Below are 56,852 nucleotides of genomic sequence, written 5' to 3'. Positions count from 1 at the left end.
AAGCCAAAGAGCGGTTCGAAACGACCGTGCAAAACGAGACAACGGACAAGAGCACCAAGTCACAGGAAGAGAAGTGGTCTGTCGAGGCGGAGGCTTCTGCCACGTGGGGGTGGGGAAGCGCGAGCGTTAAGGGTTCAGCTTCAGGCGAATACCAATCCGGCCGCGAGCAGTTTGCCAAACAGGTCTCTTCAGCCATCGGCGAGCACGCGAAGACAGCGTCCTCGAAGCGTGAGTTATCGGTAACATCCGAATCCGAAGTTTCGGTCGAAGAAGGATCTGAGGAAGTCATCGAGCGCACCATCACTAACGTCAACGTGCGTCGCGTGCTCAACTTCGTGTTCCGTGAACTCAATCAGGAGTACCAGACGCATCTGCACCTGACCGATATCCATGTTGCTTATACAAACGGCATGGACGGCGTCTGGCGCGAAGTTCCGATCTCTGGCCTTCGCGGACTGCTAGCCGAACTCTTGCACGAAGGCAGTGGCAAACGGGACGAGATTGCCAGACAGATAGTGAAGTTTGCCTCGGTGGTCTTCGATGGGCACGATGAACCCGTCCGCACACTAGAGCTGGTTACCTACGACCCGATCGAAGATACGTTCACGATCAGCACTATCGCCAAGGACGCCGACGGCCTTCCTGAGGCCCCGACCCAGAATCAGTTCTACCGCTTCAAGAAGGGGAATTTGGCCCAAGATCTGGTTCCAGGGGTGCTGCTGTCGACCCAGAGCATCGTGATGCGGACTGATTCGGTGATCGTTGAGGCGCTCTTGGGCGAGTCCGATGCACTCGACGCATTCGCGATGGAAATTCAGGGCGCAGCTGCCACCGCGAAGACTCTTACTAACCAACGCGAGAGCCTGATCCAAGACACTTTGGCGGCAATCCCCGATCCTGAGCAACGGGCGAAGTTGGCTGCGGCGCTCTTCGTGCCGCACGCCTCGGAGCCGTCGCTATGAACCGGGCAAAGTCGTGAGCGGTAACCGGGGCCCTCTCGACGAAGACGGAATAACTGACACCGAGGTCTTGACCGAAACGAGAGTGGCCGACGCAGGTCCTGTAACTAAAGCGGCCCGCAAGTCGACGCCCAAAAAAATTACCCCCAAAGAGGCTGATGCACGTGCGCGCAGCGTCGCCGGCACGTGGCTAGAGCGGATCGACCCAACATTGACGCCGAGAGCGGTGGAAATTTTGGGCTGGGAAAGCCCAAAATTGTCCGAATTTGTCCAGGGCTATCCCTATGGAGCCTGGACTAACTCGCCTTCACTGATCTTCGTCAACTTCGACGCCGTGCCCGTCTGGTCCGATCGCTTGGACGCTTGGCTTATCGCCACCTTGAAGCATGAGTCCATCCATGCGGCGTGGTTCCGTGACGGACCAGCAGCAACACCCCCACGCGCCAAGGGACACCCCGCGACATTTCTCATTGGCCTGGCTCATGAAAAATTGACCTACAAGGAGTGTGCCGCGTGGCTAAAGTCCGGCGCTGCTACCACGCTGATCGAGGACCACATTCGTAAACCGGCCCCTCCGGCTGCGCTTAAAGAGATCAAGCAGCACGAGCGTTCGCAATTCGGCTACTACAACGACCTCACCCGTGCACACGAGCGGGTCGTTAAGCTGCCCGAGGCGCAGCGCGAAAAGGCGGCGTTTATCGAACTAAAAAAATTCGGGCTCCCCGCCACGTTAAGTGCCGACCCTGAAGCGGCCATGAAACAGCTCTACAAGGAGCCGTAGCAACTCGCCGGCCAATAGCGACCCTGCGCGGTTACCGACGATTGATTTATCAGTCAACTGAACCACGTTATGAAACGACGCAGCAGGCCTTGGCGCCGGCATCAGTGCTGGTTGCCACGGAGGCGAGCATCTTGACTGGATCGGCAAAGGCTTCGCAGCAGAGTTCGTAGACGTTGGAACGGCCACGTGGCGTCACTGTTACGAGGCCGTTCTCTCGCAGTGGGGCGAGGTGGTGGCTCACGAGGGTTTGGCTGAGGCCGGTGGCATCGGTCAGTTCACGCACTGTGTGAGCACGCTCGGTGAGCAGCAATACGAGTTGCAACCGATTGGGATCACCGAGGGCTCGCAATAGGGGCGCAAGACTGTGAGCGCGTTCAGCACTTGCCGACCACGCGGGCTTCTGAATCATCAGAAGTTCAACCGGTTTACTCATGACCGCAATCGTACACGAACTGTTTGTTATCAACAGTAAGTACTGTTATTGTGAGCAAACACTGAAGTTGACTTTGAGGAGCGTTGTGACCACCGAACACTCAGCGCCAAGCGCACTGCCCGTCGTCGTTGTCGGAGCCGGGCCCATCGGGCTCGCAGCCGCCGCCAACCTCGTGACTCGCGGCATCCGCACCGTCGTTCTTGAAGCAGGCACCCACGCCGGTGCAGCAATCAGCGACTGGGGTCACGTCGCATTCTTTTCCCCCTGGAACTACAGCATCGACCCCGTAAGCCGCGAACTACTCGAACGCGCTGGCTGGACCTCCCCCGCTGCCGACACCCTGCCAACGGGGGCCGAAATAGTGAAGGACTACCTGCAACCGCTCGCCGCCACCGCCGAACTTCACCCCGTCATCCGCTACAACAGCAGGGTGATCGGGATGTCGCGCCACGGCATCGACTCCACCAAGACCATCGGGCGCGAACGCCGTCCACTGCTCGTTCGCGTTGACTCCCCTGATGGCGTGTATGACATCCTCGCCTCGGCGATTATCGATGCGTCGGGAACGTGGGGCAACAGCAACCCTGTCGGCGCTTCCGGGCTACCCGCGACGGGTGAAGCCGTCGCCGGTGAGTGGCTAGTTGGCCCGTTACCTGACGTTCTGGGGCGCGACCGCGCTCGCTTCGCAGGCAAACACACCCTCGTGATTGGCATGGGACACTCTGCCGCCAACACCCTGCTGGCTCTTGCCGAATTGCGCGAAAGCGAGCCGGGCACCGAAATCACGTGGGCGATTCGTGGTCGTTCCCCACAGCGCCTCTATGGCGGAGGCACCGCCGATGAATTGCCGGGTCGCGGCGCCCTCGGCACCAGACTCAAAAAGGCCATCGATGCTGGCGCAATCGCGCTTCTCACCGACTTCACTGTCGCGAGTCTCGCACCAGACGATGACGGTCGCCTTGTCGTGACGAGCGAGAACCCTGACGGCGATCAAACCGTGACAGTGGATGCTCTCGCCGCCGCCACCGGGTTCCGCCCCGACCTTGACATCCTGCGCGAACTGCACCTCAGTCTTGACCCTGTGCTTGAAGCTCCTGTTGAGCTTGCACCGCTCATCGACCCCAATGTGCACAGTTGTGGCACGGTGTCGCCGCACGGAGCGAATGTGCTTGCGCATCCGGAGAAGAATGTTTATGTCATAGGCATGAAGAGCTATGGCCGCGCGCCGACTTTCTTACTTGCTACCGGGTATGAGCAAGTGCGATCGGTGGTCGCCGCGCTGGCGGGCGACACGGTGAGCGCTGATCGCGTGAACCTGTTGCTGCCCGAAACGGGGGTGTGCTGCGGAAGCGGCGCCGGATGCTGATCCCGACCATCTGAGCGAATCTGCGACCGCGGCGGGCACTCGTCACTAGTCGTCGATGACGATCCCGAGGTTGCTCGCAAAGAGTGGGGCAAGCTCAGTGAGCTGATAGGAGTTGAGCGTCGCGCCCTTCAGATGCTCGACCCCGCCAAGCTGCCGCAGTTCAACTCCGCGAAGATCAAAGTTGGTCAGTGTCGAGCGTGTGAGATCGAGGTTGTTGATCTGGGTGTTCGCGAACGAGACCCGATTGGCGGTTGCAGCACCTAGGTCGAGTTCGTCGATGCGGCAGTCCGTGAAGAGAACGTCTTCGAGTGTGGCTCCCCGCAGATTGAGGTAACCGATTCGGCAGTGGGTGAATCGAACAGAACTCCAACTCGTTTCGTAGAACTCAGCTGACCCCAATCGTGAGTTTTCGAAACTCACATCGCGAAAATTTGAGCGGGGTGCCGTAAAGATCGGAGCATTGAGTTTGTCGAAGCGAGTGTCAACAAAGGTTGCCGCTCGAAAATCGGTTTCGCTGGCTTCGAGTTCAACAAACTCACATTCAGAGAATGACACTCCGGCCAGTTGCTGCTCCCGAAAGTCAGCCGCAACATACTGCTCACCGCTGTAGCTTTCGTGCGCCTGTACAGCAGCGGCAGTGCCAATAGCGAGGTTCTCGAATCGCAGTTCATCGAATCGAGGGGCTGCGGTTAGCGGTTTTCTAGTCATGCTGTTCGCACTTTCTGGTCCGTTCCCGAATCATCGAATGCCTGCACACCCTCCTGAGCACGCGAATAATCCACGCTACTCGACCCCCAGGAACGCTCCCACCACTAATCTGTCTCCATGACTTCACCCGCCACCGCCGCTGACCGGATCGCCCACTTCTCCAGCAAACTTGACTTCGAAACGGATGCCTCCGACGTGCACGCTGCCATGCACTCAGAGACGACATTCGTGCTCGTCGACACTCGAGGCGATGTGGCTTGGGCCCAAGGCCGAGCCGTTGGTGCAATCCACATTCCTACGCGCGAAATTGCGGAACGTGCCGCCGCCGAGATCCCTGCCGGAACGCCCGTCGTTGTTTACTGCTGGAGCCCCGGATGCAATGGCGCGACCAAAGGTGCCCTCGAGTTCGCGAAGCTCGGCTACGAAGTGCGCGAAATGATCGGCGGATTCGAATACTGGGCGCGCGAAGGCTATCCCGTCGTCAGTAGCGACGGTCGATTAGTGCGCCAGCCTGACGTCCTTACTGCACCTGCGGCTGGGCCCGACTGCGACTGCTGAGCTGGCACGGTGCCGGCACCAGTGTTAACGGTTGGCCAACTCCCGTCAACCGGACGATCAGCAAATAAGTACTCGATTTTGGTGGCCCACATCATAAACACGTTGCGAGATGTCTGCACTAGCTAGTAGCTTGCAGCCATAACTGGGGGCGATGGGTTGATTTTTTCTCGCAACCACTCCCCTAGGGTTTTAACAACCGTTTCAAAGGGGAATCAATGGAGTTCGCAGAACGTCTCGCAGCACTCGCTCTCAAAGTAAAGAACCAGCGCAATGCGATCCAGACCGAGGAAGCAACCAAGAACGCGTTCATAATGCCGTTCATCTCAACAATTCTGGGTTATGACGTATTCAACCCTCTTGAGGTGATTCCCGAATTCACAGCCGATGTCGGTGTGAAAAGGGGCGAAAAGATCGACTACGCGATCATGCGCGATGGTGAAGTCCAGATCTTGATCGAGTGCAAGAAATCGACCGGCGCACTCAGCCTTGAGCACGCGTCCCAACTTTTCCGGTACTTCGCTGTAACGAATGCTCGGATAGCGGTACTCACCAACGGTGAGAGCTATCACTTCTACACAGACCTCGATGCCCCGAACCGAATGGACGAAAAGCCATTCCTCGTGCTGGACCTTTCAGACATCGACGAGACGCTGCTCCCCGAGCTCAGCAAGCTGACGAAGGACGCTTTCGACCTTGATTCGGTAATCAACGCAGCGGAAGAGCTGAAGTACGTCGGCGCGCTCAAGAGGACCATCGCTGCTCAGTTCCGTGACTCCTCCGACGACTGGGTCAAATTTGTGACGACGCGTGTATACGAGGGCTCGTTCACGCAGAAGGTTAGAGAGCAGTTCACTCCGCTAGTCATCAAAGCTTCCAAGCAATTTTTGAACGATCAGGTAAACGATAGATTAAAAGCAGCTTTGGGATCGTCGACATATCCAATTGTTCCAGCAGAATCGCCGGCTGGACCGATTAGCAGCGAGCCCGTGGTCGAAGCGGACCTCGATCGCGACACCGAAATTGAAACGACTCTTGAAGAGCTGGAGGGCTATCAGATCGTTAAAGCTATCGCCTGCAGCGAGGTCAAGCCCCAGCGCGTTGTGCACCGCGACGCGAAGTCTTACTTCGCGGTGCTACTCGACGACAACAACCGCAAGACAATCGCGCGACTGCACTTCAACAGCAAGAAACAGAAGTACATCGGCACCTTCGACGCTGACAAGGTCGAGACCAAGCACGCAATCGAATCTCTCGATGAAATTTATCAATATGCCGACGACATCCGAGCGGCAGTTCAGCTGCATTCCAGCTGATCGAACCGCTCAAATACTTGGATGCGCTGCCCTCGAGCGCGCCCAGCGCGCCTAGTGCGCGTCGCTTGAGTGCAGCTCCAAGAATTCGTAGAGTTCGCGGTCGTCAACGCCGGGGAATGTTCCTGACGGCAGCGGTGACAGGATGTGTGCGTGGAGCTTTGCGCTCGACCAGGCATTGCCAGCCCACCGGTCGCGCAGAACATCCTCTGGTTTGCGGCAGCAGGTTTCGTCTGGGCAGGTAGATGATCGGCGGTTGTCGGTGGCACGGCCGCGGAACCACTTCGAGTGCGAGAACGGCACCCCGATAGTGATGGAGAACTCTTCGGCATCCGTTGTGCCGGTTTGGGTAGATTCGAAGAAGCTGCCATCGGGGGTGTCGGTGTATTGGTAAAACTCGGTTGTGCGGTTGGTGCGGGTGAATGCGGTGCGGGCGCTCCAATTGCGGCACACAAATTGGCCCTCGGCTGAACCTGTGACATCCACGGGCAACCGCAATCCGTCATTTTCGTACGCCTTGTAGACGGCACCGTCGTCGCCGACCCGCAAAAAGTGGGTTTCGAGATCCAGGTGCGAAGTTGCAAGGTTAGTGAAACGCAACGCTGCAGCCTCATGCGTAACACCGAAGGCATCCCGAAAGTCCTCGACAGCAATATTGCGCTGGGCTTTAGCGTTGCTCAAGAATTCGACAGATTGTTTCAACGGCATCAGAACGGCAGCCGCGAAGTAGTTGATCTCCAGTCGTTGATGCAAGAACTCGGCGTAGCTGGTTGGCTCAGTGTGGCCAAGCACTCGGTGCGCCATTGCTTGCAACGCCATCGATCGCAGTCCGTGCCCACCGGGGATTGATGCCGGTGGCAGATAGATGCGGCCGTGTTTGAGGTCAGTGACCGAACGGGCTGAGTGCGGCAGATCGTGCACGTGAACGAGCTCGAATCCTAATGATTCCGCCATCAAACTCACTGCACGGTGAGTGAGTGCTCCCGTGGTGTGGTTTCCGGCAAGCGTCAGCTTTTCTGCTTCTGCTTCAAGGTCAGGAAGGTAGTTGTCGAGAGTACGCATCTGCTGGCGCAACTCGGTGTTGGCCCGTCGAGCTTCCTCGGGGGTGGCGATCGCTTTGCGTGAACGGGTAGATAGCTCATGGTGCAATCCAACGATCGCTTCAAGAGTTTCGTCAGGAATTCCCTTGGACGGGCGAATCTTGGGCAACCCCAATGAGGCGTAGATGGTGCTGCGCTGCACCCGATCCAATTCAATCTCCAAAGCTGCCCGTTTTGTGGGCGGCGCCTCGTCAAGCAAATCAGCCAATTGGATGTCCGTGGCTGACGCAATTGCTGACAGCAAAGTCAATCGTGGCTCGCGTCGCCCATTCTCCATAAGGGAAAGCTGACTTCCAGCAACACCGACTCGGTCGCCGAGTTGGTCGAGGGTGAACCCGGCGGTGGTACGGAAATGGCGGATGCGTTGGCCCAGAGTCACAAGATCATTCACAGGTTCACTATAACTAAAGAAAGCAGATTCTTTTCAGACAAATCCCGAGCAATGCGCAGAAATATGGGTGATCATCGAATAAGAACAGTTTTTTCAGCACCACACACTTCAGCGGAAGGTAGAAATGAGCATCGCCGAGATGACAAAGACCCACTTCTCCGCACCCGACGGAACCGACTCCAGCGTTGTCGCCTGGGTGGAAGAGATCGCCACCCTCACCCAGCCAGACGAAATTGTCTGGTGCACCGGCAGCGCTGAAGAAGCCGACCAGCTCGCGAACCAGATGGTTACCGCGGGAACCCTCACACGACTCAACGACGAGTACCGCCCCCACAGCTTTCTCGCACGCAGCGACCCCAGCGATGTCGCTCGCGTCGAATCGCGCACGTTCATTTGCTCCGCAAAGGAAAGCGATGCAGGTCCATCCAATAACTGGGCCGCTCCCGCAGAAATGCGCACCACGCTTGACGGACTTTTCGCTGGCAGCATGCGCGGTCGCCGGATATTCGTTGTCCCCTTCTCCATGGGACCGCTTGGCTCTCCGCTCGCCAAAATCGGCGTGCAGGTAACAGACTCCCCCTACGTCGTCATGAGCATGGGCATCATGACGCGAATGGGAACCGCCGTTCTTGAATCGATCGATGCTGGCACTGAATGGGTGCGTGCCATCCACAGTGTTGGTGCACCGCTCGCCGCCGGCGATACCGATGTGCCGTGGCCCTGCAACCAGACCAAGTACATCAGCCACTTCCCCGAGACTCGCGAAATCTGGTCCTTCGGTTCCGCCTACGGCGGCAACGCGATTCTCGCCAAGAAGTCATTCGCCCTACGCATCGCTTCGGTAATTGCTCGTGACGAGGGATGGCTCGCCGAGCACATGCTGCTCCTTAAGCTCACGAACCCACGCGGTCGTGTTTTCCACATCGCTGCGGCATTCCCAAGTGCCTGTGGCAAGACCAACCTCGCCATGCTCAAGCCGACCATCCCCGGCTGGAAAGCCGAAACAATCGGTGATGACATTGCGTGGCTCGGCAAAGGATCTGACGGCCGACTGCGCGCTATCAACCCCGAAGCTGGCTTCTTCGGTGTGGCCCCCGGAACGGGAATCACTACCAACGAAACCGCGATGGAAACCATCTGGGGCAACACCGTCTTCACCAACGTCGCTCTGAAAGACAACGGCGATGTGTGGTGGGAAGGCATGACCGATGAGGCGCCTGAGCACCTCATCGATTGGCAGGGAAACGACTGGACGCCCGAATCAGGCACCCCGTCGTCGCACCCGAACTCACGTTTTACTGTGGCTGCAGCACAATGCCCCACCATCGCAGATGACTGGGAGTCACCACAGGGCGTCGTCATCGACGCAATAATCTTCGGCGGTCGCCGCGCGACCAACGTGCCGCTAGTGGTGGAGGCACGAGATTGGGAGCATGGCGTCTACCTGGGCGCCACTATCTCATCTGAGCGGACGGCGGCTGCCGAAGGCACCATTGGCGAATTACGGCGTGATCCGTTCGCCATGATGCCTTTCTGCGGATACAACATGGCCGATCACTGGGCGCACTGGCTCTCCGTTGGCCAAAATTTGCGCACCTCAGGCACTGTTCCGCGCATTTTCCAGGTCAACTGGTTCCGCAAATCAGCCGATGGCTCGTTCCTCTGGCCAGGCTTTGGCGAAAACTCTCGCGTGCTTGAGTGGATTCTGGAGCGAGTCGACGGCCAGGTTGCTGCACGCGAAAGCGCCCTCGGGCTTCTCCCCCGCGATGGTGACCTCAACATTGACGGCCTCGACCTCAGCGACGACACGATGGAACAGCTCTTCGCAATCGATACTGACTCGTGGAAGGCCGAAGCGGCATCCACCGAAGAATTCTTTGCCACCTTCGGCGACCGTGTCCCTACGGCAGTAACTCGCCAACTTGAGCAGCTAAAAAAACGCCTCAATAACTAACCAACGAAACCGCCTCGCCGTTCGTCTTTAGTAGTGTGACCACAATTGCGCTAACTGTTGGCCATTCCTCGGCCACAATAGAGACAACGGCGAGGAGGGGCTCAGTGACTGAGACCGAAAACACCCCTGCCCGCTGGGAAGACGTAGTCACGCAACTCGTCGCAGAGCGAGGCGAAGCCTTGACGCGCTATGCGTACCTGATCTCAGGAAACCGCGACGATGCATCCGACCTTGTTCACGATGCACTCGTCAAAACATTCGGCCGGCTGCGCAACGGCTTTTCCATAGCCAGCGCAGAAGCGTATGTGCGTCGCGCCATCCTCAATACCTATCTCGATCGAGGTCGGCGACTCAGTCGTTGGCGCAAAATTGCGCACCTCACTATTGAGCCTGAAACCCAAGAATCTCCGGATGCAGACACCGAGACCCGACTCGACTTGCAGTCTCAGTTGATGAAGCTACGCCCGCGCGAACGGGCCTGCATAGTGCTGCGGTATTACGAAGATCTGAAGGTGGATGACATCGCCGAAACCCTGCAGATCAGTCCCGGCGCCGTAAAACGCTATCTGAGTGACGCGCTCGCGCGGATGGCAGTGAGCCTTGATCGCGCCGAAACCCACGACCTGCGGAGCCACCATGGTTGATGAGAACGAACTGCGCGCCCACCTCGCCGCAGGAGAAAAGCCCGCGATCACGATCGACACCGCTGCCATAGTTTCCCGCAGCAAAGCCCGACGCCGACCACGCCAGTTGGCGGTTGGTGCTGTTGGTGTTCTCGCGGCAGCATCCCTGCTGTTTGCCGGAATTAGCACATTTCCCCGCACCGGTGATCTCATGGCGGGAAGTGCGGCATCCGACCAATCGGCGACTCGAGAAGAGGGCGGTGCCGGTGCGGACTCGGAGGAGTCGTACATTGCGCCCGAGGATGGCGCCGTTTCCGAAACGTGTGGAGCAATTATCCCGTCGAGCGCGGCAACACCCTATGGGCTCGCGATTGACCTGGACATTGATAGAACGGTCACGGCATCCGGTAGTGCGTTCGGTACCGTTCGTCTCACCAATACGTCGGATGAAGCAGTAACGGGAACAACCGCCTCGGTCCCCGACGTCAATTTGACGCGGGACAGTGTCTCGATTTCTCACAGCCCCGACGCACAAATCCTGTCCGTCATTCCGGTGAATTTGCAGCCGGGCCAAAGCGTTGAGTTCGCTGTCTCGATTGCGATTTACGATTGCACGGTCATCGACACCGGCGGGAAGGTCGAGCCTGGCACCTACGCCATAAGCACCTCGCTCGCATTCGCGCCGACCGACCCCGAAACGGGAGCGGCTGCCGAAGTGCGCAGCACAACGTCAACGATCATTCTGGAGTAACTAGGTCGCTCCACGTGTCGCTTCGCTAGACTCCTCGTGTCACTTTCGTCGACAAGGGAGCACCAGTGAAGGCTCGATTAGCCACCGTATTTGCCCTTGCTGTTGGGCTCGCAGTGATGACAGCGGCGCCAGCTCTCGCCGAAGACCCTGTTCAGCTCGATGGCGCCTATGTCATCGACAACACCGGCGTGCTCGACGGCAGCACTGCAGACGTTGTCACAGCTCTCGACTCGCTGTACGAGCGGACTGGTGTGCAACTTTTTGTGGTCTACGTTGACGAGTTCACGAACCCCAACGCTCTCATTGACTGGGCGAATGCCACGGCAGAGGCCAATGGCCTCGGTGACGCCGATCTTCTGCTGGCGGTTGCTGTTTCGCAACGACAGTATTCGCTGTCTGTCTCCGCTGATGCGCCCTTAACTGACGCTCAATTGGATGCGGCCGAGAGCGCTATCGAAGCAGAACTTCGCAACGATAATTGGGCGCAGGCTGCAATCGCGGGGGCGAATTCGCTCACCGGCGAAGAAGCACCGTCACCTTCTGCAGCATCGGGAGGTGGCATCCCGCTTCTACCGATCATTGGCGGGGCTGCCGTCGTCGGTGTCGGTGCCTACGCGATCTATCGCGTGCGGCGTCGAGGCAGCGCTGGCAATTCTCAGAAGCCGGGCGAGAGTGTCTCCCAGGAGGAACTCGACCGTCGCGCAGGCAGCGCTCTAGTCGAAATGGATGATGCACTGAAGACAAGCGAGCAGGAGCTACGATTCGCAGAGGCACAATTCGGTTCGCTTTCAATCGTTGAATTCGAAGCAGCTCTTGCTGAAGCGAGTTCCACTGTCGCCGACGCGTTCCGCATCCGCCAGAGGCTCGACGACAGCGATCCAGAAACTGCAGAGCAGAAGCGCGCACTCACACTCGAAATCATCGAACTGTGCGAACACGCAGATGGATTGTTGGATAACCAAGCGGAATCTTTTGAACAGCTGAGGCAGCTAGAAACCAACGCTCCGGCTGCGCTTGCGGAGACCCTCGCCCTTGTAGCTCGGGCGAGAGAAAAAGTCCCAGCAATGGACAACGCGCTGGAAAATCTAAACGCGCAATATTCACGTTCCGCGATTGTGGCGATCGCAGACAATAGCAAACGCGCTAGAGCTCTGCTTGACGCTGCCGTTGCAGACGCTTCAGCCGCTGGTGACGCAATCAACTCACAAATGCCAAGCGCCGCCGCCGTCTCCGTTCGCACCGCCCAGGCCAAACTCGGCCAGGCCATTCAATTGATCGCGGCCGTGGATTCACTTGCCACAGAGTTGCAGTCGGCGGAGCAAAAACTGGCTGCCGCAATAACAGACACCACTTCGGACATTGCTGCAGCTCGCGCTCTGCCCCGCGACGACACCTCGTCAGCATTGCAGCCATACATCGCTACTGCCGAAACCGCTCTTGCCTCGGCACAGGCTCACTCAAATGATCCCGTGGCGAGCTTGAGCTCTCTCGGTGAGGCAAACGCTGCCCTAGAAACAGTGTTTATTGGGGTGCGTGATCAGCAGGCGGCCGTCGCTCAGGCAGCGACGCAACTGACAGCTGCGCTTGCGGGCGCTCAGTCGCGAATCACCACGACGGCACAGTTCATTACGACCCGTCGCGGTGGTGTTGGCTCCGAAGCGCGAACGAGGATTAGTGAAGCCGATCGTCAGGTGAAGCAGGCACTGGCTTTGCAGACATCCGATCCGGTTACGGCCTTGACGCATGCGAGACAAGCCGATCAGCTAGCTGCGACGGCATACGATCTCGCACAGCGTGATGTCTCGCAGTTCTCGACCGGCGGCGGAATGGGTACTGGCATGGGCGGGCTCGGTGGGCTTGGCGGTTTCAGCGGTGGTGGCAGCTCGGGTGGCGACATTCTTGGTGGCATCATCGGAGGCCTTATCGGCGGCAGCTTGGGCTCACGGTCATCTCGGTCAGGCCAGAGCCCGTCGTGGGGCGGCTCATCGTGGGGTGGCAGCTCGGGCTCGAGTGGTTCACGTTCTGGTGGTTCTCGGATGGGCGGCAGCAGTCGTTCTGGAGGCGGCAGTCGCTCTGGCGGAAGTTCTGGTCGCAGTGGTGGCGGTCGCAGTCGCGGCGGTAGATTCTAAGTACGGTTTGCTCGGTAACACTCACGAAAGGCATGTCGCATGGCAAAGCAGTCGATCCTCGGACGTATTTCACAACTACTGAAGGCGAATATCAACTCGATTCTCGACCAGGCCGAGGACCCCCAGTTGATGCTCGACCAGCTTGTGCGTGATTACACGAACTCCATTGCGGATGCGGAGAGCGCTGTTGCTCAGACGATCGGCAATCTCCGGCTCATGGAGCAAGATCACACCGAAGACAGGAACGCTGCCGCCGATTGGGGTCGTAAAGCCCTCGCGGCAAGCAACAAGGCAGACGAACTTCGCGCAGCGGGCAACTCGGCTGACGCTGACAAGTTCGACAACCTTGCGAAGATCGCCATCAGCCGTCAGGTTTCCTCCGAAAATGAAGCCCGTGCCGCCGCCCCAACAATTGCCTCGCAAACGCACGTTGTTGATCAGCTCAAGAGTGGGCTCGACGGCATGCGCGCAAAACTTAGCGAACTGACCGCAAAGCGTGATGAACTCGTCGCTCGCTCCAAGACTGTCGAAGCGCAGTCTCAAGTTCACGATGCACTCAAGTCGATCGATCTGCTCGACCCGACTAGCGACCTCGGTCGTTTCGAAGACAAGATTCGGCGCGAAGAGGCCAAGGTTCTTGGGCAGCAAGAGTTGGCAGCATCCAGCCTCGACGCCCAGTTTGAGGGCCTAGAAGATCTCGGAAAGCAGAGTGAAGTTGAGGCCCGCCTAGCCGCGCTCAAGTCGGGCGGCACAAAAGCTGTGACGGCTGGCGAGTAGCGCGAACACGAAATCTTACGAATGACAATTGACTACGTTGTCGTTCCACAGTGGCAGGGCTCAGGGTCTTCCCGAGCAATGCAACTCGTGGACGGTGCCGAGTCGATTCGGGGCGATCTTCCCTCCGCATCGACTCGCACCGTAGACGTGCCGCTCGAAGCTGGCGATCACCAAGGCACTGGCGTTCAACGCCTGAGTTCACTCTTGCTTGTTCGCGACCGAGCCCTTCAGCTCTATTCCGCAGACTCCGCGACCCACGTGACGATCGGGGGCGATTGTGGTGTCGAGTTGGCGGCGATCGGGCATGTCAGCGCCAACGCACCAGTCGTGGTCTGGATTGACGCCCACCCCGACCTGCACACTCCCGCCTCCAGCCCTTCTGGTGCTTTTACGGGGATGGTACTTCGGACGCTTCTGGGTGAGGGTGCAGCGCCACTCGTACCCGCGCATCCGCTCACGACAGATCAGGTGATTCTTGCCGGCGTGCGCTCGGCAGACCCCGAAGAAGACACTTACATTGAGGATGCTGGCATCCGCTCGATCGGTGTGATCGAGTTTTCTCCTGAGTCAGTCTTAGAGGCGCTGGCCGCAGCGGGCGCAAAGTCCGTGTATCTCCACATCGATCTCGATGTGCTTGACCCTGCCGACATGGCGGGTCTCGGATCCCCGGTGCCGTTTGGGATCACTCCGGCACTGCTCGCTGACACAATTCGCGCGATTGTGGCAAAGTATCCGCTTGCCGGCGCCGGAATTACTGAATTTGCCCCGGCATCCGTCAGTCAGGCAGCGGATGATCTCCCGACCATATTGCGACTGATCGGCGCCATTACTTCGGCACGTTAGGGCGCGTTGTTTGTCGCCGCTAGCCGGGACATCGACAACAGGGTGCTATTCCCGAGGCTCCTCAGCTACCGAGACTGACACCGAATAATTGGCGCCATCGACGTCCTTGATAGTGACCTCACTATCGAAGTCTTCATTGAGCGCCGGATCAGTCAACACACAGTCGAGGGTTGTGCCGTTCTTCAGCTCGACCATGTCGTCACCGCAGTCGATCTCAGGCAACTCGCCGATGGACTGCTCTAGCGCCGAGGCCGCCGTCGAAGCAATCGAACTCGCGGAGACCTCAACGGGCGGCTCGCTTGAGCAACCAGCGAGGAGGGCCGTCGAGGCAACAGCGAGAGCAAGAATTGCGGAACGCAACACGGGAACCTCCGAAAAGTAGGGCTGGGTATGAGCTTATCGTCAGCGCGATACCCCACGTTGGCGCGCGGGTCGTAGGCTGGGACCATGACTGACCTCAACACCAGTAACGCCAAAGTGACCGTGGAACGAGATGGCCACGTCTTGCTCATCGGGCTCAATCGAGTCGACAAACGCAACGCCGCCGACATGGAAATGTTGCAGCAGCTTGCGCTTGCCTATGGCGAGTTGGAGAGAAACCCTGAGTTGCGCGCCGGATTCGTTTTTGCCCATGGTGACCACTTCACTGGCGGCCTCGATCTTGCCGATATCGGTCCCCGAATCGGTGCCGATGGTCTCGATATGGTTCCCGAGGGTGGGATTAACCCGTGGCAAGTTTCGGGGCAGAAACTCTCCAAACCTGTGGTTATCGCCGTTCAGGGCACCTGCCTCACTCTCGGAATTGAACTGATTTTGGCTAGCGACATTGCCGTTGCTGCCGATTCGAGCGTGTTCGGCCAGGTCGAAGTCTCACGCGGAATCCTTCCGTTCGGTGGAGCGACTATCCGCTTTCCCCGTCAAGTTGGCTGGTCGAATGCGATGCGCTGGATTCTCACCGGCGACAGCTTCGATGCCGCCGAAGCTCATCGCATCGGAATGGTGCAAGAGGTCGTGCCCCATGGCCAGCAGTATGCCCGCGGACTTGAGCTTGCTCAGCGGGTCGCCGCTCAGGCACCGCTCGCTGTTCAGGCAGCCCTCGCCAACGCTAATCTTGCTATTCGCGAGGGCGATGCTGCGGCAGAGGCCGGGCTTCAACCAGCGCTTGTCGCAGTCGCTCAGAGCAAAGATGCCCGAATCGGCATGGAAGCTTTCATGACGCGCGAAACCGCACACTTCGTCGGAAAGTAGGGATCACTGTGACTGAGAATGCGTGGGATGTCATTGTTATTGGCGCCGGCGCTGTCGGCGAAAACGTTGCTGACCGGGTTGTGCAAGGCGGACTGAGCGTTGCACTCGTCGAAAGCGAACTCGTCGGCGGCGAATGTTCCTACTGGGCGTGCATGCCCTCGAAGGCGCTCATTCGCAGCGGGCTCGCCCTGCGTGCCGCCACACGCGTGGCAGGTGCAGCCGAAGCGGTCACGGGCGGCATCGATGTTGCTGCTCTGCTCGCCCGCCGAGACAGCTTCACGAACAACTGGGATGACGCTGGCCAAGTCAGTTGGGTAGAGAAAGCGGGCATTGATCTCGTGAGGGGCCACGCGCGGCTCGATGGGCCTAAACGAGTCATCGTCACAGCAAAGGATGGTGAGGTCACCACGTTGACGGCACATCACGCAGTTGTCGTCGCGACCGGATCGACGCCGATGCTTCCGAATATTTCTGGCCTCATTGAGGCGCAACCGTGGACACCAAGGGAAGCAACATCCGTCAAAGAAGTTCCTGAATCCTTCGCCATCATTGGTGGCGGCGTTGTCGGCGTTGAGATGGCAACCGCCTACCGTGACCTTGGCGCCAAAGTGATCCTCTTTGCTCGTAGCGGTGTGCTCAACGGTCAAGAAGATTTTGCCAGTGACCTAGTCGCGAAAGCCCTCCGTGAGCGAGGCGTCACTATCGTGAAGGCGTCCCCCACGCGCATCAAGCGCACCGGTCACGGCATCGACATTGATACCGAAACCGAAAGTTTCACCACATCCGAAATTTTGGTGGCGACGGGTCGCACAGCGCGCACCACAGATATCGGAATCGACACCGTCGGCTTCACCCCCGGAGACTGGTTGGCCGTTGACGACACCATGCTCGTGCACGACACCGACTGGCTGTATGCCGTTGGTGACGTCAACCATCGTGCGCTGCTCACCCACCAGGGTAAGTATCAAGCGCGCGCTGCTGGCGACGTGATCGTGGCACGCGCCACCGGTGCTGTGGTCGATAACGCACCGTGGGGGTCTCACGTGGCAACAGCAGATCACTGCGCTGTTCCCCAAGTGACGTTCACCGACCCCGAAGTCGCCTCAGTTGGCCTCACCGCTGAAGGTGCCGAGAAGCACGGAATAGACACTCAAATCGTTGACTACAACATCGGTTGGGTTGCCGGGGCAAGCCTTCAAGCCGACAACTATGAGGGCCAAGCACGGCTCGTCATTGACCGAGAACGTCAGGTCATTGTCGGTGCAACCTTTGTCGGTCAGGATGTCGCAGAGCTGCTGCACTCTGCCACGATCGCCATAGTCGGCGAAGTCCCTATCGCGCGCCTCTGGCATGCGGTGCCCTCGTATCCGACAATCAGCGAGGTGTGGCTGCGGCTACTCGAGGCTGTTGGTCGCCCCTAACGACGGCAACGGGCTGAAGAAATGAGCGCTTCACGAGGCCTACGGTTTGGCCGCGCCATTGCCCAAGCTGAACACAATCCGCGAGTGCAGCGAGTGCTGCTGCACCCCGCTGTTACGCGACCCGGGTATTGGTTTGCTACCGCATCCGGGCTGCTGTGGGGTGGGCTACTGAGTGGCTTTCGATTGCGTTTTCGTGGCGGTGTGATTGTTGCCGAGCATGTGCCGCGCTGGGCGTTTGGTCGCGGCGGCACGACCATTGGCGCGGTGTATCTCACATGCGACAATGTGAGCGACACGGTGCTTGAGCATGAGGCTGTGCACCGTAAACAGTGGCGGCACTATGGATTGTGGTTTATCCCGCTGTATTTGCTTGCCGGCCAGGACGCTCTGAAGAATCGATTCGAAATCGAGGCCGGGTTGGAGCTAGGCGGTTACCTTCGCGGCCGATCGGCGCGCACACCCAAGGTTTAGGCGGAGCGCCGTGAACTAGTTCGAGCTGAGCAGGCGAGCGGGGCCCTGATGGGCAACCCACGCATAGACGGTGCTTTCGCCGAACGCGCTCACGGGGAGCATTTCGCTCAACCACGCGTGAACCGAGCGAGCGACGCTCTGGCCACGTTCGCGTAGTAGCCAGCACACACTGAAACGGCCGGGAGCCGCTAGCGGCTGGATATCGTCAGCGGAGTCGACCTCGATGAAAACTTGGCCGCGAGAACGGGCCGGCAATGTCGCGAGAATCATCGAGATGGCGTCGATCGAGGTCTCGTCTCCCGCGAGCAGCACGCGGTCAGCCGACTGGGGATTCCAGGCGATCTGCGGGGTGAAGAGTTCGGGAAACATTGATCCCAGTATAGGCATGCCTTACCTAAATAACGAAGCGCTCTCGGCGGACTCTAAGCCCCAAACGCCGCCGGATGCCGCGAGCCCCATTGAAAGCGCCGCTCAAGCTGCGCGCCAATCGCGAGCAGCACGTCTTCGCGACCGGGGCGGCCAATGAGCTGCACGCCCATCGGCAGCCCTTCCGCGGTTGCGTGCACGGGGAGGCTGATCGCGGGCAGGCCGGATACGTTGACGAAACTCGTCCACGGTGTGTACTGCACTTGCTTTGCAAAGTTCTCGAAGGCATCCTCGGCATGAAACCAGCCGAGCGGGCGTGGCGTCATGGCCATCGCCGGCGTCAGCACGGCGTCGTAGGTCGAGAACTGGCGGATGACGCTGCGCTCGAACCGAGACAGCGTCGCGATGGCGACGCCCACGTCGCGCGCGCTCATCCGGCGTCCGCTTTCGATGAGCCATTTCGTGAGGGGTTCCACGAGCTCGAGTTGTTCGCCGTCGAGCGGGATTCCGGCGGCTCCCGCTTGCCACAGCACCGTGAAGGCTTCGGCGTATTCGGGTGAGGGGGCGAGCGCGAAGTCTTCGCTGCCGTGGCCGAGCTGGTCGAGCGCCGTGCGAGCGAGAGTGAGAGCATCCTGAGCTTCGGGCGAGACGCTGATGTCGTAAGTCTCATCCCACGGCGAGGTTGTCATGACGCCGATGTTGAAGGTGCCTTCGCCGCGGATCGCCGCGTTGAGGAAGGCGCCGCCGTCCCACGTGGGCGGGCCAACCGAGAACGGCGAGGGGCCGGCGATGCCATCGAGGAGCAATGCCGCATCCGCCACCGTGCGAGCGAGAGGGCCGGTGACCGGAAGCTGGCCGAGACTGCCGAAACCACTGCCCGCGGGCACACGACCACGGGACGGCTTGAGCCCAACGAGTCCAGTCGCGGCGGCGGGGATACGAATCGAGCCACCACCGTCCGAGCCCGGCGCGAAGGGCAAGAGCCCCGCAGAAACAGCGACCGCCGCTCCCCCGCTGCTGCCGCCAGAGCCCAGCGAGGTGTCCCAGGGATTCACGGCCGGGGCATCCGAGAGCGGCTCGGTGTAGGCGGGCAGCCCGAATTCGGGAGTTGCGGTTTTGCCGAGGCTGATCGCGCCGGCAGCATCGAGAACGTCGGTGATCTCATCCGACACCTCGGGCACGAAGTCAGCAAAGGCGCGCGATCCGTAGGCGGTGCGCACTCCGGCGCGAGCCCACAAGTCTTTTTCGCCCGAGGGCAGACCCCAGAGGGCGGAGGCGCGGGAGCCAGAGGCTTCGAGCTCCACAGCACGCTGGCGCGCAGCATCCGGAGTCACCTCGGTAAAAGCGCCCAGCTCAGGATTCAGCCGTTCAATGCGATCGAGGTAGCACTCCACGAGTTCGGTGGGCTTCACCTCGCCCGATCGCAAGAGATGCAGCTGCTCAAGGGCGGTGAGGCGATGAAGTTCTGACACGGATTCAGCCTAAGGGGGTTGACAACGACCCGCCATGCTGGTTGGTTAGTTACATCACCAACTAACCAACTAGCCACACTCAGAAAGGAGGCTCACATGGATGACTCTCGCCCCCTCTTCGCGCAGGTCGCCGAGAACATTGAGAACGACATCATCTCCGGCGCACTACCCGAAGAAGGCCAGGCTCCCTCGATCAACGAGTTCGCAGCCTTCTATCGCATCAACCCCGCGACCGCCCTCAAAGGCGTCAACGTGCTCGTCGATGCCGGAATTCTCTACAAGAAACGAGGAATCGGAATGTTCGTCGCCACCGGCGCTCAAGAACAACTCAAAAGTGCTCGCCGCGACAGCTTCAGCAGCGAGTACGTGCGCCCCCTCTTGGCCGAAGCAGAAAAGCTCGGCATCGACTCCGCCCAACTCACCCAGATGATCGCCAAGGAGGCGAACAACTCATGACCTCCACCATCGAGGTAAACAACCTCAGCAAGCACTTCGGCAAAGTGAAAGCCGTCAGCGACGTGAGCTTCACGGTCGCCGAGAACAAGATCTACGGCCTGCTCGGCCGCAACGGAGCAGGCAAGACCACCCTCATGCAGTTGCTCACCGGCCAAGAGTTCGCCTCAAGTGGCACGATCTCTCTTTTCGGTCAGGCCCCAGTAGAGAATGCAAAGGTTCTGCAGAACACCTGCTTCATCAAAGAGAGCCAGCGCTACCCCGAAGACTTCCGTCCGAAGGACGTCTTCAAGACGGCCCCCTGGTTCTTCGCCAACTGGGATCAAGAATTCGCCGAGCGTCTGATCGCCGACTTCCGCCTCCCCCTCGACCGCCGCATCAAGAAGCTCTCCCGCGGCCAGCTCTCCTCCATCGGAGTCATCGTCGGCCTCGCCTCACGCGCACCACTCACCTTCTTCGATGAGCCCTACCTGGGGCTGGATGCCGTGGCTCGCCAAATCTTCTACGATCGCCTTCTTGAGGACTACGCCAACCATCCGCGCACTGTGATCCTCTCCACCCACCTCATCGATGAGGTCAGCAACCTGCTCGAACACGTACTCGTGATCGATGACGGCAAGCTGCTCATCAACGAGGACGCCGAAACTCTCCGCAATCGCGCGACGACCGTTGTCGGCATGCGGACCACTGTCGACACGTTCATCGGTGACCGTGAAGTGCTCCACCGCGACGGAATCGGCGGGCTCAGCTCGGTGACCGTTGGCGGGCTCAGCGAGAGCGAGCGCCGCGACGCACACGCTGCCGGGCTGGAACTGTCACCGGTGTCGTTGCAGCAGCTCATTATCCAACTCACCCGCACCGAGACTAAGGAATTCGAGGCCAGCGCATGACCACCACAACCACGGCTCTCGCCCAACCGGCAAGCCCCCTGAAGCGCATCGCCAATGTCGCCAAACTGCATTTCGCCAACCCGTGGACGACTCTCGGCCTACCCTGGATCATTCTCGGCGTGATATTCGTGGGAACTCTCACAATTTGGTGGCTGATTTTCTCGGCGCTCTCCCCCGAGGCTCGCGTAGGTGCACTCGAAGGAACAGAATTCGGTGGATCCAGCTTCTTCATCTTCATTTACATGATGGTGGTGGCGATTCAAGCGATCAGCATTACTTTCCCTTTCGCCCTCGGCTACGGCGTCACTCGTCGTGACTACTACCTCGGTAGCGCGCTTGCCTTCGTGGTCCTCGCCGTCATCTACACCACGGGCCTGAGCGTTCTGGCCGCCATCGAAAACGCAACCAACGGCTGGGGCATGGGTGGCACCATGTTCGCACCGATCTACTTCGGCGATTCCACGCCCGAACGCATTTTTGTCGTTTTCGTTTTGTTCCTGTTCTTCCTCTTCTTCGGTTCAGCGATTGCCGCTGTCTGGGTTCGTTGGAAGGCAACCGGCGTTTCCGTGTTCTTTATCATCGTCGGAGCACTCCTCGTCGGATTGATTGCGCTGGCGACCTTCACGGACTCGTGGGCTGCGGTTGGTGCCACGCTGGTCGACCTCGGCGTTCTCGGGGTCGCGGCCTGGAGCCTCGTGCTCACCGCGATCAGCGGCGTGGCCGGGTTCACGCTGCTGCGACGGGCCACCCCGAGAAACGCGGCGTAGCTCAAACGCGGCGGTCGATACACCGGCCCGGATACGCGGATGCCCGGCTCTCCCTTCGCGGGAGGCCGGGCATCCGTGCGCTCGAGAGCTGTTCGAGAGCGAGGGTCTAGGCGTCGAGCGACTTCTGCAGCAGGTACGTGCCGACCCAGCGGTCGAACTTGAAGCCGACGCGCTTGAGATGCCCGATGGATTCGAAGCCCAATTTCTGGTGCAGGTGCACGGAGGCCTCGGTTCCCTCATCCGAAATGACGGCAATAATTTCGCGGATGCCCGCCCGACGCCCACGTTCAATGAGTTCGTTGAGCAGCGCACCGCCAACACCCTGGCCTGTCGCAGACGGCGAGAGATAGATCGAGCCCTCGGCCGTACGCTTGTAGGCGGCCTTAGGACGCCACGGAAACATCGCGGCATAGCCGAGTACCCGATCGTTGTCGTCAACAGCGACGATGAACGGCAGCCCCGACTCTTCAACCGACGTGCGCTTGGCCGTCATGATCTCGGGAGTGACCTCGACAATGTCGAACGTGACAACGGTCGTGCTCACGTAGTAGCCATAGATTTCGGCGAGCGCCGCATCATCCGCTGCGATGGCGTCTCTAAAGTGGTGTGCCATTGCTGCTCCCGAGGTGTCGTGACAAAGAAGGTGAGTGGTGAAGACTGTCTCGCCCCGAGGGTGACGAGACTCTTATTTTATGGGGCTGGTGACGGGTCGATTCGCCAGTCGATGGGCGCAGCGTCCTGCTCCTCGAGCGCAGCGTTCACGCGACTAAACGGCTTCGAACCGAAGAAACCCCGACGAGCAGAGAGCGGGCTCGGGTGAGCACTCATGATCACCGGGGTATCGCCCAACAGTGGCGCAACGGATGCCGCATCCTTGCCCCACAGCACGGCAACAAGCGGTTGCGGCCTCTCCGCGAGCGCGCGTATCGCGTGGGCCGTCACTTCTTCCCAGCCGTGACGACGATGGGAGCCCGTCTCCCCCGCCTGCACTGTCAGCACCCTGTTGAGCAGCAGCACACCTTGGCGCTGCCACGCGCTGAGATCGCCATGAGTTGCTGGCGGGATCCCGAGGTCGTCGTTGAGTTCGCGGTAAATGTTGCCGAGACTGCGCGGTAGCGGTCGCACCGCCCGGTCCACCGAGAACGCTAGCCCCACGGCGTGCCCCGGCGTTGGATACGGGTCTTGGCCGACGATGAGTACCCGCACGTCGTCGAAGGGCTCACGAAAGGCGCGCAGTACTGCGTTTTCGGCGGGAAGCCACTCGCGCCCCTGCGCGGTCTCCTCAGCAAGAAAAGCAGCAATAGCATCGAACTGTGTCGCGACGGGGTCGAGTATGCGAGACCACCCGGGGTCGACACTGCGGAAATCCATGTCACTACGCTAGCTTCCGTCCCCGCTACCGATAGCATCCGTTCATGTCATTGCTGCGCGGAAAATCCGGTGCCATCACGATTGGCCTCATCGGCTACCTCTTCTTTGTCGAGCTGGTGAGCGGAATTATTCAGGGGTACTACATCCCGCTGATCCCCGACCTCGTCGAGCATTTAGGCATCCGCGACGCTGATTTCAACTGGTTTGAGGCCGCCCAGCTGCTCCTGAGCGCCATTGTGGTGCCGATTCTCGCGAAGCTCGGCGACATGCACGGGCACAAGCGCATCCTGCTAATTTCGACCGTTCTGACCGCCGGCGCAACCTGGTGGCTGGCATTCACGGGTGACTTCACGAGCTTCTTGATCGCGTGGGCGTTGCAAGGCTTCTACGTTGTCTGGCTCCCGCTCGAAGTCGCACTGATTTTTGACCGCGGACGAGTCACCGGCATGGGCGCCTCACAGACTCGTCGGGCCGCAGGGTTCCTTGTGGTTGCTCTCGAAGCCGGTGCCATCATCGGTGCCCTCGGTGGCGGCCGCATCTTCAAGGCCTTTGGCGAGAACGTGCAGCAGACCCTCATGATCCCCGCCATCGCGGTAACGATTGTCTTCTTCGTGATCCTGTTCGGTGTACCCGAATCGAAACCGCTGCCCGGCCGCACGCTCGACTTCTGGGGCTTCGTGCTCCTCACTTTCGGCCTCTTGCTCATCACGTCGGGGCTCACGTTCTTGCGAATCAACGGGCCAGGCGCTCTGTGGGTGTACGTCATCATGCTCGCTGGTGTCGCCACCTTCATTCCGTGGGGTCGTTACGAACTGCGCCAGAAAGATCCTGCGATCGATCTTCGGATGTTGCGAGACCCGAGCATGTGGCCCATCCAACTCACTGCGGGGCTCGTCGGCATCAGCCTCCTCGGCGCCCAGGCACCGCTCGCGACCTTCGCCGGCACCGACCCGATCAACGGGTACGGCCTCGGAATGGAATCGGATGAGATCTCGTACATTATCGGCGCCTACCTTGTGTCAATGATTGTGGGAGCGCTGCTCTTCCCGATTCTGTCGAAGTGGAAGAGTCCGCGGGTTGCCCTCATCGTGGCCACGTTCTTCGTCGCAACCGGCTACCTCATGTTCTTGCCATTCCATGCGACAGTGCTGAGCGTCTTCCTCAACATGAGCATCGCGGGTCTTGGCTCGGGTGCCCTCGTAGGTGCGCTCCCTGCCGCTGCCGCTGCCGCTGCCCCGCGGGGCCAGACCGGCATCGCGACTGCTCTCACCAACACGACCAAGACGATTGGTGGCTCGTTCGCCTCGGCGATCTTCGCCATCGTGCTTCTGGCCGGGGCGGCATCCGCCGTCACCGAAACCGCTTCAAGCTTGTTCGGCTACCTGACGGTGTTCACGATCTGCGGTGTTGGTGCACTCGTCGCCGCCGTGCTGCTGTTCTTGGTGCCGAAGCTAGCCTTTGCCGACGTGGTGGATGACATCGATGAGCTCGTGCCAGCAGTAGGAGCGGACGACACGGGGACCGCGAGCACCGAACCTGCGGCAGCGCCCGGAAACAGCAACGACTAACGAACCTTCAGCGCGCCCCTGATCATCTTGTGCGGCGCAGCCTGGGCAACAGGCTTGATCGTGATGAGGTCGAGGTTGACGAACGGCGGCAGCTCAAGAGCGTGCACAATTGCCTCGGCAATGTCATCGGCAACCAGCGGGTCGGGCACATTCTCATAGACGGTGTCTGCCTTGGCAGCGTCTCCGCCGAAACGAACGAGCGCGAACTCTTCTGTCTTCACCATGCCGGGAGCAACCTCAATCACCCGGATCGGCTCCCCCGCAAGCTCGAGCCGCAACACAGCGGTGAGGGCGTGCTGGGCAAACTTGGCTGCGTTGTAGCCGCTGCCGCCTTCATAAGGCACGGTGGCGGCAATTGACGTAATCATGAGGATGCTCGCCGTCTCGCCCTCAACGATCGCTTCGCGCAGCAGCGGCAAGAGCGCGCTGGTAACGCGCTTGGTTCCCACGACGTTGACGTCGAACATCCGGATCCAATCATCCGCGTCGCTCTCTTCAACACTCGCGACGCCGAGCGCGCCGCCCGCGTTGTTGACGAGCGCATGGATGGGGCCAAGTTCACGAAGGTAGGCGGCGAGCGCCTCCACGTCATCCTGTTTCGTCACGTCGGCAACGAACGTGTCAACCCCGGTGTCGGCCGCGAGCGCCGCGAGCCGTTCCTCACGACGCGCAACAGCGACCACACGCCATCCGTTATTGGCGAACCGACGAGCAGTCGCCTCGCCAATGCCTGAGCTTGCCCCGGTAACTACTACTCGCTTGATTGCCATGTGTTAAAAGTAGCGGCATCCAGTAGCGGTCAGCCACCGGATACCACCCACCCGCTCCGCGGGAGCGCCCTAGCGTTCGTTCGCGACGAGGTATTCAGCAGAAGCCAGAATGGCGGCGGTAGAGGAAATGTAGGTGAAGCCCAAGTCACGCGGGGCATCGGAACCGTCAACATCGAGGTTGCGTTGGATGGAACCGGCAAGGGCCCGCACCGCGGGGTTGACACGAGCAACAACTTTCACCAGCCAGTCGGGCAGTTGCCGGGTAGTGATCTTGCGCTCCGGATAGACCTTCTTGAGCACGGCGCTGGCGTCGGCAATCATCATCGCACCCGCATTCGCCGGATAGCGTTTGCCGATCGCCACCGCGCTGTCGATAGCTGCAACATGCATGCGGGCAACGTCACGCACATCCACGATCGGCAGGTTCGATTTGGGGTACGCCGGATCGACGCCCCCGAGGAAGCGCTCAACGTACGCCAATGAGGTGGCGTAGTGCTCATCCATCGGCGGACCAAAGACGGCTCCCGGGTTGATCGTAGTGAGCTGCATTTCGGGGTGCTCGGCCACAAATTGCCACGCCGCACGTTCTGCCAAAGTCTTGGATGCTTCGTAGGCAGTCGTATCGGGATGCTTAGGGTCTGTCCAGTTCGCCGGCGTAGAGGCATCCATTCGCGGCTTGGCTGAATCTTTATAGATTGCGGCGCAGCTCGAGGTGAGGATGACGCGGTGCACCCCAGCGGCCTGCGCTGCGCTTAATGCCCGGCGCGTGCCCTCAACGGCAGGCCGGATAAGCTCCTGGGGGTCTTTGGGCTCATCAACGGGGAAAGGAGACGCGGTGTGGAGAAGCACATCCACTCCGACCATCGCCTCTGCCCAGCCCTGATCTGCGAGCAGGTCGAGCGACACGAAGCTCAAATCAGCACCGGGGAATAGCGCCTCGACCTGTGCCTGCCGCTTTTCTGAGCGAACTGCCGCTTTCACGGCGTAGTTTTTCTCCAACAATTCGCGAACGATGTGTTTAGCGATGAAGCCTGATGCGCCAGTAACGAGCACGGTGGTCATGATTTCTCCTGAAAAGATTCTTGTAGCGGGATGGCATGAGAGGCGGGGCGGGTAATGCCGTTCCAGAGCACGGTGAACGCTCGTTCGCCCTGCTCAGGAGTGAGCGCGCTGTCGACGGACAACTCCAGTTGACGGATAAACGTCTCGGCTAAATACTCGTCGGGGAGATCGACAAAAAGGTTTGCTCGCGAGCACTCCGCAAGCAGGAGATACAGCGCTCCGAAATGGGCGTCCGCGACCTGTTGCGCCTGAGGACTCACGAGATCTGCGCCCTTGAGCAATAGTTTCACTCGATGGTGCTCTGGATAGCCCTTGGCCCATTCCAGCCACCGCCGCCATGCCGTAAAGAATTGCTCACGAGGCGCCGCGTGGCGGTCGAATTCTCCCAACGCCTCGGCGAGCTCGTCGGTGAGATGCCCATACACGGCGTCGAGCAATTTTTGCTTCGACGAGAAGTAATTGAAGAGGGTCCCATTGGACACACCAGCGACAGCGGCAACCTTTGCCGTTGAGACTCCAATGCCCTCTCGATCGAAAAGCACGATGGCGGCATCAAGAATCGCCTCCGGTTTGTGTTTCATTCTTCCACCGTAGGTATTTTAGAGTGACTAGTCAATCTAGTCTCGCTTCCGGCGGGGAAGGCACACGAAGCTCACGGTCTCGCGCACTACACTTCAACGAATGACCGGAGCTTCTCTCACCACCGCGGCACCCGCCCGCACCCCCAAGGCGCGCATGCCGCACTGGGACAATGCGCGCTTTCTTGCCGTCACCCTTGTGGTGATTGGGCACGGAATCCAGCGCCTCACGTATGACTCCAACTACGCTCTCGCGCTCTACCTGTTTATCTACGCCTTCCACATGCCGGCGTTCGCCATTATCAGTGGCTATTTCTCTAAACCCGGGGCTCCCTCAGCGCTTCAAATGCGGCGAGTTCTCACCGACATCCTGCTGCCGTATTTCATCATGGAGGCGATTTGGGCTCTCGTGAAGTATTTTGCTGAAGGTGAGACTGATCTCAACCCGTCGAAGCCAAGCTGGACCCTATGGTTCCTGCTCGCTCTCGGAATCTTTCGACTGATCCTGCCCTACCTAGCGTTACTCCGCTGGCCGTTGCTGTGGGCCATAATCGGCTCGGTGGGGGTTGGCTATTTCGACAATGTCGACAGCACTTTCTCGCTCTCACGCGCGATCGGCATCCTGCCCTTCTTCGTTCTTGGCTGGAAGCTTCGTGAATGGCGAACCATCGAAAGATGGCAAACCGTTACACGTTCCGTTTGGCTGTATCGCGGGCTTGCCGTCACCGTTTTCGCTGGCTGGTTGGCAATAATCCTCGGCAACATCGAGCTCTGGCGAACCATCGACTTGCGCTTCTGGTTCTTCTACGACGACTCCTACCAAGGCCTCGGCGAAAACCAGTGGTGGGCTGGAGGCGTGCGATTGGGGCTCATCCTGCTTGCCGTAATTCTCAGCGCGGCGTTCTTCTCACTCGTTCCACGACGCCACACCTGGATCACGGATGCCGGGCAAGCGACCATGTACGTCTATCTTCTGCACAGCTTCGTTCTCTATCCCCTTCGAGAAAGCGGACTGCTGCATGATGAACGAGCTTCCGCAATGTGGCTGCTCAGCCTCGTTCTTGCGTCAATTGGGGTTGCTCTCGTGTTGTCGACGCCATTTGTGAAGAAGATATTCCACTACATCATTGAGCCAAAACCGCTGTGGTTGTTTACGCCGTTACCAGACGAAGTCGCCAAAGATTCAAAGAAAAGTTGAGTTACGACATATTTCAGCGCTGATTGACCGTCAGAGGGACCCTGCTTAGGCTCTGAGTGTGGCGGATAGCCCGATCCACCCTTAAACCTGAGGAGGCCGCCGTGAGCGACTGGAACTTCGAAACCAAGCAGATCCACTCCGGTGCGCAGCCTGACCCGACCACTAACGCGCGGGCTACACCGATCTACAAGACCACGGCCTACGTGTTCAACGATGCTGATCACGCCAAGAACCTCTTTGCTCTTGCCGAGTTCGGAAACATTTACACCCGCATCCAGAATCCAACACAGGATGTCGTCGAGCAGCGCGTAGCCGCTCTCGAAGGCGGAACCGCTGCACTGCTGCTCGCTTCCGGCCAGTCGGCAACTACCTTCGCGGTTCTCAACATCGCCCAGGCTGGCGACCACATCGTGTCGTCATCGTCTGTCTATGGCGGAACTTACAACCTCTTTAAGTACACGCTCGCCAAGCTCGGCATCGAAACCACGTTCGTTGAAAATCAGGATGACGCAGCCGAGTGGGCCGCAGCGGTGCGCCCCAACACCAAACTTCTGTTTGCTGAGACCATCGGTAACCCGCGCATCAACGTTCTCGACATTTCGCTCGTTGCCGATGTCGCCCACGAGGCAGGTGTTCCGCTGATCGTCGACAACACGATCGCGACTCCGTACCTCATTCGCCCCTTCGAGCACGGGGCCGACATCGTCGTTCATTCAGCAACGAAGTTCTTGGGTGGCCACGGCACGGTTCTCGGCGGAGTTATCGTCGACGGTGGAAAGTTCGAATGGTCGAAGAACGTTGAGAAGTTCCCGGGGCTCACTGAGCCCGACCCCTCGTACCACGGCGCGAGCTACACGGGCGTGCTCGGCGACGCCATTGCCTACATCATCAAGGCCCGCGTGCAATTGCTCCGCGACTTGGGTGCAGCAATCTCTCCCGACAGCGCGTTCTCGCTCATTCAGGGCATCGAGACGCTCAGCCTACGCATCGAGCGCCACGTTCAGAACGCGCAGGCCATCGCCGAGTGGCTTGACAACCACGAAGACGTTGACGTTGTCTACTACGCCGGTCTGCCGTCGAGCCCGTGGTACGCCAACGCGAACAAGTACGCTCCCAAGGGTGTCGGCGGAGTTCTCTCCTTCGAGCTCAAGGGTGGCGTAGAAGCTGGTCGCTCCTTCGTCAACGGTGTCTCGCTGTTCAGCCACGTTGCCAACATTGGTGACGTGCGCAGCCTCATCATTCACCCCGCGTCGACCACCCACTCCCAGCTCTCCCCCGAGCAGCAGTTGACTGCTGGAGTCACACCAGGACTGGTGCGACTTTCGGTGGGCCTCGAGAACATCGAGGACATCACAGCCGACCTGCAGTCCGGCTTTGATGCGGCACGCGCAAAGACCGCTGAGGTTCGCGCTCGCGCCTAATACTGCTGATCCTGGCGGCGGTGTTCCCTGAACACCGCCGCCATTTTCTCGTTAACCGGGCACCCGATCCGCGTAATAATTTCGTGCCCAACGGATTAGTTCGCGATACTTAAGAGGACATGGACTGGCAGACACCTGAGGACACTGTTCCTTCAGCATTTATCACCGACGCAAACGTGCGTTCACTCCTCGGCAAGCCCCCAGCAACGGGCGCCTGGCGCGAGGGCGATCCTGTCGGTCAGCGGCTGTTTGTCACCGTCGCTAATCTTTCGCTTGAGTTCAGCGGCGCGCTCCCTTCCGCACGCATCGCATACGAGACTCACGGAACTCTCAACGACGATGCATCCAACGCCATCCTCGTCGCGCACGCCCTCACCGGCGACAGCCATATTGCGGGCACCCCCGGTCATGGTCATTCAACTGCCGGATGGTGGAACGACCTTGTTGGTCCGGGCAAAGCAATCGACACCGACCGCTGGTTCGTCGTCTCCCCCAACATTTTGGGTGGTTGCCAGGGCAGCACTGGTCCGGCATCACACGCCCCCGATGGAGCCGAGTTTGGCGCCCGGTTCCCGTTCATCACCATTCGCGACCAAGTCGCAGCACAGGTCGCCCTGAGCGACGTTCTTGGCATCGACCAGTGGGCTGCCGTCATCGGTGGCTCCATGGGTGGGATGCACGCCATCGAGTGGGCCGTCGGCCACACCGACCGGGTTGCTCGCGTTGCGATCCTTGCTGCGCCACCGGTCTCAACGGCAGACCAGATTGCCCACAACTCTGTGCAGGTGGAATCCATCCGCACTGATCCCGCTTTTGCCGATGGGGCCTACTACGACGCCGCCGACGGTGACGGTCCGCACCGGGGCCTCGCACTCGCGCGGCGTCTCGCGCTGCTCAACTACCGATCATCCGATGAATTGAATGAACGCTTTGCGCGCACGTGGCAAAGCGAAGTGAGCCCGTGGGGCCGCGGCGGTCGCTATGCGGTTGAGAGTTATCTCGATTTTCACGGCAACAAGTTTGCGCGCCGTTTCGATGCCAACAGCTACATCACACTCGCAGAAGCGATGAGCTCGCACGATGTCGCACGCGGGCGAGGCACAATGCAACAGGCTCTCAGCCGGGCCACGATGCCCGCCCTGGTCCTTGGCATCGATAGCGACCGACTGTTCCCGGTCTCCGGCCAAGAAATCATTGCCGAGCATTTGCCAGGGAATATCGATGGCGCAGTGCCGCACGTCATCCATTCGCCGTTCGGACACGACGGATTCTTGATTGAAGCTGAGCTCGTCAGCGACCAACTTCGCCGCCTTCTCAACCTCTAGTCCTGCTGGGAATCAGCGCGCTCTGAGCGTGTTGACGAGAAATTGCCGATTCCTCATGCGAAAAGGCGGTGCGTCACCCCCGAGGGAGGGGGTATCTGTGCAAGCATTGCGACAAATGGACCTCATCGCTAAAGAACGGGATCGCCTACTGCAGCGCACTGCGCGGGTAGCGAGCTTGAGCTTTCTTGCCGTTTCCGTCATTTGCCTGAGTCTTCCGGGCGCCGTTCAGACCATGACACTCTTCTTGTGTCTTCCGCTCTACCTGATTATCGCGGTCCTGCAGTTTCAAATGGGCAACAGTCGCTCGCTCGGCTGGGTCGTTCCGTCTTTTGTGGCGGGAATCATCGCCATCTTGCTCATCGCTGGCACGCCGGGAGGGCCAAACCAATCGGGCCTCGCTGCGGCAGCCCAACTCTCGTCGGCGTCACTCGCCTGCATTGCCATTGTGCTCACGAGCACGCTAACGCGACGCCTTGTGCTTTTGGCAAGCTTCGTTGCCGTCGCTGGCACAACGGTATTGGCTCTCGAGCCGTTCCAAAATGCCGTCCACACCCTCGCACTGCTGGTCTTCGGTTGGCTCCTTGCTGCGCTAATCGGTTTCTGGATCAGTTCCGGGGTGCCTCAAGCAGTGCGACGCATTGCGAGCATCGGCCGAGCTCACCGTGCAGAACGTCAGGCTAGCGAAACCGAAGCTCAGCGTCGTCAGGGAGCCCGTCTACTTCACGACACTGTTCTGGCAACACTGACGCTACTTGCCCACTCTGGCTTGGGAGTGTCTGCGGATGCCATGCGCCAGCAAGCGGGCGACGATGCCCGATTGTTGCGTCAGTTGCGCCTCGGCGCCACACCTACCCCGCAAGCATCCGGTGATTACAACCTCAGCACCCCGGTGAGCGAAACAGTGCTCGGCACCACGCTGGAGTCTGTAAAACAGCGCTTCGGGCGGATGGGACTCGAAGTGAGCTGGCATGGCACGGGGCAGGTCCTCCTGCCGAGCGATGTGCTCGATGCTTTCCTTCTCGCTTTGGCTGAGTGTCTCGAGAACGTTCGCCGTCACTCTGGAGTGACCGATGCGCACGTCACCATCACCGAAGACGAGACAACCGTGCGCGCGATGATCACCGACTCTGGTGTGGGGTTTGTGCTCGACGACGTCGATTCCGCCAGTCTCGGATTCAAAGAATCGGTGGTTGCTCGACTCAAGGAAGTGGGCGGCCAGGCCCGCCTCTTTTCCACCCCTGGTTCCGGCACGACCGTTGTCTTGGAGGTTCCACGATGACCTACGCTCCTCCAGAAGAGAACACTCTCGGTGTCATTATTGGCGGCAAGCCTCGACACTCCAAGAGCGCGAGGATCAGCCGTCTCGCGGGCGAAGACACCCCGCGACTCACTAGCCTCGGAACAGGTTTCGTTGGCGTCGGCGCCGCTGTGCTCGTCAGCCTGCGGGCAATCTACGGCCTCGTCTGGCTCGTCGTCCAGTGGGACCTCTATCCCAACCCAGTTCCCGCAGCGGCAGCCTGGATAGTGCTCGTTCTCCTCATCGTGGGAACGATTACCGCAGTTCAACTCATGAGCGGCCAACTTCCCCATTGGATGTTCGCGCTCTTCCTCTTCGGTCTCGCCTCCGTCGTTGCTCTCGACCTCTATGCGATCTGGCCTCTTCATGACATCGGCGGGTACGCCACCTCGGCTATCGCCGCGGGGATGACGCTACTTCTTGTACTGACGGTCCGCCCAAGTTCCGACATCATCATCGCCGTCTCGGTAATTGGAGTGGCGTTGGCGGCAGCCATTGTCATCAATGTTCCCCTCACGACAGAAAACATTGCGCCACAAATTACGTCGGTATCATTTGCCGTTCTGCCCACCGTGATCGGCCTTGCCCTCATCCGCAACTTCCGACGGCTCGTGCAGGTCGAGCTCGACCGCGTTCTCGTGCAGAGCACCCTCACTGCGCCTCGCTTCGCCGTGGGAATGATGGCATCCGAGGAACTCGCACGCCTCGACTTAGCTGCCGAAAAATTGCTCGACTCGGTATCGAATGGTTCGACAAAGCTCCCTCTCACCCCCAAGATCGCGTCAACCGCAGCATCGCTGGCAACCGAATTGCGTTTGCACCTCATCGAAGGGCGACGCGAAACGTGGCTGTACCACGCCATCACGGAGTCGGACTTGCTCGGCAAGTCAGTGACCCTCACAGACAAGGGAAGCCTGGCTGGGCTGCTCGACCCTGTGCAGCGGGATGGCCTCCTTTCCACAGCATGGCTGTTTGTCACTGATACGGCCAAACGCGGTGCCAAGAATTCCGTTCACATCACAATCGCACCATCAACAACCGCTGTGGCCCCGGGCTCCGAAGATAAAGTGGCGATCAAGATTGCGATTACCTCCAGCGGAGTAGCCCGAAACCGGATCGACGCCTCCACGTGGGAGGCAATCGCTAAGGTGGGTAGTTATACAGATTCCACCGAAGATTCCAGCGTGAGACTGGACATCGAATGCCTTGTCGAAAACCCCGCCGACCAATAAATTCGTATGATAAGACGATCAACTAAGAGGAATTCATTGTGACTGAACCAACAAAGCGCATCCGGCTCGCAATCGTTGACGATCACCGAATGTTGCTCGGCGCTCTCACCGAGTGGATTCGAAAGGCTGCCGCAGACATCGACATGGTCGTTGCCGTGCCCACGTGGCCCGAACTCACCATCCACCCTGAGTTCCCTGTTGATGTCGTCTTGCTCGACCTCGATCTCAAAGACAACATCCCCGTTTCACTCAAGATCAACACCCTCAAGTCGATGAACGTGCGCGTTGTTTTGATGAGCACATACTCCGAACCCAACGTTGTTCGTGAAGCTCTCGCCGCCGGCGCCCTCGGCTACCTCGTCAAGAGCGAAGACGCTGACATGATCGTTGAAGCAATCCGGGCCGCATCTAAGGGCGAGTCCTTTGTCTCAGCCGAGCTTGACCTCGCGATCAACGCCGACGAAATCGGTGGTGCTCCCAAACTCAGCGCCCAAGAACGCCGCGTTATGGCCCTCTATGGCGGCGGCGAGCCCGTCAAGTCCGTGGCCTACCAGCTCAGCATCTCCGAAGAAACTGCCAAGAGCTACCTCAAGCGTATTCGCGAGAAGTACCGCGTCGCGGGCTTCGATGTCGGAACGAAGGTGGCGTTGCGCAAGCGCGCACTCGAAGACGGCATCCTCATTGAAACCGAAACGATGCACCACCTCTAGGCCGCATCATTCGCCAGTAGACACAACAAGAACCGCCCTGATCCCACCGAAAGTGGTTCAGGGCGGTTCTTGCGTTAAACGGAGTTAGTTCTCGGAGCGGATGATGGCTTGCTCGAGACGTTCGACCTTGCCTGTCATCTCACCGGTGTGACCAGGGCGGATGTCGGCTTTCAGCACGAGCGAAACTCGCGAACCGAACTGACCAACAGCCTCGGTCGCAGCCTTCACAACGGCGAACACTTCATCCCAATCGCCTTCGATCGTCGTGAACATCGAATCAGTCTGGTTCGGGAGCCCCGAGTCTCTGACAACTTTCACTGCGGCAGCAACAGCATTGTGTACGGAGTCGGTTCCGTCTGGCCCACCGCTGGGTGCTACTGAGAATGCGACGATCATGCTGGCTCCTTTGTTGTCGTGCTTGCTTGGGGTGCTTGGGGTGCTGTGGGTGCTGTGGGTGCTGTGGGTGCTGTGGGTGCTTGGGGTGCTGACGGTGCCGTCGAGCTCAGCCGCGCAACGCCAACAATGGCCCACCCTAACAACACAATGAGCAACAGATTTCTGACGCTCAACAGGGCGATCATTGCGGGGTTGGAAGCTAAGAGCAAGTGATACAGGTAGGGGTAAACGGCGTGGGTGAGCGCCGCGCTCACAAGCGTGAGCACTGCGGGAATGCGAAAACTCGGGGCACCGTTTGCACCACGGGCGCTGCGCGTCAACATCCCGAACACGATGGGCACGGCGAGCCAGGTTATGAACTGGGGTGAACCGACTTTGTTGACAACAATCAGTGCCGCTACCAATGCCAAACTCAACATCGGCAGAATGACCAAGGTTGCGACTCCAGCCCGAACCGCCCGCATACCGAGCAACGCGATTGCGAGAACAATGATGGCGAGCACTGGGGTGATCACTGCGGCCGCGACCTCGACCCCGGAGCCAGCGATCTGAAACGTCAGAATCGTATTGTCGTAATAGATAAAAGTGTCAGGAACACCCGCCACGATCTGCCACAGCCAAATCCCGGCAACGGGCGACTCGATCTGGATGCCACGGCCGGTTTGCTGCGTGATAAAGCTGAAGACATTCCAGCCTGCGCCAGCCAGAAGGGCGAACACGACGATTGTCGCCGAGGTGGCAGCCGCGCCAACGACAATCTTTCCGCGGTCGCGGACGGCGATGAGTGCCGCAAGCACGAGTGCCGCCGGCCACACCTTGATCCAGGTGGCGCAGGCCAGAACAATCGCGGCCGTCTGTGGGCGCGAACGGAGAAGCGTCACCCCAATGATCGCCACCGCAACAGTGATGGCATCGATTCTCGCTAAAGCAATCGGGCCGAGGACGAGCAGAAACGCTGTCCACCACCAGCCGGCGATCATTCCCGAACGCGAACGCCCCCATCCGGTGAGAAATCCGAGCGCGAGCACGTTTGCACCCATCACGAGAGAAAGCCACGCTGCTGCGATGTGTTCAAGCCCGAATGTGACGGATGCCAAAATCGGTACCAGCGCCAACAGCGGATACACCCAGGGCATATCCACACCGACAACGACGCCAGAGGCATAAGCCTGTTCAGCCCACCGCGCATAGACGATGGTGACGTCCCCGAGCGGGAGTCCTGGAGCAAAGATGTTCAGGAGTCCAAGTGCGAGATGGACAGCAACAAAGGTGAGCCCGAGCGCTAATGCTCCGGCAGACCGCACGGCACTCACTCGGAAGCGGCGACGGAAAGGTCGCCAGCGGCAAGTTCCGCGATCACGGCGGGCACGGCTCGACAGAGGTCAAGAATCGTCAGTGGTCCGCCAGCGCTGGCTCGCTGCGCGGCCCTGCCATGAACGTACGAGGCTGTTGCTGCGAGACCGACGAGCAGGCTGGGGTCATCAAGCACCCGCCCACTATGGGTTGCCACCAGCGAACCGAGGATGCCGCCGAGCGCGTCTCCCGCGCCCGCGGTTGCCAACCACGCTGGCGCTGCCTCAATCGCGACAGTGGTGGTTCCATCGCTCACGTAGGTGGTGTGACCTTTGAGGAGCACAGTCACTCCGAGTCGCTGGGCTGCCTCAATAGCCCACTTCTGAGGATCAGCGGCGACAGCGTCGGCACGCTCATCCAGCAACCTTCCGAGTTCGCGATAGTGCGGGGTTATCACGGCGGGGCTAGATACGCGGTGTACGACGTCTAACGCACCGCCATCGAGCACAAAAGGGACGTTCTGGGTGAGTGCGTGCGTGATGCGCTCATCTGCAGCTGCTTCGCGATTCGCGAAGTCCATGCCTGAACCAATGAGCCACGCTTGAACACGCCCGTCTGCCATTACAGCTTCAGGCCGGCGTTGCAAGATGAGATCTTGCGCACGCTCTGGCCCGACATAGCGAACCATGCCGACGCCAGTATGCAGCGCCGCATCAACACCCAGCACTGCTGCGCCGGGATACTGAGCAGAGCCAGTGATCACACCGAGAACTCCGCGAGTGTATTTATCGTCGCTGAGCTGGGGCACAGCAATGTGACGTGCTGCTTCCTTCGCACCCCACGTCGCGTTTCGTCCCATGGTCGTTAACGATAGTTGACTGGGCTCTTAGCGTCGCCGGGTCGCGTCTTGCACCTCACCGACAAGCACTTCGATGATGTCCTCAAGAAACAGCACTCCCGTGGTCTCACCGGAGGCATCAAAGCTGCGGGCAACGTGAACTCCCGAGCGACGCATTGTCGCTAGCGCATCTTCAATGTCGGTCTCTTGGTACATCGAAATCAACTGGCGAATCCGCTTAGGCGGAACCGGCTCGCTGAACTCGCTCTCGTCAAGATCGATCACGTCTTTCAAATGCAGGTAGCCTGTCGGCTCGCCAGCATCATTCAGCAGGATGTAGCGCGAGAACCCGCGCTGAGCAACAGCTTTCTCGAGATCGGCTGGTGCGGCATCCTCAGGCAAGGTCACAAGGCCAGACATCGGGATCGCGACGTCCTGCACCTTCTTCGAGGTGAATTCGAACGCTCCAGTCAGGGTCCCACCAGCATCGTGGAGCACTCCTTCACGAGTGGACTGCGCAACGATCGTGGCCACCTCATCGAGGGTGAACACACTGTTCGCTTCACTCTTCGGCGTCACTCCGAACATTCGAAGGATGCCGTTTGCCGTCGCGTTCAGGGCAACGATGATCGGGCGGAACACCGTTGCGATAAACACCAACGGGGGTGCGAGCAAGAGAACAGCTCGGTCGGGAACAGAGAACGACAAGTTCTTAGGAACCATCTCACCCAAAACAACGTGCAAGAACGACACGATAATGAGCGCGAGAATGAACGCAATAGTGCCGATGAGCTCTTCGCTCAATCCGGTCAGTGCAAGCGGGATCTCCAAGAGGTGGTGAATCGCCGGTTCTGAGACGTTCAAGATGAGCAGAGACGCGATCGTAATTCCGAGTTGGCACGCCGCCAACATGAGCGTGGCATGTTCCATCGCCCACAGCGCAGTCTTTGCCGAACGAGAGCCAGAGTGAGCCAGCGGTTCAATCTGAGATCGACGTGCCGAAATGACGGCAAACTCAGCCCCAACGAAGAACGCGTTGACGAGCAAAAGCACGCCAAGCCAGACAATTCCCCAGACGTCCATCAGTTGGTCACCTCCGTGTCACTAGCGCTGACAATCGGATCGGGGGTAAACCTCACGCGGTCGATTCTTCGGCCTTCCAATCGTTCGATGCGGAACACCCCACCAGCGGCAGTAATCGTGTCGCCCGTGCGCGGAACGCGACCGAGTTCACTCATAAGCCAACCAGCAACAGTCTCGTACGGGCCCTCTTCTGGCACCTCGACTCCTGTGCGCTCTAAGAGTTCATCGGGGCGCAAGATGGCGGGAAAGGTAAACCAGTCCCGAGATCGCACAACATCGGCCTTCGACCGGTCATGTTCGTCAGACACCTCGCCGACAAGCTCTTCGACGAGGTCTTCTAGCGTTGCGACACCAGCGGTTCCGCCGTATTCATCAACGACAACTGCCATTTGGTATCCACGGCCACGCAATTCGGCAAGGAGGGCATCCAACCGCATCGTCTCGGGGACAAGGAGCGCTTCAGTCTGCAGCGCTGAAACAGGAACGTCGGCGCGTTTCTTGTGGGGAACCGCTACCGCCTGCTTCACGTGCACAAAGCCAACAACGTCGTCGATGCTGTCGTCAATTACGGGAAAGCGCGAGAAGCCGGTGCGCTTAGCAAGATCGATGACATCTTGAGCACTATCGGTGCGATCGATGCTGTCAACGCGCGGGCGAGGAGTCATCACATCCTGTGCCGTGTGATCGGCGAACGCGAGAGTGCGTGCCAATAGTGTTGCGGTGTCGTTGTCGAGGCTTCCCTGACTGGCAGATCTCCGCACAAGTGACGTGAGCTCCTCCGCGGTGCGGGCACCAGAGAGTTCCTCTTTCGGCTCGATACCAATGCTGCGAAGAATGCCGTTTGCCGTGTTATTTAGGAGAGTGACCGCGGGACGAAAGACAGCGGTAAACACCACTTGAAATGGCACAACAGCCTTCGCTGTGGCCTTCGGAAGAGCGAGCGCAAAGTTCTTGGGAACGAGCTCGCCAATGATCATGGAAAGCAATGTCGCGAATGTGATCGCCACGATGGACGCGACAATCGTTACCGCAGCCTCTGGCAGCACTGCACCGAACGGAACCGACAACCAGGTGCTGAACGCTGGCTCGAGCGTATAACCCGCGAGCAGGGTTGTCAGAGTGATGCCCAATTGCGCGCTAGAGAGATGCGTCGACGTGTGCTTCAACGCGGAGATTACAGGGGCGAGTCGCTTCTCGCCACGCTCCTGCCGAGCTTCCAGCTCGGAGCGATCGAGATTAACGAGTGCGAACTCTGAGGCGACAAAGAGTCCGGTGCCTACCGTGAGAACGATGCCAACGGCAAGGAGCAGCCACTCATTCATGAGTAGTCACCCCACAGCGGGAGTGAGAGAAAGGGCGAGAGACAGGTGATGATCGCGCGGGATTTCGGCCCCGGCGACAACTAGAGGGAGGGTCGTCCATTATGGCCTTGAGTATAGGCCAAATTCCTGCGCAACCGCTGCTGAGTTACCAACTCACGGGCAACGCTTTGCCTTCTTCATAGCCTGCTGCCGACTGGATTCCCACCAGAGCCCGATCGCGGAACTCACTGAGTTGTGATGCTCCCGCATAGGTGAACGAGCTGCGAACGCCCGAGGTAATCATGTCGACCAGATCATCAAGAGATGGCCGCGACGGATCGAGGTAAATTTTTGACCCCGAAATTCCTTCAGCGAACAGTTCCTTGCGTGCTAGCTCATAGGGATCGAGACCACCGAAACGAGCACGGACAGCCTTCGTCGATGCCATTCCCCAACTGGTCTTATAGAGCGCACCAGCATCATCGTGGCGCAACTCCCCCGGGGCTTCGATCGTGCCAGCAAACCACGAACCGACCATGACGGATGCCGCACCAGCAGCGAGCGCCAAAGCGACGTCTCGCGGGTAGCGAACTCCCCCATCGGCCCACACGTGGGCTCCGAGTTCACGCGCGGCTGCCGCTGTCTCCAGTACTGCTGAGAACTGTGGACGGCCAACCGCGGTCATCATGCGAGTCGTGCACATCGCGCCGGGGCCAACACCGACCTTAATAATCGTTGCACCAGCGTGTACAAGGTCGCGAACCGCGGCAGCAGTCACGACGTTTCCGGCCGCAATGGCGACCCCAAGATTGAGGGCGGCGACTTTCTCTACTGCTCGGACCATGCCATCTTGGTGGCCGTGGGCCGTATCGAGCACGAGGGTGCTCACTCCGGCGTCGACGAGGGCGCGAGCACGAGTCGCAACATCACCATTGATTCCGAGCGCAGCAGCAACCGCGAGTTTTCCCTCGCTGTCCAGTGCCGGTGTGTACAGCGTCGAACGGAGAGCACTCTTGACGCTAGTAGCGCCAACTACCGTGTCGCCGTCGGTGACAGGAACGAAGTCAAGATCCCGCTCGATGAGCAAGTCGAAGAGCTCACGCGCACTCGAAAATTCTGAGCGGTCGATGGCATTGGTGTCGTGCCGCGCCAGATCGCCAAGGGCTGCCGCAGGCATGGCCTCGCCGAGGCGTTCAGCATCGATGACGCCTGCGAGCGCACCATTCTCGATCAGCACCACTCCGTGCCCGGCGAGCGGGGGAACCTGTAGCAATGCCTGCTCTACCGAATCACTCGGGCTGAAATAGACAGCCGAATCAAGGTCGATCGGTTGCGAACGCACCCAAGCGATTGCGGCATCCATATCTTCGCTACTGAGATCTTGGGGCAAAACGCCAAGGCCACCGCGCCGCGCAATGCTAGCCGCAAGGCGTGGGCCCGTGACAGAGTTCATGTTGGAGGCAACGAGCGGAATAGTCGCCGAGGTTCCATCTCCCGGGGCAAGGGAAACAGCCATTCGGCTACCAACCGAAGAGTGGCTGGGAACCAGAAACACGTCTGAATAAGTCAGGTCGTGCCGTGGGGTTGTTTCATAGAAGTCCATAGTTACTAGCGTAATCGCCGCGGAATGGGAACATTCGTGAAAATTGCGTCAAAAAAGCACGATCTGTGCGTCTCGCGGCCAGCGGACACACAACAAAGCGATTAAGATTGATCGGGATGTCCGGCGTACGGAATGTGCGCCACTTTTTCACACACCAGAACTGAAAGTAGGCGGTTTGACGTGTCAGGCCAAGTAACCGGAATCGCACCAGAAGGTGACTCCTCGGGCGAGTTCGGGGCCAACGAATGGTTGGTCGACGAGATGTACGAAAAGTACCTCGAAGACAAGAATCTTGTGGATGAAGCGTGGTGGCCGTTCCTCGCGAACTATCAACCAGCGGTAGACCCCACGCCGACAGAGGACTCTTCCACCGCGACCGTAGACACTCCAGCCGCTGCACAGGCAGAGTCGCCTCAGGCAGCGAAGGCAGCAGAGCCCTTAACAACCGAGGAGCCAGAGGCCCCCGAGCCGAAGGCTGCTGCGCAAGCTCCTGCCGACGAGAAGCCGTTCGTCGACGAAGCCAATCCGAGCACCGGCAGCCAGCCCGTCGCACGCACGACGTCTGTAGAACCGAAGCCTCAGCCGATTCCGGCCGAAGCGCCGACCACAACGCCGGTCGATACGACCCAGACACCTGCTGCCCCGAAGCCACAAGCCGAGAATGTTGTTGCGCCTCTGCGCGGTGCCGCAAAGGCACTCGCGTCGAACATGGACTCAAGCCTCACTGTCCCGACCGCAACAAGCGTTCGTACGATCCCGGCCAAGCTCATGATCGACAATCGCATTGTCATCAACAACCACCTCAAGCGTGCTCGCGGTGGAAAGGTGTCGTTTACGCACCTCATTGCGTGGGCGATCATCCAGACCCTCAAAGAGTTCCCCAGCCAGAACGTCTACTACGACGAGCCAGAGGGCAAGCCTTCGGTCGTGACCCCGGCTCACATTAACTTGGGTATCGCTATCGATATGCCGAAGCCTGATGGCACGCGTGCTCTCGTAGTTCCCGGCATCAAACAGGCCGAGACAATGGGCTTCGGCGAATTCCTTGTTGCATATGAAGATGTCGTTTCGCGTGCCAGAGCCAACAAGCTCACCGGTGCCGACTACATGGGCAACACGATTTCGTTGACGAACCCCGGAGGCATCGGTACTGAACATTCTGTTCCTCGCCTCATGCGCGGTTCGGGAACAATCGTCGGCGCTGGCGCGCTGGAATACCCGGCGGAGTTCCAAGGCGCAAGCCTTCGTACGCTCACCGAGTTGGGTATCGGCAAGACCGTAACGCTGACGAGCACGTATGACCACCGCGTCATCCAGGGCGCCGGTTCTGGTGAGTTCCTTAAGAAGATTCACGAGCGCCTCATTGGCGAAAATCACTTCTATGAAGACATTTTTGCCGCGCTACGCATCCCCTACGACCCCATTCACTGGGCAAATGACATCAGTGTCGACCTCGCGGACAACGTCAATAAGACGTCGCGCGTTCAAGAACTCATCAACTCGTTCCGGGTTCGTGGCCACCTCATGGCAGATACCGATCCGCTCGAGTACCGCCAGCGTTCCCACCCCGACCTCGATATTTCGAGTCACGGCCTGACGTTCTGGGATCTTGATCGTGAATTCGTCACGGGTGGATTCGGCGGCAAGCGTCAGGCTCTGCTGCGCGAGATTCTCGGAATGCTGCGCGACGCATACTGTCGCACTGTCGGTATCGAGTACATGCACATTCAAGACCCTGAGCAGCGTCGCTGGATTCAGGATCACGTCGAGAAGCCGTACACCAAGCCTGGCCACGACGAGCAGATGCGCATCCTCGGCAAGCTCAATGAAGCCGAAGCATTCGAGACGTTCCTTCAGACCAAGTATGTCGGCCAGAAGCGCTTCAGCCTTGAGGGTGGAGAGTCAACAATCGCCCTGCTGGATGCCGTCATTCAGAAGGCAGCAGAAGCAAACCTTGAAGAGGTCGCCATCGGCATGGCGCACCGTGGTCGCCTCAGCGTTCTCACGAACATCGCTGGCAAGACTTACGGTCAGATCTTCCGCGAATTCGAGGGCACTCAAGACCCGCGCACCGTTCAGGGTTCTGGCGATGTGAAGTATCACCTCGGCACCGAGGGAACTTTCACTGCTGCCGATGGCCGACAGATCCCTGTCTACCTTGCGGCTAACCCTTCACACCTTGAGGCCGTCGATGGCGTTCTTGAGGGCATCGTTCGGGCAAAGCAGGATCGCCGCCCGATTGGGTCCTACGCTGTTCTTCCTGTGATGGTTCACGGTGATGCTGCTATGGCTGGTCAGGGCATTGTCGTTGAGATTCTGCAGATGTCTCAATTGCGTGCGTACCGCACCGGCGGAACCATCCACGTGAACATCAACAATCAGGTTGGCTTCACTACCCCTCCCGGCGAGGCACGCACTTCGCAGTATTCCAGCGATGTCGCTAAGACGGTTCAGGCACCGATCTTCCACGTGAACGGCGACGACCCCGAAGCTGTGGTTCGCGTTTCTGAGCTGGCTTTTGCGTACCGTCAGAAGTTCCACCGCGACGTTGTCATTGACCTGATTTGCTACCGCCGCCGTGGCCACAACGAGGGCGATGACCCCTCGATGACGCAGCCGCTGATGTACAACCTGATCGAGGCCAAGCGTTCCGTTCGTACTCTCTATACTGAGGGTCTCGTCGGCCGAGGCGATATCACGCAAGAAGAATACGAAGCGAGCCACCAGGACTTCCAAGATCGTCTTGAGCGCGCATTTGCGGAGACTCACGCGGCACAGACCGGTTCCATGCCGATCCTTACTCAGGATGGCAATGCAACGTCTGATCTAGAGCGTCCAGGCTCGCAGCGCGATGATGCTGTTGGTGAACCCATCACCACCGGTATCGACGAAAGCATCGTTCAGCTCATCGGTGACGCGCACGGCAACCCACCGGCGAACTTCACGGTTCACACCAAGTTGCAGGCTTTGCTGCGCAAGCGCGTCGATATGAGCCGCAAGGGCGCTATCGACTGGGCATTCGCCGAGTTGTTGGCAATTGGTTCAGTGCTGCTGGAAGGCACTCCGGTCCGCATGGCCGGTCAGGATGCTCGCCGCGGCACATTTGTGCAGCGTCACGCCGTTCTCCATGACCGCCAGAATGGTCAAGAGTGGCTTCCTCTGCAGAACCTCTCCGAAAACCAGTCGCGTTTCTGGATCTACGACTCCCTGCTCAGCGAATACGCCGCTTTGGGCTTCGAATATGGCTACTCAGTGGAGCGTGCAGATGCTCTCGTCATGTGGGAAGCGCAGTTCGGTGACTTCGCTAACGGCGCCCAGATCGTGATTGACGAGTTCATCTCCAGCGCCGAACAGAAGTGGGCGCAGCGCTCGAGCGTTGTCATGCTGCTTCCGCACGGTTATGAAGGCCAGGGGCCAGATCATTCGTCTGCCCGCATCGAACGCTACTTGCAGATGTGTGCCGAGAACAACATGATCGTGGCTCGCCCGTCAACGCCTGCGTCGTACTTCCACTTGCTGCGTCGTCAGGCCTATTCGCGTCCACGCCGCCCGCTAATCGTGTTCACCCCTAAGGCGATGCTTCGTCTGCGCGGTGCAACGAGCGATGTTGCTGACTTCACGAGTGGTCGCTTCGAACCCGTTATCGATGACGTCCGTCTCGAAGACAAGTCGGGCGTCACACGCGTCATCGTGACTTCGGGAAAGACGTACTACGACATCGTTGCCGAGCTCGATAAGCGCGAGATCAAGCACATCGCGGTTGTGCGCATGGAGCAGTTCTACCCGCTGCCCGTTACTGACATGACAGAGGTACTCGCGAAGTACCCGAACGCTGACATCGTGTGGACTCAAGATGAGCCCGAAAACCAGGGTGCGTGGCCGTTCATTAGTTTGGAACTGGCTCGTCACCTCAAATCAGGCGAAATCAAGCTTGCGTCACGTCCAGCTGCCGCCTCGCCGGCAACCGGATCGTCGAAGCGCAGCGCGCTTGAGCAAGCAGAACTGATCGATCACGCGATTACGCAGCCTTAGGGTCGCGGTTACGCCTTAACAGCGAAAGCGGGCATCCTCTTCGGAGGATGCCCGCTTTCGCTTTTAGGGCGTTAATTCACGAGTACTCACTTATAGATCGCTACAAGTGACGTAAACGATAGAGCGATTTAGGCGTCTGCCAGCTTCGACAGGATCGCGTTACGCAGATCTTCTGGAGCCTTCTCGCGGCATGCCTGCTTGACTTTCAACTTCAGTGCGAGAGCAACGAGATGTTCACTCGAGCACGATTCGCAGTTATCCAGATGATCAGAAACATCTTGGAAATCGGCTTCGTTCAATTCGCGGTCGAGGTATTCCTCGAGCTCCGCTTTTGCTTTCTCGCAACCACAGTCGGTCATTTCGTGCTCCTAGATGATGCGGGCGTGCCGGGGGTGCGGTCACGCGCATAGTCGGCCAGTAGTTCACGCAGCATGCGACGGCCACGGTGCAGTCGGCTCATTACGGTCCCTACGGGGGTTTTCATGATGTCGGCGATCTCTTGATAAGAGAAGCCTTCAACGTCGGCAAAGTAGACAGCGAGTCGGAAATCTTCGGGGATCGACTGAAGAGCATCCTTCACGGCGCTATCGGGCAAGTGATCAATAGCTTCCGCCTCAGCAGAACGCGTGGAGACTGACTGGGTTATCGACTCTGCGCCACCCAGTTGCCAATCTTCCAGCTCATCAATGGTGCCTTGGTAAGGGCTGCGTTGGTTCTTGCGGTAAATATTGATGAACGTGTTGGTTTGGATGCGGTACAGCCAAGCCTTCAGGTTCGTGCCCTGCTGAAACTGCCCGAATGCCTGAAACGCTTTAACAAACGTCTCTTGCACAAGGTCGGCAGCGTCGCTGGGGTTACGGGTCATGCGCATCGCGGCGCCAAAGAGCTGGTCCATATACGGCAGCGCTTGTTCCTCGAATTGCCGTCGTTTGTCCGCCGCTGCGGTGTCGGTATCGCTCTGCTCAACTTCGTCGGTAGTCATCAGCGACAATTCTAGTTCGCAGATCACGGCATCCTGCTGAGTGCTCAGTAATGCAGTCATGCTGGTGCCTCCTCCGTGGTGGGTAAAACGTCGATACTCTTAGTAACTAATGTTCGTATCCAAGTATTCCAACCCAGAGTTCAGCCCCTACGACGACGACTCGGTTCCTGAGACGACGGTGCCCGGCAATTGGCCAGCACCGACGGTTACTCACGCCTTGGCAGAATCGTTGAGCCTCCCCGGCAGCAAGAGCCTGACGAACCGTGAGCTTGTTCTGGCAGCTTTGGCAGATGGCCCGTCCGTGCTGCATTCACCGCTTCACTCTCGTGACAGCGCGCTCATGATTGAGGCGTTGCGCGCTCTCGGCGTCGGAATCACCGAAATCCCCACGGGCAACGTGTTTGGTCCGGATCTTGCCATTACCCCAGGCGAGCTCCAAGGTGGAAGCTCGATCGATTGTGGCCTCGCTGGTACCGTTATGCGTTTCTTGCCTCCAGTAGCAGCACTTGCTCTCGGGCCCATCGCCTTTGACGGGGATGAGGCGGCGCGCCGGCGACCCATGCGCACCACCATCGACTCGCTGCGTGCGCTTGGCGTTGATGTGTCCTCCGATGGCCGAGGAACTCTTCCCTTCAGCCTCTACGGCATGGGGTCGGTCGCTGGCGGCGAAATTAGCATCGATGCGTCAGCATCTAGCCAGTTCGTTTCCGGTCTGCTCCTCGCGGCTGCGCGTTTCGATAATGGCCTCACGCTGCGGCACACGGGTGAAAAACTACCAAGCATGCCCCACGTCGAGATGACTATCGCCTGCCTAGCGGCGCGCGGTGTGATCGTTGACAGTCCAGAACCCGGGGTGTGGATTGTCCCGGCCGCTCCGATTCGGGCAATCGATGTCGCGCTCGAACCCGATCTTTCAAATGCTGCTCCTTTCTTAGCTGCTGCCGTAGTCGCGGGCGGAACAGTCACGATAGAGGGCTGGCCAGCATCCACGACACAGGTCGGTGCAGACCTCGAGCACCTACTAACGCTCTTCGGCGCTACGGCAACGCGCTCCGATGGTGCACTCACGATCGACGGCGGCGCTGGCATCATCGGCGGCGTCAGCTATCCAGGAATCGACCTCGATTTGAGCACCGGTGGTGAGCTCGCACCCGCAATCGTTGCGTTGGCTGCGCTCGCGTCATCGCCGAGCACGATCACGGGCATCGGTCATCTGCGAGGTCACGAAACAGATCGCCTCGCAGCGCTCAGCGCTGAAATCAACGCCCTCGGCGGAGCCGTAACAGAACTCGACGATGGCCTGCACATTGAGCCGCGCACACTCCATGGCGGAGTGTGGCACAGCTACGAAGACCACCGTATGTCGACCGCCGGCGCAATCATCGGCCTTGCAGTCGAGGGTGTCGAGGTCGAAGGTATCGACGCAACCGCAAAAACTCTGCCACAATTCCCCGCACTTTGGGCAACGCTCGTTGGCGATGCCCCGCTCACGACCACCAGTCTTGGGTTGCTGTAACGATGAGTTGGCTCAGCGGAGATGACGAAGACGACGACCGCAAATACAGCGAATACGACGAGAGTTCGATTCGCATGCGTCCGAATCCCAAAGCGAACAAGCCGCGAAGTAAAATTCGCCCCGAGCACGCCGACGCCATCGAGGGTCGCGTGTTCAGCGTCGACCGCGGACGCTACGGAATCTGGGTTGCTGAAGGCACCGACGACGAACGCCAAATCATTGCCGCACGTGCCCGCGAACTGGGGCGAAATCAGCAAGGCAAAGTCTCGGTGGTCACCGGCGACTGGGTCGACCTCGTCGGAGACACGAGCGGAACAGAGGGAACGCTGGCCCGTATCGTTCGCATCCGCGAGCGCAAGACCCTACTTCGCCGCAGTGCAGATGACACGGATGCCGTAGAACGCATCATTGTGGCCAACGCCGACCAGATGCTCATTGTCGTTGCCGCCGCCGACCCTGAGCCGCGACCGCGTCTGGTCGACCGCTATCTGGTGGCGGCTTACGACGCCGGAATTACTCCCATCCTGTGCATCACTAAGACTGACCTGCAAGATCCGGCTGAGTTCTTGGAGAACTTTGCGGGGCTCGAGTTTCGGGTAATCGCGAGCCGGTCAGATGAGGTTCCGCTTGAGGAGCTTCGGCAAATCTTGGATGGCCACACCACGGTGGCTGTCGGTCACTCGGGTGTCGGAAAGTCCACGCTGGTAAATGCGTTGGTTCCTGATGCGAATCGTGCTGTCGGCCACGTGAATGCGGTTACCGGCCGGGGGCGCCACACGTCATCTTCAACGATCTCTTACCGTGTTGGCTCTGGTTGGGTGGTCGATACTCCCGGAGTTCGTTCCTTCGGTTTAGGTCATATCGACCCTGGCAAGATTTTGTCGTCGTTCACCGATTTAGCGGTTCTTGCTGAGGAGTGCCCCCGCGGCTGCACCCATCTTCCGGATGCTCCAGACTGTGCAATCGCCGAAGCGGTGGCCGCTGGCGATCTTGGCGAGGTCGGAAAACTGCGATTGGATTCCTTCCAGCGACTCATCACGACGCTGGGTTCCACTAGCGTGTAGGGGTGACCGAATACACTCTCGCTGACGATCTTTCTCTTGCTCTCGCGCTGGCGGGAGATGCTGACCTCATCTCGCTCGATCGCTTCACGGCGCTCGATCTTGAGATCACCACCAAGCCTGACCGCACACCGGTAACGGATGCCGACAAGGCTGTCGAGCGAAGCATCCGTGCCGGTATTGCTGCTGCGCGCCCGGGAGATTCCATTCTCGGCGAAGAGTACGGTGAGGCAGGCAACTCGAGCCGTCAATGGATTATCGATCCCATCGACGGAACATCAAACTTTCTCCGCGGTGTTCCCATCTGGGGCACCCTGATCTCGCTCGTCATTGATGGCGTGCCTCAGGTCGGAGTCGTCAGCTCGCCCGCTCTCGGCAAACGCTGGTGGGCCGCAACCGGTCATGGTGCTTTTGCTCAGGCACACGATGGAGAGCCAGAACAGATCTTTGTGAGCAAAGTTGCGTCGCTTGAGGCCGCCTCCATTAGCTACAACAGCCTTTCCGGCTGGGATGGCGTTGGTCGACTCGATGCGGTCATCGCTCTAACTCGGGCTACCTGGCGTTCGCGGGCGATTGGCGACATGTGGGCGTATATGCTGCTGGCCGAGGGCGCGTTGGATGTCGTTGGCGAGTTCGATCTCCAGCCGTATGACATGGCTGCGCTGATTCCCATTGTGCTCGAAGCGGGTGGACAGTTCACCTCGATTGAGGGCGAGGCTGGGCCGTGGCATGGGAGCGCCTTGGCGACTAACACACTGCTGCACGATGAAACGCTAGAGCTGTTGCGTTCTTACCAATAGTTCACCCGTTTGGGGTACCTGTGAATACGCTGAGTTGACTAGGCTTAACTTATCCTCGGCATTTTTACATTCTCACGAAAGCGACTGACCCTAATGACGACAGAAAAAATCTGGCGCCGGGCGCTCGTAATCGCAACAGTGGCTACCGCAACGGTAGCTCTCAGCGGTTGCAGCATCCTCACTCTTGTAGCCAATGGATTTTCGGATGCCGTAGATCCCGGCCCCGGCACGACTCAAGATGTTTTCAGCCTCGTCGTTGGGGACTGCGAAGCCGGTGCTCCCGCTGAGGGCGAAGTCTCCCAGACGAAGACAATCGACTGCGCTGAACCTCACGAAGGCGAAATTTACGCGGCTTCGTATCTGGCAGAGGGCGATTTCCCCGGTGACGACGTCATCGCCGCTCAAGCGGAAACCGATTGCCTTGTCGAGTTCGAGTCGTTCATCGGTGTGAATTACGAGGATTCGATGTACGACTACTCCTGGTATTACCCCACTGAGAGAAGCTGGGCTGACGGAGATCGCGAGATTCTTTGCATCGCCTATGACTATGAGGGAAACCAGATCACAGGGTCTCTCGCTGGAGTCGCAAAATAAGACTGCGTGCGAGCGGCTGTCGAAGATCTGTATCTTCGATAGGCGCTCTATTCGTCAAGGGAACAATTGGTGACCGCGATGGTGTTGCAACCAGTAGCCGGATGAGAAACGCTGGTAGTTCCTCGAACACAGGGCGGTAGCAACAATGAAGATCGAATTTCCGGGATCCGACGACACTATGCTCGCTGCCCGACTGGAACTTCCTGAGGGCACACCAGCAGCATTCGCGCTGTTTGCCCACTGCTTCACGTGTTCAAAAGACTCGTTCGCCGCCTCCCGTATTTCGCGAGCGCTCGTTGACTACGGGGTCGCAGTTCTGCGCTTTGACTTCACAGGGCTTGGCGGATCTGACGGTGACTTTGCCAACACAAACTTCACGTCGAACATTGAAGATGTCGTTGCCGCGACTGAGTTTTTGCGAGACAACTACCGCGCGCCATCGTTGTTGATCGGGCACTCGCTCGGCGGCGCTGCCGTTCTCGCTGCCGCCCATCGCATTCCTTCAACTCGCGCGGTGGTGACGATCGGCGCCCCAAGCGACCCTTCGCACATCACAAACCTGTTCGGTGCTGCGAACGCTGAAATCGAGAGTCGCGGCGAAGCCCAGGTTCAGCTTGGCGGGCGTGAGTTTCGCATTCGCAAGCAATTGCTCGACGACATTGCCGCTCAGCCGCAGTCCGCGAGGTTGCGAGATTTGGATGCAGCACTCCTCGTCGTTCACTCCCCCATCGATCAGACGGTGGGCATCGACAACGCACGCGAGATTTTCGAAACTGCTCGGCACCCCAAATCCTTTGTTGCACTCGACGGAGCGGATCACCTGCTCAGCAACCGCGACGATGCGACCTTCGCTGCAAGCATCATCGCGGCCTGGGCTGCTCGCTATGCCTTCGACGGTGCTGAGACCCCGACTTCAGCCGAAGGCCCGATGACCGTCATCGAGCCGAGCGCCGCTGTCACTACCGACGGTCGTTCAGTTATTGTCCGCGAAAGCGGTCCAGCTCGATATGAACAGCGAGTACTCGCATCGGGGCATGAGTTCATCTCTGACGAGCCTGCACCGCTCAGCGAAAACCACGGACCGAGTCCCTACGATTTGATTCTTGCCGGTCTCGGAAGCTGCACGTCGATCACCATCCGCATGTACGCCGATCGCAAGAAGATGCCCTTGACGGGGGTGAGCGTGCGCTTGACTCGCGAGCGACTGGATGCCGCGACCTGCGAGCATTGCACGGCCACCGAGGGAACCGTCGAGCACATTACGCGCGAGCTCACTCTTGACGGCGATCTCAGCGACGAGCAACGTCAGGCGCTTCTCGTGATTGCCGATAAGTGTCCGGTGCATCGCACCTTGGAGGGCGAGATTTCAATCACAACCAGCGTTACCGCGGCGACAGGGTAGCGACCACCTATCGACATCGCCTAGAACTCTCAGCAGTCTCGCTATAGAGTTATTAGGCAACCCTTATTTTAAGATGAAATGAGCCGGCCCTCGCGCCAACCGCCTATGACCATTGAACGCGATTCCGCCAAGCACCCCCTAATCATCCGCCGGGTCACTGTTAGCGCGGTGAGCCACCCCACGCCGACCATCGCTCGCATCACCCTGAGCGGTGACGAACTCGACGGGTTCGTGGCCAGCGGACCTGCCGACCACGTCAAAATCTTCTTTCCTGACCCCTCGACTGGAGAGCTTTCCGCTCCCGTCATGACCGAGTCTGGCATCAGCAAGCCCCAGGGCGGTGTCGTGATTTCCCGCGATTACACGCCTCTCGGTTTCCGCAGCTCAGAGGGTCAGCACGAGCTTGATATTGATTTTGTTGTTCACGGCGATGAAGGTCCCGCTTCCGCTTGGGCCGGCCACGCCCGCATCGGGGATCCTCTCGTGATCGCTGGACCCCGTGGGTCAAAGTTGCTCCCCCGTGGCGCAACGCACGTAATCCTTATCGCTGACGAAACCGCTCTGCCAACCAGCTCGCGGTGGATCGATATGCTTCCCACTTCGGTGCACGTCACTGCGTTGTTTGATGTTGCCGATGAGACCGTCGAGAGCTATTTCAGCCCCGAACAGAAAGCACGCATGTCTGCTGAGTGGTTCTACCGCCGCGACGGGCTCGGCCAACTCGACGCTGCGCTCCGGGCACTCGGAGAGATTGGCGAATCGACCTACATTTTCCTCGCTGGCGAAGCCACAACGCTTGTCCCTTTGCGCCGCTACCTACGCCGAGAACTGGGTCTGCCCAAACAGCAGGTTTCAGCAGATGGCTACTGGCGTCGAGGAGTCACGAATGCTGACCACCATGAACCGCTCGATCCCACCGATCCGGAAGACTAAAAGAGGCACGCACTCGCGCTGCGCATCCTGACTGCTTGCTCAATTGCGCCTCAGCATCCGCCAGATAGCCGGTCGTCGTTCTCGACCGAAGTGTATGCTGATGGCACAAGTGAACAGCCGTCATACCGCTGCGGGAGAGCCCTTCCGATCGTTGGTTGGCGCCGTAGGAGCAAACCCTCTCCGGGAATCTCTCAGGCACCAGTACCGCAGTGGCTAGGCAACTCTGAAAAGTAGTCGGCCCTGTCCGACTCGCCGACGGGGCAACGTAACGCCACAAGCGTGCGGAAACTCTCAGGCCCGATACAGAGCGGAGAGGACTCAACGACGCCCGCACGAAGATGTGTGGTGAAGAAATGGAGTCACCGTGCCAATTCGCAATCTGACGCCCCGAACCGAAGTACCGACACCCTCGCTCGAAGAGGTGCCCCTCAGCAGCTTCGACCTGTTCACGGTCGGCATTGGCCCATCTAGCTCCCACACCGTCGGCCCCATGCGTGCTGCCGCATCATTCGCTGCCGACCTTGCCGAACACGGGATGCTCGACGCTGTCACGTCGCTCCAGGTCCGGCTCTATGGTTCTCTCGCCGCTACCGGTGCTGGTCACGGCACGATGAGCGCTGTGCTCATCGGGTTGGAGGGCAAACTACCCGACCAGGTTCTTCCAGCAGAGATGGAAAAGATTCTCGAACGAATTGAGAGTACGGGCGTCCTGCAGCTTGCGGAGACACACGAAGTTCCGTTCACGGAGGGCGCGATCGCACTCCACCCGCTCACAGTTCTCGACGGACATCCGAACGGTATGCGATTTGCCGCATACGACAAAGATGACATCGCAGTCCTTGAAGCGACCTACTTCTCCATTGGTGGCGGCTTCATCTACCGGGAGGGTGACAACCGCGACGGCAGCTCGTCCACCGGCCCCGCAGCGGTTGCTGATCCCCTACCCTTCCGTACTGCGGCCCAGCTCTTGGCTCACTGCCGGGCTGAGGGCCTGAGCTTCAGCGGCGTGATGCTTCGAAATGAACTCGCGCGCCGCAGTTACGACGAAGTCGCTGCAGGACTCCTTCACATTCGTGACGTCATGGATGAGTGTAAGAACAATAGCCTTGAGCGCACCGGCAACCTTCCCGGCACTCTGAATGTGCGTCGACGGGCACCCGACTGGCACGCTCGTCTCCGCCGCGAAGACCCCGACCGTGACCCCGTTTTCTGGCAAGAGTGGGTCAACTTGGTCGCTCTCGCCGTCAACGAAGAAAACGCTTCTGGTGGTCGCGTCGTCACGGCACCAACAAACGGCGCAGCAGGCATCATCCCCGCGGTGCTGTTTTATGCCACTCACTATGCTCCCGGCATGAGAGACGCTGACCAGGCAACAAAGGATGATGCGACAGTGCGCTTCCTGCTCGCCAGCGCCGCCGTTGGGGTGCTCTATAAGCGCATGGCATCGATCTCGGGTGCTGAAGTTGGATGTCAGGGTGAAGTTGGTTCCGCATCATCAATGGCCGCGGCGGGACTAGCCGAGATCTTGGGCGGAACACCAGAACAGGTAGAAAACGCCGCCGAAATCGCGATGGAACACAATCTTGGTCTGACCTGTGACCCGATCGGTGGTCTTGTACAGATCCCCTGCATCGAGCGAAATGCTATTGCGGCGGCCAAGGCAATCAACGCCGCAAAAATGGCACTGTGGGGCGACGGCACGCATCGGGTTTCACTCGATGAGGTCATTATTACGATGGCTGAAACGGGCAAGGACATGAGTTCTCGCTACAAAGAGACTTCCATGGGCGGTCTCGCTGTCAATGTTGTGGAGTGCTAACGCGCGGCACGCACATAGCGAAGTAGTAGTGCGCCGTCATCGCCACCGAGTGCTTGCGCCAGTGCCATCTCTTGCGGGGCTGCATCGGCAGCGTCCACAATGCGGCGGGCAGAACCGCCTTCGATGCGCGGGCTAATAGTCAGACAGAGTTCGTCGACCACGCCTTGAGCGATCATCGTCGCAAATAGTGTTGGCCCGCCCTCACTATGCAATTGGGGGTAGCCGCGATCGGCAAGGAGATGCTTCAACTCGACAGTATCGACCTCGGTGTCGCCGGCAACGACTACATCGGCGACTTCCTCCAGTGCGGCACGCGCCTGCGGTGACGCGCTCTCCGTTGTGATCACGAATGGACGCACAGCGTAGCCAGCAAGATCCTTGGGCTCAAGCCTCAAGGATGCACTAACGATGGCAAACCGCGGTTGGGCAGCGAGGCCGTTGGCCACTCTCCATTCCGCTGCATCATGGTCTAAGGCCAAATTTCGGTAGCCTTCCTGACGAACGGTTCCCGCACCAACGACAATGACATCGGCAAGCCGTCTCAAGAGTGCGAAGACTCGCGCGTCCGTCGCAGTCCCGAGTGGGCCTGATGTTCCCTCGTGGGTTGCTGCACCATCAATGCTTGAGACAAAGTTGGCCCGTAACCACGGCACCGAACGATCCGCGACCGCATAGCTTGCCAGTAGCTGTTGGTCGCTCAGTTCGCTGCCAGCAGTCAATGCACGAATTTCGGATGCGGCCTCCATCAGGTTCTACCTCTCATTTGCGTCGGACATGTTGTGTTTCAGCTGCGCAGGCTCGCGCAATCCTAAAATGGCTTCAGCGATGCGTATGGCTGCGACGCTCTCTGCCACTTCGTGCACCCGAACCACTCGCGCACCGTTCAATACGCAAGCCACGGCTGCGGCTAGTGAACCTTCGAGGCGCTGAGATTTCGGTTTGTCGAGCACTTCGCCGATGAAGTCTTTATTAGAAAGCGCCACGAGTGTTGGCAGGCCGAGTGCGGTGATGACATCGAGGTGTCGTGTGAGTTCAAGACTATGCAGGGTGTTCTTATTCAGGTCATGTCCTGGGTCGACAAATAGTCGTTCTTCGGAGATGCCCGCGGCAGTGGCGCGCTGCACCCGTTCGGCCAAGAAGTCACGGACTTCCTTGGCGACGTCCTCGTATTGAGGTCGCGCGAATTGGGTCCGCGGCCGCGCGCGCGAGTGCACAAGCACGAGGGATGCATCGCTCTCAGCCACTATGGCGGCGAGGTCGGGGTCGCTCAGGCCAGTGGTGTCATTGATCACGTTGGCACCGGCCGCAATGCTGCGACGCGCAACCTCTGCGTGAAAAGTATCGACGGAGATTACGACATCAGATTGCGCCCGCAGCTCTTCCACTACAGGAACAACACGCGCTGCTTCGTCCTCAACGCTCAGAGGGTCACCTGGCGCAAAGGGAACTCCCCCGATGTCGACCCAGTCAGCTCCCTGCTTCACTGCGAGAATGGCCGCAGCGACGGCATCCTCAAGGGCGAAGTTGGCCCCCGAATCGTAGAAGGAGTCAGGGGTTCGATTGACGATCGCCATCACCGCAACCTGCCGGGAAAAATCGAACGGGCGGTTACCAATGGTGCGACGGGGATGCCGGAGCGGCGGCAGCGCAAAACTCATACTCCCTATACTGGGCGATGATGCTGACAAGCGCATCGAGAGCACCCCCCTGAAGTAGGTTCTTGGTCGCATTTTTCTTTTTTGCGACGACCCGACTATCCGTCAACGACGCAGGAGTGCCGTTGAGAGGGGCCTTAGCCGATGAACAGCAGCGTTCCCGCCACAACGGATGCTGCGGCAATAAGCAACGCGATAGCGAGCAGCACCGCGTGCACCCGGTAGAACGCCGTCGGCTTGCCGGCCGCATCCCGTGCCCGAGAGTCAGCGCTTACGCGTCGGAAGAACTGGGGCCAGGCTACAACGTTGAAGGCAGCACTGACAAAGAGGATGATTGCGGCAAACAGCTCCATGATGATCCCAGCCTACGCGGCCCAGCGGCGATCTCACGTCACGCTGCTGCTCTGACGTGCGCGACAATGGGCTGATGGAGGAGCTCACTTTACGCGGCGGCATCGGCGCTCAAGTCCAGTCGGAGTTCGAGGTCAAACGCTCCCGATTTGTTGGCCGCATTGTGCGCGTTGCTACTGAGGCTGAGGCCCGCGAAGTCATTGAGACAGCCCGCAAGGAGCACTGGGATGCACGCCATCACTGCTCTGCCTTCATACTGGGATCGAGCGCAACTCCTCATCAGGTGCGGCGATCGAACGATGATGGCGAGCCGTCCGGAACGGCTGGCCGCCCAATTCTCGATGTGCTCTCCGGTCGCAATCTGATCGATTGCGTTGCCGTAGTCAGTCGCTATTTCGGCGGAACTCTGTTGGGCACTGGCGGCCTCATCCGGGCCTATTCGGATGCCATAGCACTTGCGGTCGACGACGCTAGGGCGAAGAAAATGCTCGTGCTTCGTGAGCGGCGCGAGCTTTTTCGTTTGACACTTCCCCATTCGGATGCGGGTCGCATTGAGGCGGAACTTCGGCAGAATGACGTTGCCGTTCTCGGCACTGACTATGGAGTCTCTGCTGTGATGACTGTCGCATCAACGATCGATGACGAAGGTGCGTTGGCTGCCATGGTTGCCGGCATCACCTCGGGTCATCACTCGCTCGAGCCTGCTGGAAGTGAATGGATTGACGCGGAACTGCAAGCCTAAGTAACCGAGCGTATGTCGGACCTGCGGTGTCTTCGACGGTCAATCGCTGGCGTGAGCGTCAAACTCGCGGTTTGTTCTGTGGCGGAGTTGCGCTGTTGTTGGGTGGTTAACGCAAAATAGCCACACCCCGAAGGGTGTGGCTATTTTA

Annotated in this window: 55 protein-coding genes and 1 riboswitch (1 of these 56 running past the window's edge); of the genes, 33 read left to right on the top strand and 22 right to left on the bottom strand. The window is 59.3% G+C overall.

Annotation, left to right across the window (positions count from 1 at the left end; translation table 11 throughout):
- Both ACOH1Z_RS12570 and ACOH1Z_RS12565 read left to right on the top strand, forming a co-directional pair.
- Positions 1-962 carry the 3' portion of a hypothetical protein gene (locus ACOH1Z_RS12570; protein WP_449648841.1) on the top strand. The gene continues 697 nt to the left of window position 1, outside the view, so only the last 962 of its 1,659 coding nucleotides appear in the window; the start codon falls outside the window, past its left edge; the stop codon is at positions 960-962.
- An 82-nt stretch (positions 963-1,044) separates the two neighbouring features.
- Entirely contained in the window at positions 1,045-1,740 is a 696-nt protein-coding gene (locus tag ACOH1Z_RS12565) for a hypothetical protein (protein WP_449648840.1), read from the top strand.
- A gap of 67 nt (positions 1,741-1,807) precedes the next feature.
- Here ACOH1Z_RS12565 and ACOH1Z_RS12560 read toward each other — a convergent pair whose 3' ends face one another.
- Positions 1,808-2,173, bottom strand: coding sequence for an ArsR/SmtB family transcription factor (locus ACOH1Z_RS12560; RefSeq protein WP_449648839.1), 366 nt, complete (start codon positions 2,171-2,173; stop codon positions 1,808-1,810).
- A gap of 85 nt (positions 2,174-2,258) precedes the next feature.
- Between ACOH1Z_RS12560 and ACOH1Z_RS12555 the strand changes: the two genes are divergently transcribed.
- Positions 2,259-3,539 carry an NAD(P)-binding domain-containing protein gene (locus ACOH1Z_RS12555; RefSeq protein ID WP_449648838.1) on the top strand — a complete coding sequence of 427 codons (1,281 nt, stop codon included), beginning with the start codon at positions 2,259-2,261 and terminating at the stop codon, positions 3,537-3,539.
- Positions 3,540-3,584: 45 nt separating this feature from the next.
- Here ACOH1Z_RS12555 and ACOH1Z_RS12550 read toward each other — a convergent pair whose 3' ends face one another.
- Positions 3,585-4,247 carry a pentapeptide repeat-containing protein gene (locus tag ACOH1Z_RS12550; protein WP_449648837.1) on the bottom strand — a complete coding sequence of 221 codons (663 nt, stop codon included), beginning with the start codon at positions 4,245-4,247 and terminating at the stop codon, positions 3,585-3,587.
- 117 nt (positions 4,248-4,364) lie between these two features.
- Between ACOH1Z_RS12550 and ACOH1Z_RS12545 the strand changes: the two genes are divergently transcribed.
- Both ACOH1Z_RS12545 and ACOH1Z_RS12540 read left to right on the top strand, forming a co-directional pair.
- Complete coding sequence (locus ACOH1Z_RS12545) at positions 4,365-4,805, top strand: rhodanese-like domain-containing protein (RefSeq protein ID WP_449648836.1); 441 nt, start codon at positions 4,365-4,367, stop codon at positions 4,803-4,805.
- 215 nt (positions 4,806-5,020) lie between these two features.
- Complete coding sequence (locus ACOH1Z_RS12540; protein WP_449648835.1) at positions 5,021-6,118, top strand: type I restriction endonuclease; 1,098 nt, start codon at positions 5,021-5,023, stop codon at positions 6,116-6,118.
- Between the two features lie 51 nt (positions 6,119-6,169).
- Here the strand turns inward: ACOH1Z_RS12540 and ACOH1Z_RS12535 are convergent, their stop codons facing one another.
- Positions 6,170-7,606, bottom strand: coding sequence for a helix-turn-helix domain-containing protein (locus ACOH1Z_RS12535; RefSeq protein ID WP_449648834.1), 1,437 nt, complete (start codon positions 7,604-7,606; stop codon positions 6,170-6,172).
- A 139-nt stretch (positions 7,607-7,745) separates the two neighbouring features.
- Here ACOH1Z_RS12535 and ACOH1Z_RS12530 point away from each other — a divergent pair, with 139 nt between their 5' ends.
- The 6 genes from ACOH1Z_RS12530 (at position 7,746) to ACOH1Z_RS12505 (ending at position 14,683) form a co-directional block, all read left to right on the top strand.
- Positions 7,746-9,560, top strand: coding sequence for a phosphoenolpyruvate carboxykinase (GTP) (locus ACOH1Z_RS12530; protein WP_449648833.1), 1,815 nt, complete (start codon positions 7,746-7,748; stop codon positions 9,558-9,560).
- Between the two features lie 104 nt (positions 9,561-9,664).
- Complete coding sequence (locus ACOH1Z_RS12525) at positions 9,665-10,204, top strand: sigma-70 family RNA polymerase sigma factor (RefSeq protein WP_449648832.1); 540 nt, start codon at positions 9,665-9,667, stop codon at positions 10,202-10,204.
- Positions 10,197-10,934, top strand: coding sequence for a hypothetical protein (locus ACOH1Z_RS12520; protein ID WP_449648831.1), 738 nt, complete (start codon positions 10,197-10,199; stop codon positions 10,932-10,934). The genes ACOH1Z_RS12525 and ACOH1Z_RS12520 overlap by 8 nt, the downstream gene beginning before the upstream one ends.
- Positions 10,935-10,999: 65 nt before the next feature.
- On the top strand, positions 11,000-13,063 hold the full coding sequence (locus ACOH1Z_RS12515; protein ID WP_449648830.1) for a TPM domain-containing protein: 2,064 nt from the start codon (positions 11,000-11,002) through the stop codon (positions 13,061-13,063).
- A 39-nt stretch (positions 13,064-13,102) separates the two neighbouring features.
- Entirely contained in the window at positions 13,103-13,840 is a 738-nt protein-coding gene (locus ACOH1Z_RS12510) for a PspA/IM30 family protein (RefSeq protein ID WP_449648829.1), read from the top strand.
- Positions 13,841-13,861: 21 nt separating this feature from the next.
- Positions 13,862-14,683, top strand: a complete 822-nt coding sequence (locus ACOH1Z_RS12505; protein WP_449648828.1) for an arginase family protein — start codon at positions 13,862-13,864, stop codon at positions 14,681-14,683.
- A gap of 45 nt (positions 14,684-14,728) precedes the next feature.
- Here the strand turns inward: ACOH1Z_RS12505 and ACOH1Z_RS12500 are convergent, their stop codons facing one another.
- Positions 14,729-15,046: a DUF4333 domain-containing protein gene (locus ACOH1Z_RS12500; RefSeq protein WP_449648827.1), complete on the bottom strand. Its 318-nt coding sequence runs from the start codon at positions 15,044-15,046 to the stop codon at positions 14,729-14,731.
- An 84-nt stretch (positions 15,047-15,130) separates the two neighbouring features.
- Between ACOH1Z_RS12500 and ACOH1Z_RS12495 the strand changes: the two genes are divergently transcribed.
- Genes ACOH1Z_RS12495 through ACOH1Z_RS12485 form a run of 3 tightly spaced genes read left to right on the top strand, consistent with a single transcriptional unit; the run spans position 15,131 to position 17,823 of the window.
- Positions 15,131-15,931: a crotonase/enoyl-CoA hydratase family protein gene (locus tag ACOH1Z_RS12495; protein ID WP_449648826.1), complete on the top strand. Its 801-nt coding sequence runs from the start codon at positions 15,131-15,133 to the stop codon at positions 15,929-15,931.
- A gap of 8 nt (positions 15,932-15,939) precedes the next feature.
- On the top strand, positions 15,940-17,352 hold the full coding sequence (locus ACOH1Z_RS12490) for a dihydrolipoyl dehydrogenase family protein (protein WP_449648825.1): 1,413 nt from the start codon (positions 15,940-15,942) through the stop codon (positions 17,350-17,352).
- Between the two features lie 21 nt (positions 17,353-17,373).
- The gene (locus ACOH1Z_RS12485; protein ID WP_449648824.1) at positions 17,374-17,823 is read left to right on the top strand and encodes a hypothetical protein; all 450 of its coding nucleotides are present in this window, start codon (positions 17,374-17,376) and stop codon (positions 17,821-17,823) included.
- Between the two features lie 15 nt (positions 17,824-17,838).
- Here ACOH1Z_RS12485 and ACOH1Z_RS12480 read toward each other — a convergent pair whose 3' ends face one another.
- Together ACOH1Z_RS12480 and ACOH1Z_RS12475 are read right to left on the bottom strand one after the other, a co-directional pair.
- Positions 17,839-18,192, bottom strand: a complete 354-nt coding sequence (locus tag ACOH1Z_RS12480) for a siderophore-interacting protein (RefSeq protein WP_449648823.1) — start codon at positions 18,190-18,192, stop codon at positions 17,839-17,841.
- A gap of 53 nt (positions 18,193-18,245) precedes the next feature.
- Positions 18,246-19,661 (bottom strand): amidase, encoded by a 1,416-nt coding sequence (locus tag ACOH1Z_RS12475; RefSeq protein ID WP_449648822.1) that lies wholly within the window; start codon positions 19,659-19,661, stop codon positions 18,246-18,248.
- A gap of 96 nt (positions 19,662-19,757) precedes the next feature.
- Between ACOH1Z_RS12475 and ACOH1Z_RS12470 the strand changes: the two genes are divergently transcribed.
- Genes ACOH1Z_RS12470 through ACOH1Z_RS12460 form a run of 3 tightly spaced genes read left to right on the top strand, consistent with a single transcriptional unit; the run spans position 19,758 to position 21,771 of the window.
- Positions 19,758-20,117 carry a GntR family transcriptional regulator gene (locus tag ACOH1Z_RS12470; protein WP_449648821.1) on the top strand — a complete coding sequence of 120 codons (360 nt, stop codon included), beginning with the start codon at positions 19,758-19,760 and terminating at the stop codon, positions 20,115-20,117.
- Entirely contained in the window at positions 20,114-21,004 is an 891-nt protein-coding gene (locus tag ACOH1Z_RS12465) for an ABC transporter ATP-binding protein (protein ID WP_449648820.1), read from the top strand. Before ACOH1Z_RS12470 ends, ACOH1Z_RS12465 begins: the two co-directional genes overlap by 4 nt.
- Positions 21,001-21,771: an ABC transporter permease gene (locus ACOH1Z_RS12460; RefSeq protein ID WP_449648819.1), complete on the top strand. Its 771-nt coding sequence runs from the start codon at positions 21,001-21,003 to the stop codon at positions 21,769-21,771. Before ACOH1Z_RS12465 ends, ACOH1Z_RS12460 begins: the two co-directional genes overlap by 4 nt.
- A gap of 106 nt (positions 21,772-21,877) precedes the next feature.
- Here ACOH1Z_RS12460 and ACOH1Z_RS12455 read toward each other — a convergent pair whose 3' ends face one another.
- On the bottom strand, positions 21,878-22,384 hold the full coding sequence (locus tag ACOH1Z_RS12455; protein ID WP_449648818.1) for a GNAT family N-acetyltransferase: 507 nt from the start codon (positions 22,382-22,384) through the stop codon (positions 21,878-21,880).
- A gap of 77 nt (positions 22,385-22,461) precedes the next feature.
- Positions 22,462-23,142, bottom strand: coding sequence for a uracil-DNA glycosylase (locus tag ACOH1Z_RS12450; RefSeq protein WP_449648817.1), 681 nt, complete (start codon positions 23,140-23,142; stop codon positions 22,462-22,464).
- Between the two features lie 44 nt (positions 23,143-23,186).
- On the opposite strand from ACOH1Z_RS12450, the gene ACOH1Z_RS12445 reads away from it, so the two are divergent.
- Entirely contained in the window at positions 23,187-24,710 is a 1,524-nt protein-coding gene (locus ACOH1Z_RS12445; protein ID WP_449648816.1) for an MFS transporter, read from the top strand.
- On the opposite strand, the gene ACOH1Z_RS12440 is transcribed toward ACOH1Z_RS12445, so the two are convergent.
- The 3 genes from ACOH1Z_RS12440 to ACOH1Z_RS12430 form a co-directional block, all read right to left on the bottom strand.
- Positions 24,707-25,480: an SDR family oxidoreductase gene (locus tag ACOH1Z_RS12440; RefSeq protein WP_449648815.1), complete on the bottom strand. Its 774-nt coding sequence runs from the start codon at positions 25,478-25,480 to the stop codon at positions 24,707-24,709. The genes ACOH1Z_RS12445 and ACOH1Z_RS12440 overlap by 4 nt on opposite strands.
- Positions 25,481-25,549: 69 nt before the next feature.
- Positions 25,550-26,542, bottom strand: coding sequence for an NAD-dependent epimerase/dehydratase family protein (locus ACOH1Z_RS12435; protein ID WP_449648814.1), 993 nt, complete (start codon positions 26,540-26,542; stop codon positions 25,550-25,552).
- Positions 26,539-27,123, bottom strand: coding sequence for a TetR/AcrR family transcriptional regulator (locus tag ACOH1Z_RS12430; protein ID WP_449648813.1), 585 nt, complete (start codon positions 27,121-27,123; stop codon positions 26,539-26,541). Before ACOH1Z_RS12430 ends, ACOH1Z_RS12435 begins: the two co-directional genes overlap by 4 nt.
- Before the next feature lie 100 nt (positions 27,124-27,223).
- Here ACOH1Z_RS12430 and ACOH1Z_RS12425 point away from each other — a divergent pair, with 100 nt between their 5' ends.
- The 6 genes from ACOH1Z_RS12425 to ACOH1Z_RS12400 all read left to right on the top strand — a co-directional run bounded on the left by ACOH1Z_RS12425 (position 27,224) and on the right by ACOH1Z_RS12400 (position 34,303).
- Positions 27,224-28,318, top strand: a complete 1,095-nt coding sequence (locus ACOH1Z_RS12425) for an acyltransferase family protein (RefSeq protein ID WP_449648812.1) — start codon at positions 27,224-27,226, stop codon at positions 28,316-28,318.
- A 101-nt stretch (positions 28,319-28,419) separates the two neighbouring features.
- Positions 28,420-29,739: a bifunctional o-acetylhomoserine/o-acetylserine sulfhydrylase gene (locus tag ACOH1Z_RS12420; protein ID WP_449648811.1), complete on the top strand. Its 1,320-nt coding sequence runs from the start codon at positions 28,420-28,422 to the stop codon at positions 29,737-29,739.
- Between the two features lie 119 nt (positions 29,740-29,858).
- Positions 29,859-31,064, top strand: a complete 1,206-nt coding sequence (metX, locus tag ACOH1Z_RS12415) for a homoserine O-acetyltransferase MetX (protein WP_449648810.1) — start codon at positions 29,859-29,861, stop codon at positions 31,062-31,064.
- 115 nt (positions 31,065-31,179) lie between these two features.
- Entirely contained in the window at positions 31,180-32,343 is a 1,164-nt protein-coding gene (locus ACOH1Z_RS12410; protein ID WP_449649006.1) for a sensor histidine kinase, read from the top strand.
- Positions 32,340-33,593 carry a hypothetical protein gene (locus ACOH1Z_RS12405; protein ID WP_449648809.1) on the top strand — a complete coding sequence of 418 codons (1,254 nt, stop codon included), beginning with the start codon at positions 32,340-32,342 and terminating at the stop codon, positions 33,591-33,593. Before ACOH1Z_RS12410 ends, ACOH1Z_RS12405 begins: the two co-directional genes overlap by 4 nt.
- A 38-nt stretch (positions 33,594-33,631) precedes the next feature.
- A complete protein-coding gene (locus ACOH1Z_RS12400; RefSeq protein ID WP_449648808.1) occupies positions 33,632-34,303 on the top strand; it encodes a response regulator in 672 nt (223 codons plus the stop codon).
- An 84-nt stretch (positions 34,304-34,387) separates the two neighbouring features.
- On the opposite strand, the gene ACOH1Z_RS12395 is transcribed toward ACOH1Z_RS12400, so the two are convergent.
- From ACOH1Z_RS12395 to guaB1, 6 genes are all read right to left on the bottom strand, one after another.
- Positions 34,388-34,699 carry a thiamine-binding protein gene (locus ACOH1Z_RS12395; RefSeq protein ID WP_449648807.1) on the bottom strand — a complete coding sequence of 104 codons (312 nt, stop codon included), beginning with the start codon at positions 34,697-34,699 and terminating at the stop codon, positions 34,388-34,390.
- Positions 34,696-36,012, bottom strand: coding sequence for a glycosyltransferase family protein (locus tag ACOH1Z_RS12390; protein ID WP_449648806.1), 1,317 nt, complete (start codon positions 36,010-36,012; stop codon positions 34,696-34,698). The genes ACOH1Z_RS12395 and ACOH1Z_RS12390 overlap by 4 nt, the downstream gene beginning before the upstream one ends.
- Complete coding sequence (locus ACOH1Z_RS12385) at positions 36,009-36,851, bottom strand: ADP-dependent NAD(P)H-hydrate dehydratase (protein WP_449648805.1); 843 nt, start codon at positions 36,849-36,851, stop codon at positions 36,009-36,011. Before ACOH1Z_RS12385 ends, ACOH1Z_RS12390 begins: the two co-directional genes overlap by 4 nt.
- 27 nt (positions 36,852-36,878) lie before the next feature.
- Complete coding sequence (locus ACOH1Z_RS12380) at positions 36,879-37,913, bottom strand: hemolysin family protein (protein ID WP_449648804.1); 1,035 nt, start codon at positions 37,911-37,913, stop codon at positions 36,879-36,881.
- Positions 37,913-39,235: a hemolysin family protein gene (locus tag ACOH1Z_RS12375; RefSeq protein ID WP_449648803.1), complete on the bottom strand. Its 1,323-nt coding sequence runs from the start codon at positions 39,233-39,235 to the stop codon at positions 37,913-37,915. The genes ACOH1Z_RS12380 and ACOH1Z_RS12375 overlap by 1 nt, the downstream gene beginning before the upstream one ends.
- Positions 39,236-39,380: 145 nt before the next feature.
- Positions 39,381-40,817 (bottom strand): GMP reductase, encoded by a 1,437-nt coding sequence (gene guaB1, locus ACOH1Z_RS12370; protein ID WP_449648802.1) that lies wholly within the window; start codon positions 40,815-40,817, stop codon positions 39,381-39,383.
- Between the two features lie 180 nt (positions 40,818-40,997).
- Here guaB1 and ACOH1Z_RS12365 point away from each other — a divergent pair, with 180 nt between their 5' ends.
- Positions 40,998-44,849: a multifunctional oxoglutarate decarboxylase/oxoglutarate dehydrogenase thiamine pyrophosphate-binding subunit/dihydrolipoyllysine-residue succinyltransferase subunit gene (locus ACOH1Z_RS12365; protein WP_449648801.1), complete on the top strand. Its 3,852-nt coding sequence runs from the start codon at positions 40,998-41,000 to the stop codon at positions 44,847-44,849.
- A gap of 128 nt (positions 44,850-44,977) precedes the next feature.
- On the opposite strand, the gene ACOH1Z_RS12360 is transcribed toward ACOH1Z_RS12365, so the two are convergent.
- Together ACOH1Z_RS12360 and ACOH1Z_RS12355 are read right to left on the bottom strand one after the other, a co-directional pair.
- Positions 44,978-45,208, bottom strand: a complete 231-nt coding sequence (locus ACOH1Z_RS12360) for a zf-HC2 domain-containing protein (RefSeq protein WP_339621957.1) — start codon at positions 45,206-45,208, stop codon at positions 44,978-44,980.
- Positions 45,205-45,831, bottom strand: coding sequence for a sigma-70 family RNA polymerase sigma factor (locus ACOH1Z_RS12355; RefSeq protein WP_449649005.1), 627 nt, complete (start codon positions 45,829-45,831; stop codon positions 45,205-45,207). Before ACOH1Z_RS12355 ends, ACOH1Z_RS12360 begins: the two co-directional genes overlap by 4 nt.
- 109 nt (positions 45,832-45,940) lie before the next feature.
- On the opposite strand from ACOH1Z_RS12355, the gene aroA reads away from it, so the two are divergent.
- The 7 genes from aroA to ACOH1Z_RS12320 all read left to right on the top strand — a co-directional run bounded on the left by aroA (position 45,941) and on the right by ACOH1Z_RS12320 (position 53,956).
- Positions 45,941-47,347 carry a 3-phosphoshikimate 1-carboxyvinyltransferase gene (gene aroA / locus ACOH1Z_RS12350; RefSeq protein ID WP_449648800.1) on the top strand — a complete coding sequence of 469 codons (1,407 nt, stop codon included), beginning with the start codon at positions 45,941-45,943 and terminating at the stop codon, positions 47,345-47,347.
- Positions 47,348-47,349: 2 nt separating this feature from the next.
- On the top strand, positions 47,350-48,411 hold the full coding sequence (gene rsgA, locus ACOH1Z_RS12345) for a ribosome small subunit-dependent GTPase A (protein WP_449648799.1): 1,062 nt from the start codon (positions 47,350-47,352) through the stop codon (positions 48,409-48,411).
- Between the two features lie 2 nt (positions 48,412-48,413).
- Complete coding sequence (locus tag ACOH1Z_RS12340; protein WP_449648798.1) at positions 48,414-49,208, top strand: inositol monophosphatase family protein; 795 nt, start codon at positions 48,414-48,416, stop codon at positions 49,206-49,208.
- 93 nt (positions 49,209-49,301) lie between these two features.
- Positions 49,302-49,802, top strand: coding sequence for a septum formation family protein (locus tag ACOH1Z_RS12335; RefSeq protein WP_449648797.1), 501 nt, complete (start codon positions 49,302-49,304; stop codon positions 49,800-49,802).
- Between the two features lie 145 nt (positions 49,803-49,947).
- The gene (locus ACOH1Z_RS12330; protein ID WP_449648796.1) at positions 49,948-51,204 is read left to right on the top strand and encodes a bifunctional alpha/beta hydrolase/OsmC family protein; all 1,257 of its coding nucleotides are present in this window, start codon (positions 49,948-49,950) and stop codon (positions 51,202-51,204) included.
- A gap of 105 nt (positions 51,205-51,309) precedes the next feature.
- The gene (locus ACOH1Z_RS12325; protein ID WP_449648795.1) at positions 51,310-52,137 is read left to right on the top strand and encodes a siderophore-interacting protein; all 828 of its coding nucleotides are present in this window, start codon (positions 51,310-51,312) and stop codon (positions 52,135-52,137) included.
- Between the two features lie 121 nt (positions 52,138-52,258).
- A riboswitch (glycine riboswitch) is annotated at positions 52,259-52,354 on the top strand.
- Positions 52,355-52,501: 147 nt separating this feature from the next.
- Positions 52,502-53,956 carry an L-serine ammonia-lyase gene (locus ACOH1Z_RS12320; protein ID WP_449648794.1) on the top strand — a complete coding sequence of 485 codons (1,455 nt, stop codon included), beginning with the start codon at positions 52,502-52,504 and terminating at the stop codon, positions 53,954-53,956.
- On the opposite strand, the gene ACOH1Z_RS12315 is transcribed toward ACOH1Z_RS12320, so the two are convergent.
- The 3 genes from ACOH1Z_RS12315 to ACOH1Z_RS12305 form a co-directional block, all read right to left on the bottom strand.
- Positions 53,953-54,702, bottom strand: coding sequence for a pyrimidine reductase family protein (locus tag ACOH1Z_RS12315; protein WP_449648793.1), 750 nt, complete (start codon positions 54,700-54,702; stop codon positions 53,953-53,955). The genes ACOH1Z_RS12320 and ACOH1Z_RS12315 overlap by 4 nt on opposite strands.
- A 6-nt stretch (positions 54,703-54,708) precedes the next feature.
- Positions 54,709-55,614 (bottom strand): dihydropteroate synthase, encoded by a 906-nt coding sequence (gene folP, locus ACOH1Z_RS12310; RefSeq protein ID WP_449648792.1) that lies wholly within the window; start codon positions 55,612-55,614, stop codon positions 54,709-54,711.
- Positions 55,615-55,748: 134 nt separating this feature from the next.
- Entirely contained in the window at positions 55,749-55,964 is a 216-nt protein-coding gene (locus ACOH1Z_RS12305) for an SCO4848 family membrane protein (protein ID WP_449648791.1), read from the bottom strand.
- 74 nt (positions 55,965-56,038) lie between these two features.
- Between ACOH1Z_RS12305 and ACOH1Z_RS12300 the strand changes: the two genes are divergently transcribed.
- The gene (locus ACOH1Z_RS12300) at positions 56,039-56,704 is read left to right on the top strand and encodes an IMPACT family protein (protein ID WP_449648790.1); all 666 of its coding nucleotides are present in this window, start codon (positions 56,039-56,041) and stop codon (positions 56,702-56,704) included.
- Positions 56,705-56,852 lie beyond the last annotated feature (148 nt).

The organism is Rhodoglobus sp. (assembly GCF_053580035.1).
Note: the sequence above shows the minus strand (reverse complement) of the source record. Positions and strands in the feature narration are given on the sequence as shown.

Coding starts and splice junctions, on each gene's coding strand:
- ACOH1Z_RS12385 (WP_449648805.1), bottom strand. CDS start 36,851: ATGGGACGAAACGCGACGTGGGGTGCGAAGGAAGCAGCACGTCACATT.
- ACOH1Z_RS12405 (WP_449648809.1), top strand. CDS start 32,340: ATGACCTACGCTCCTCCAGAAGAGAACACTCTCGGTGTCATTATTGGC.
- ACOH1Z_RS12355 (WP_449649005.1), bottom strand. CDS start 45,831: ATGACTACCGACGAAGTTGAGCAGAGCGATACCGACACCGCAGCGGCG.
- ACOH1Z_RS12505 (WP_449648828.1), top strand. CDS start 13,862: ATGACAATTGACTACGTTGTCGTTCCACAGTGGCAGGGCTCAGGGTCT.
- ACOH1Z_RS12485 (WP_449648824.1), top strand. CDS start 17,374: ATGAGCGCTTCACGAGGCCTACGGTTTGGCCGCGCCATTGCCCAAGCT.
- ACOH1Z_RS12300 (WP_449648790.1), top strand. CDS start 56,039: ATGGAGGAGCTCACTTTACGCGGCGGCATCGGCGCTCAAGTCCAGTCG.
- rsgA (WP_449648799.1), top strand. CDS start 47,350: ATGAGTTGGCTCAGCGGAGATGACGAAGACGACGACCGCAAATACAGC.
- ACOH1Z_RS12335 (WP_449648797.1), top strand. CDS start 49,302: ATGACGACAGAAAAAATCTGGCGCCGGGCGCTCGTAATCGCAACAGTG.
- ACOH1Z_RS12495 (WP_449648826.1), top strand. CDS start 15,131: ATGACTGACCTCAACACCAGTAACGCCAAAGTGACCGTGGAACGAGAT.
- ACOH1Z_RS12545 (WP_449648836.1), top strand. CDS start 4,365: ATGACTTCACCCGCCACCGCCGCTGACCGGATCGCCCACTTCTCCAGC.
- ACOH1Z_RS12520 (WP_449648831.1), top strand. CDS start 10,197: ATGGTTGATGAGAACGAACTGCGCGCCCACCTCGCCGCAGGAGAAAAG.
- guaB1 (WP_449648802.1), bottom strand. CDS start 40,817: ATGGACTTCTATGAAACAACCCCACGGCACGACCTGACTTATTCAGAC.
- ACOH1Z_RS12430 (WP_449648813.1), bottom strand. CDS start 27,123: ATGAAACACAAACCGGAGGCGATTCTTGATGCCGCCATCGTGCTTTTC.
- ACOH1Z_RS12455 (WP_449648818.1), bottom strand. CDS start 22,384: ATGGCACACCACTTTAGAGACGCCATCGCAGCGGATGATGCGGCGCTC.
- ACOH1Z_RS12450 (WP_449648817.1), bottom strand. CDS start 23,142: ATGGATTTCCGCAGTGTCGACCCCGGGTGGTCTCGCATACTCGACCCC.
- metX (WP_449648810.1), top strand. CDS start 29,859: ATGGACTGGCAGACACCTGAGGACACTGTTCCTTCAGCATTTATCACC.
- ACOH1Z_RS12325 (WP_449648795.1), top strand. CDS start 51,310: ATGACCATTGAACGCGATTCCGCCAAGCACCCCCTAATCATCCGCCGG.
- ACOH1Z_RS12305 (WP_449648791.1), bottom strand. CDS start 55,964: ATGGAGCTGTTTGCCGCAATCATCCTCTTTGTCAGTGCTGCCTTCAAC.
- aroA (WP_449648800.1), top strand. CDS start 45,941: ATGTTCGTATCCAAGTATTCCAACCCAGAGTTCAGCCCCTACGACGAC.
- ACOH1Z_RS12510 (WP_449648829.1), top strand. CDS start 13,103: ATGGCAAAGCAGTCGATCCTCGGACGTATTTCACAACTACTGAAGGCG.
- folP (WP_449648792.1), bottom strand. CDS start 55,614: ATGAGTTTTGCGCTGCCGCCGCTCCGGCATCCCCGTCGCACCATTGGT.
- ACOH1Z_RS12530 (WP_449648833.1), top strand. CDS start 7,746: ATGACAAAGACCCACTTCTCCGCACCCGACGGAACCGACTCCAGCGTT.
- ACOH1Z_RS12375 (WP_449648803.1), bottom strand. CDS start 39,235: ATGAATGAGTGGCTGCTCCTTGCCGTTGGCATCGTTCTCACGGTAGGC.
- ACOH1Z_RS12550 (WP_449648837.1), bottom strand. CDS start 4,247: ATGACTAGAAAACCGCTAACCGCAGCCCCTCGATTCGATGAACTGCGA.
- ACOH1Z_RS12395 (WP_449648807.1), bottom strand. CDS start 34,699: ATGATCGTCGCATTCTCAGTAGCACCCAGCGGTGGGCCAGACGGAACC.
- ACOH1Z_RS12445 (WP_449648816.1), top strand. CDS start 23,187: ATGTCATTGCTGCGCGGAAAATCCGGTGCCATCACGATTGGCCTCATC.
- ACOH1Z_RS12440 (WP_449648815.1), bottom strand. CDS start 25,480: ATGGCAATCAAGCGAGTAGTAGTTACCGGGGCAAGCTCAGGCATTGGC.
- ACOH1Z_RS12410 (WP_449649006.1), top strand. CDS start 31,180: ATGGACCTCATCGCTAAAGAACGGGATCGCCTACTGCAGCGCACTGCG.
- ACOH1Z_RS12435 (WP_449648814.1), bottom strand. CDS start 26,542: ATGACCACCGTGCTCGTTACTGGCGCATCAGGCTTCATCGCTAAACAC.
- ACOH1Z_RS12480 (WP_449648823.1), bottom strand. CDS start 18,192: ATGTTTCCCGAACTCTTCACCCCGCAGATCGCCTGGAATCCCCAGTCG.
- ACOH1Z_RS12380 (WP_449648804.1), bottom strand. CDS start 37,913: ATGGACGTCTGGGGAATTGTCTGGCTTGGCGTGCTTTTGCTCGTCAAC.
- ACOH1Z_RS12560 (WP_449648839.1), bottom strand. CDS start 2,173: ATGAGTAAACCGGTTGAACTTCTGATGATTCAGAAGCCCGCGTGGTCG.
- ACOH1Z_RS12330 (WP_449648796.1), top strand. CDS start 49,948: ATGAAGATCGAATTTCCGGGATCCGACGACACTATGCTCGCTGCCCGA.
- ACOH1Z_RS12460 (WP_449648819.1), top strand. CDS start 21,001: ATGACCACCACAACCACGGCTCTCGCCCAACCGGCAAGCCCCCTGAAG.
- ACOH1Z_RS12470 (WP_449648821.1), top strand. CDS start 19,758: ATGGATGACTCTCGCCCCCTCTTCGCGCAGGTCGCCGAGAACATTGAG.
- ACOH1Z_RS12315 (WP_449648793.1), bottom strand. CDS start 54,702: ATGGAGGCCGCATCCGAAATTCGTGCATTGACTGCTGGCAGCGAACTG.
- ACOH1Z_RS12425 (WP_449648812.1), top strand. CDS start 27,224: ATGACCGGAGCTTCTCTCACCACCGCGGCACCCGCCCGCACCCCCAAG.
- ACOH1Z_RS12360 (WP_339621957.1), bottom strand. CDS start 45,208: ATGACCGACTGTGGTTGCGAGAAAGCAAAAGCGGAGCTCGAGGAATAC.
- ACOH1Z_RS12540 (WP_449648835.1), top strand. CDS start 5,021: ATGGAGTTCGCAGAACGTCTCGCAGCACTCGCTCTCAAAGTAAAGAAC.
- ACOH1Z_RS12465 (WP_449648820.1), top strand. CDS start 20,114: ATGACCTCCACCATCGAGGTAAACAACCTCAGCAAGCACTTCGGCAAA.